Raw genomic sequence first — 53,680 nt, 5'->3', positions numbered from 1 at the left:
CCCTGCGGGATGGTGTGCTTCACGCTAAAGCTGCAGCTCGCGCCGCTCGCCAGTGTGCCGCAGTTATTGGCCGAGGCCGTCGCGGTCAGGGTGCCCAGTTTGTCGTCGCTGACGCTGTCCAGCTTGAGCGCCGGGCTGTCTGAGGAGCTGGTGTTTTGGATGGTGAAGCTGTAGGTCACCTCATCACCGATCTTGGACAGGGTGTTGCCGGTCTTGGTGACGGCGACGGCCGGCTGGAACAGGTTGACCGCGTGGTCGTTGCTGGAGATCACCTCGTCACCCTGGAGGTCCGCCTGGGCGTCGTAGATCACGGTAACAGTGTTGGGCAGCGGGTCCGGATCGCCCGCGGCCACGCGCCGCCACGCCGTGATGCCGCAGGTGGCTTTGGGGGCCAAGGAGGTCCCGCAGGTGTTCGATTCGACGCAGGATTGGCCTTGGGTGAGGTTGCTCTTGTCGCCGCCCGGGCAGTTGCCGTTGGCGTTGGTCAAGGTGCCCAGGAGGGTGTCAACGATGCTCTGCTTGTAGAGCGTTACGACGCCGGTGTTCTCGATCTGGATGTTGTAGGAGGCCAGATCGCCGACCTTGGAGAGCGTCGAGCCGCTCTTGTCGGCGCTGATGCCGCACAGCGGCACGGAGCCGATCAGGAAGTCCTTCAGCTCGGCGGTGTAAGACTGGCCGGAGGTGCGCGTCTCGAACAGGAAGTCCGACAGGCAACCCACGCTCTGCCCGTTCATGCGCAGCACGGCGCTGAGGTTGAGGATGCCCTCGGCGAAGGCCGTGGCGGGGAAGTAGGCGCTGTAGGGGTTGGCGGTCTTGTCGTTCTTGGCGATGTAGGGCCAAGGGGCCTTCTCGGGGCCGTTGTTGTTGGAGATGGCGCAGCCGAGGAAGTTGTCAGTGGACGTCGAGCAACGCAACCCCTGGCCGGTGAACAGCTCCTGCAGGGTCCCTCCGCCCGCGTTGCCACCGGTGCCCACCCAGCGGGCCACGGAGAAGGTGACATCCGCGCCGCCGTTGGTGAATTCGGCCACCACCAGGATGTCGCCAACGGCGCGGCCGTTGACGAACGAGTTGCCGCTGATCTGGAGCTTGTTGCGGGTGAACCAGCCGCCCCAGGAGGCGGAGCCGTTCTCGGCATGCAGGTCGCCGCCCATGACAACAATCAGGTCGCCGGGGAGGTGCTGCAGGTTGCCTCCGTTGGAAGGGACAGGGTTGTTGAGAGAGTCAAGCACGTCGGTGACCGGGCCATCGTAGACATAGAAGGCCGCGTAGCCGTTGGTGATCTGGTTCTTATCCGGGATGCCCCCGGTGATGACCTTGCAGCCTGACAGGTCCAGGACGTCCTTGCATTGGGTGCCGAAGGCCGGGTCGTCCTGTACACGGGTGAAGGGCACGCCGGGCAGGCCGGGGAAGTCGGGGACGAACACCCGCACCGCAGCCTTGCCGTTGTAGGTGCCCGGGGCCTTGTTGTACTCGGTGTTGACGAAGGCCCAGTCTTCGGGCCCCCCTGGGGGGTAATCCATGGCATCCGCGTTGTTGGGGTTGCCGTTCTCCGAGGTCGTTTCGTGCAGCTCGAAAATGCTGGAGAAGCCCCCCGCGCTGGCCGTGACTGGCGCGCCGATGGCTGCGGCGATGGCCACCGCCAGCACATAGGTGGGGGCCTTTCTGAAGGGCATGGGTGTGTTCATCGCGTTCCTCCCGCGGCATGGCCGCCTGAAAAGATGCATGGGCAGCAGGGTTTTTGCCCGCCACAACCCATTTGTAGACCACGGGTGGGAGGGCGCCATAGTCCATCCGTACTAGTTGCGGGAGGGGGAAAGGATGGCGGGGTCAGTGGCGGTAGGCGGTGCTTCCGGCCCGCGCGGCCCTGACCAGCAGGCCGAGCTGCAGCATGCCGGTGAGGCCCAGCTTGCGGTAGATGTTGCGCAGGTGGTTGCGCACGGTGTTCTCGGAGATGTCTAGGCGGCGGGCGATGGATTTGTAGCACAGCCCATCGCTCACCAGATTGGCCACCTCGCGCTCGCGTTCGCTGAGCACATCGAGTCCGGTCTTCCCCCCGTCGGCCAACGATGAAGGGGGGCTGGTGTCGTTGGACACCAGCTGGAAGATGATGGCCTCCAGCACCCGCCGCTCGGCCCACAGCCCGTCCTCGCTCATCAGGCGCACGGCGCGGCGCACGAGGGAGGCCTCCGCGCCGCGGTGGAGGTGGCCGTGTGCCCCGGCCTTGATGGCTGCGACGGCCTCTTCGAGCGAGTCATCGGCGGTGACCGCCATGACCCTCAGGTCGGGATAGGTCTGGTGAATCTGACCAAGGCCCCGGGGGCCGCCAATCAGGTCGAGGTCCAGTAGCAGGCTGATCGGACGGTGATTGCGGATCGCTATCTCGAGCTCACGCACGCTGGCGGCGGTGCGTGGCTCGGCCAGCGGCGCGAGCGCCTCCACCCATCGCCGGAGCAGGTGTGGGTCGGCCGTGGCGACGACGATCGGTCCGAGGGTGCGATCGATGTCCATGGGGGAGGCCGCTCTCCTGCAAGGATGGTCATGGGGATGAGGCAAGCGATCTGCACGCTCTGATCACCCTCAATTCATAGCACAACCTCCGGGATGTGGGCTGGCCTCAGCCGCCCCGGCACTTGGGGGAGGCCTCAACCGTGCCACCCCGCGCAGCCCACTCCTCGGGAGTGAGGGTGTGGAGGGTGATGGCATGCACCGGTCCGGCCAGCTCCTCGGCCAGTGCCTTGTTGACCGCGCGGTGGCGGGCCACGAGCCCCTGGCCCTCGAAGGCGTGGCTGACGAGGGTGATGTGGAAGTGGGAGTTTTCCGCCTTCATCGCATGGCGGTGGCTCTCGTTGACGATAGCCAGGTGTACTGGCAAAAAGCGGGCTTCCAGCTTGGCCTGGATGGTTTCTTGTATGCTCATGTTCCGCTCATTCCGAAGGTTGGGGTAAGAATGGACAGCGCGTTCGGCTGGTTGTTGCTGGTGTTCGTCGCTGCCCTTCCACTTGGCTGGCAGCTGCTGGAGATGCGCCGCGCGGCTCGGGCAAAGGGGCGGCCCGCGCCGGAGCATGCGGAGGTCCCGCGCGAGGGGCTGGCCTTATTCTATTTCCACAGCCCGTTGTGCGGGCCATGCCGGCGCATGACACCAGAGATGCGCGCCTGGGCGGAGGAGGATGAACGGGTGCGGGTGATCGACATCGGCATCAAAGCGGATCTCGCGCGCGCCTTCGGCGTGCGTGTCACGCCGACCGTGGTGATCGTGCGGGATGGCCGCATCGATGCCGTGCTGCTCGGTGCGCGGACGCGTGCCCGGCTGGAGCAGTCCTGCCGCTGAACTGCGGCAGGAAAGCAACAGTCGGCCCGGAACTTCCCTGCGGTATGGCAGCCTAATCTTTCGTAAAATTTTTCTGCCCCCTCTTTCGGAGTACGACACGATGAAGATGCTCTCCGCCATGCTCCTGGGCGCCGGGATGCTGGTCGCCCTGCCCAGCCACGCCGACAGCGGCCAACTCATGCTCGGCGCAGGCCTGGGGGGCGCGCTGGGCGCGGTGGTTGGGCACCAGATCGGTGGTCATGACGGTGCCATTGTCGGCGGGGCGCTGGGCGCTGCGACCGGTGCGGCCGTCGCCTATGACAGCTATGGCCGGCCGGTGCGCTATGTGGAGCGCTACGAGCGTTATCCCGAACCCTACTATGGGCGCGGGCCGGTGACTTATGTCTACGTGGATGATGAGCGCGGCTATGGTCATCGCCACCACCATCACCACCGGCACCATCATGGCTACCGGGATTCCGGCGCGGTGATCATCGTGCGCTGATCCCTGCGCGCTGCCCCGGCAAGGGGCCGCTTCGGGAGGCGCTGAACAAATGATTCTCCCTCTCCCCCTTCAAGGGGAGAGGATAACCCGTTCAAACTCCATCCCCCTCTCCCTAACCCTCCCCCACCAGGGGGGAGGGGACGTGCCGCATTCCAGGTCTTTCGGCGTCTCCCCTGGTGCGGCCCTTTCTTATGTGTGGCGTCGGATGACCTCCAGAAACGCCTCACCATAGGCATCGAGTTTGCGTTGCCCCACCCCCGGCAGTTCGGCCAGGGTGGACAGGCTGTGCGGCCGGGCCTCCATCATCGCCATCAGGGTGGCGTCGTGGAAGATGACGTAGGGCGGCACGCCCTGTTCCTGCGCGAGCTCGCGCCGCCTGGCGCGCAGGGCGTCCCACAGCGCGTGGTCGGCCCCGGGGGGCAGGGTACGGCCGTGGGCAGCGTGTTTCGCGCTGCGCGCGGGTCGGACATCCTTGCGCAACCACAGCGGCTCGTCGCCGCGCAGCACCGGGCGGCAGGCCTCGGTCAGGCGCAGGCCGCCGTGCCCCTCCAGATCCACCGCCAGTAGCCCGCGCGCGATCAGCTGGCGGAACAGGCCGCGCCAGCCGGCGGCGTTCAGCTCGGTGCCAATGCCGAAGGTGCTGATCCGATCATGGCCGTTGCGCTGGATGCGCTCGTCCGTCTTGCCCAGCAGTACATCCACGAGATAGGTCACGCCGAAGCGCTGGCCGGTGCGGTGCACGCAGGAGAGGGCCTTCTGCGCCGGGATGGTGGCATCCCAGGTGGCGGGCGGGGCAAGGCAGGTGTCGCAGTTGCCGCAGGGCTCGCTCAAGGGCTCGCCGAAGTAGGCGAGCAGGGCCTGGCGGCGGCAGGTGGTGAGCTCGCACAGGCCGAGCATGGCATCCAGCTTGTGGCGCTCGACCCGCTTGTGCTCATCGCCCGCCTCGGAGGCCTCCAGCATCTGCCGCAGGGTGATGACATCCTGCAGGCCGTAGCTCATCCAGGCGTCGGCGGGCAGGCCGTCGCGCCCGGCGCGGCCGGTCTCCTGGTAGTAGGCCTCGATGCTCTTGGGCAGGTTGAGGTGGGCGACGAAGCGCACGTTCGGTTTGTCGATCCCCATGCCGAAGGCGATGGTGGCCACCATCACCAACCCTTCCTCGTTGAGGAAGCGGGCCTGATGCCGCTCGCGGACCTCGGCTGGAAGGCCGGCGTGGTAGGGCAGGGCGGGGAGACCACGGGCCACCAGCCAGTCGGCCACCTCCTCGACCTTCTTGCGCGAGAGGCAGTAGACGATGCCCGCCTCGCCCGCGTGTTCCTCGCGGATGAAGCGCAGCAGGGCCTCGCGCGCGTTGCCGTCGCCCTGGGCGATGCGGTAGCGGATGTTGGGCCGGTCGAAGCTCGAGATGAATACCCGCGCGCCCGTGAGCCCCAGGCGGGTGATGATCTCGCGCCGGGTGGGCTCGTCCGCGGTGGCGGTGAGGGCGATGCGCGGCACCTGCGGGAAGCGCTCGTGCAGGATGGAGAGCTGGATGTACTCCGGGCGGAAGTCGTGCCCCCATTGCGAGACGCAGTGCGCCTCGTCGATGGCGAACAGGGCGAGCGGGGTCTGCGCCAGCAACTCCAGCGTCCGCCCGTTCAACAGCCGCTCGGGGGCGACGTAGAGCAGGTCGAGCTCGCCCATCAGGAGCTGTTGCTCAATCGCGCGTGCTTCACTGGGCGCGAGGGTGGAGTTCAGGTAGGCCGCACGTACGCCGGCCTGGCGCAGGGCGGCTACCTGGTCCTGCATCAGCGCGATCAGGGGGGAGATCACGATGCCGGTGCCGGGGCGGGCGATGGCGGGGATCTGGTAGCACAGCGACTTGCCGCCGCCGGTCGGCATCAGCACCAGCGCATCCTCCCCCGCCATCAGGGTGGCAATGACCTCGTCCTGCGGTGCGCGAAAGCGCTCGTAGCCGAAGGTGTCACGCAGGATGTCGAGGGGCTGGAGGGCGTTCATGGACGGGCGTATTGCTGCAGGAAGCGGTCGAGCTGGTTGGCGAAGGCCTGCCGGTCAGCCTGGCTGAGCGGGGCGTGACCGCCGGTGTGGACGCCCGCGTCGCGGAGTTGTTCCAGCATGTCACGGACGCGCAGGCGCTCGCGGATGGTGCCGCTATCGTAGCGTTCGCCACGCGGATTGATGGCGTGACCGCCCTTCGCCAGCACCTCCCCGGCCAGCGGGATGTCGGCGGTGACGACGAGATCGCCCGCCTGTACCCGGCGCACGATCTCCGCGTCAGCCTCGTCGAACCCTCCGGGTACCACCAGGGCACGGATGTAGGGCGAGCGCGGCACGCGCAGTGGCTGGTTGGCTACCAGCACCAGCGGCAGCTTCACCCGTTCGGCGGCGCGGTAGAGGATGTCCTTGATGGCGTTGGGACAGGCGTCGGCATCGACCCAGAGGTGCATAAGGTGACTCGGCATGGTGAAAAAACAACCAAGGGGCCCCTCGAGAACGCCCACTCTGTGGCCCGGCTGCATTGAAATGGTAAATTAATCACGCCTCCACCTCAGCAGAGACCAAACCATGAACATCCTGACCGTATCCGCGCTGGCCCTGGGCGCAGGCCTTTCTTCCGCCGTGTGGGCGGGGACCGGCGAGACCATGCTGGGGGCGGGGGTCGGTGGCGCGCTCGGGGCAGTGGTCGGCGAGCAGGTCGGCGGCCAGACTGGGGCGATCGTCGGTGCCGGTGTGGGCGCGGCGGCAGGCGCGGCGCTGACCACGGACGGCCACGATGGCCGCCGGGTCGTGGTGCGCGAGCCAGTCTGTGTCGGCCCGCACGACAACGGCCTGCACCGCGGTCATCACAAGCACAAGCACCATCACGACGACTGAGCCGTCGCGCTAGAGCGCGGGCGATGAAAACGAGGAGGCCGCGCAAGGCGGCCTCCTCGGCGGCGCGAGGGCAGTCGTCAGACCTTGCGGTAGACCTCCGCGCCAGTTTTGACGAACTGCACGGCCTTCTCCTCCATCCCCTTCTTCAGTGCCTCCTGCTCGTCCACGCCGAGGCTCGCGGCATAGTCGCGCACGTCCTGGGTGATCTTCATCGAGCAGAAGTGCGGGCCGCACATGGAGCAGAAGTGGGCCACCTTGGCGTTCTCCTGCGGCAGGGTCTCGTCGTGGTACTCGCGGGCGCGGTCCGGGTCGAGGCCGAGGTTGAACTGGTCCTCCCAGCGGAACTCGAAGCGTGCCTTGGACAGGGCGTTGTCGCGGATCTGTGCGCCGGGGAAGCCCTTGGCAAGGTCGGCGGCGTGGGCGGCGAGCTTGTAGGTGATGATGCCCTCGCGCACGTCCGCCTTGTTCGGCAGGCCGAGGTGCTCCTTCGGGGTGACGTAGCAGAGCATGGCGGTGCCGAACCAGCCGATCTGCGCCGCGCCGATACCGGAGGTGATGTGGTCGTAGCCGGGGGCGATGTCGGTGACCAGGGGGCCGAGGGTGTAGAAGGGGGCCTCGAAGCAGTCTTCCAGCTCCTTGTCCATGTTCTCCTTGATCATCTGCATCGGCACGTGGCCGGGGCCCTCGATCATCACCTGCACATCGTGTTCCCAGGCCTTCTTGGTCAGCTCCCCCAGGGTCTCCAGCTCGCCGAACTGGGCCGCGTCGTTGGCGTCCATGATCGAGCCGGGGCGCAGGCCGTCGCCCAGGGAGAAGCTCACGTCATACGCCTTCATGATCTCGCAGATCTCGTCGAAGTGCGTGTAGAGGAAGTTCTCCTTGTGGTGTGCCAGGCACCACTTGGCCATGATCGAGCCGCCGCGGCTGACGATGCCGGTGACGCGGTTGGCGGTCAGCGGCACGTAGCGCAACAGCACCCCGGCGTGGATGGTGAAGTAGTCCACGCCCTGCTCGGCCTGTTCGATCAGGGTGTCGCGGAACAGCTCCCAGGTCAGTTCCTCGGCCTTGCCCTTGACCTTCTCCAGCGCCTGGTAGATCGGTACGGTCCCGACCGGGACCGGGCAGTTGCGGATGATCCACTCGCGGGTCTCGTGGATGTGCTTGCCGGTGGAGAGGTCCATCAGCGTGTCGCCGCCCCAGCGGGTGGACCAGACCATCTTCTCCACCTCCTCGGCGATGGAGGAGGTGGTGGCGGAGTTGCCGATGTTGGTGTTGATCTTCACCCGGAAGTTGCGGCCGATGATCATCGGCTCAAGCTCGGTGTGGTTGATGTTGGCCGGGATGATGGCGCGCCCGCGGGCGATCTCCTGGCGCACGAATTCGGGGGTGATCTCATCGGGGATCTTGGCGCCAAAGCTCATCCCCGGGTGCTGGCGCAGCAAATCCTTGTAGCGTGGGTCCTCGCGCAGCTCCTGCAGGCGCAGGTTCTCGCGGATGGCGACGAACTCCATCTCCGGGGTGATGATGCCGCGGCGGGCGTAGTGCATCTGGGTGACGTTGCACCCGGCCTTGGCGCGGCGCGGCGGGCGGATGTGCTCGAAGCGCAGGTGGGCGGTCTTGGGGTCCTGGGCGCGGGCGCGGCCGAACTCGGAGGTGGGGCCATCCAGCAGCTCGGTGTCACCGCGCGCCTCGATCCAGCCGCGCCGCACCTCGGGCAGCCCCTTGAGCAGGTCGATGGAAACGCTCGGGTCGGTGTACGGGCCCGAGGTGTCGTAGACATAGATCGGCGGATTCGGCTCCAGCCCGCCGTTGATGCGGGTCGGGGTCTGGCTGATCTCGCGCATCGGCACGCGGATGTCCGGGGTCGAGCCCTCGACAAAGATCTTGCGCGAGCCGCTGAAGGGCTTGGTGACCTCAGCGGAAAGCTGGGCGGATTTCTTGAAGATGTCTTCGGCGACGGCGGCCATGCGCGTGTCCTCATGAATGGGGCGCAGGGCAGCGGACGGGATGAGGCGTGCGCGGCTTCCCTACGCCGGTGTGATCCGGATCAGGTTCGAAGGGTCTCTCTCAGCGCCACAGGCTTAGCCGTGGCGCACCCCTAGCCAATGGCAGTCACGTTAGCGGAGGGGGGGGCGGGATGCAAGCAAAAAGGCGCCAAGCCCTTGAATTTTTGGGGTAGGCCAGTCAGTCAAGGCGCGCCTTCAGGGCCTCGCAGACGGTTTCGAGGATGCGGATGCGACCGTAGCGTTTGTCCTCGGTGGGGATGAGGTGCCAGGGGGCCTCGGGGCTGTCGGTGCGGAGCACCATCTCGTTGACCGCCTGTTCGTAGAGCGGGCGTTTTTCGCGGTTGCGCCAGTCCTCGGGGGTGATCTTGTACTGCTTCCAGGGGGTGTTCTGGCGCTCCTCAAAGCGGCGCAGCTGCTCCTCGGGGGAGATGTGCAGCCAGAACTTCAGCACCAGGCCGTTGTGGGCGGCGAGCTGGGCCTCGAACTGGTTGATCTCGTGGTAGGCGCGCTGCCATTCCGCCGGGGTGCACAGCCCTTCGACCCGTTCCACCAGCACGCGCCCATACCAGGAGCGGTCGAACACGGCGACGCGCCCTGCGCGTGGAATCTGCCGCCAGAAGCGCCACAGGTAGTGGTGTTCGAGCTCGTGCGAGCTGGGCGCGCCATAGGGAATGACGCGGTAGAGGCGGGCGTCCATGCAACCGGCCAGGCGCTGGATGGCCCCGCCCTTGCCGGCGGCGTCCCAGCCCTCGAAGACGAGGTGGGTGGTCAGCTTGGCCCCGTGCGCCCGCCAGAGCTGCTGGCGCAGCTGGTCGCGCAGTTGGGCGAGGCGCTTTTCATAGCGGGCGTCGCTGAGTTTGGCACCGAGATCCACCCGGTCGAGCACGGTTACCCGGGCGCTCTCGGCCTTGGGCAGGGCCGGTTCGGGCGGGGGCAGGGGGCGCTCGCGGCGTTCCCTGTGCGTCTGGTGTTCCTTCAGCCGCTTCTCCATCGCCTCCAGCAGGGTGTAGCCGGTGGCGAGGTCGCGGTAGCGGGTATCCGCCGCCTCGATGATGAACCACGGGGCATCGGCGGTGTCCGTGCGGCGCAGGATACGCTCGGCCCAGGTCTTCAACAGCTTGCGGCCCTTGAGCGCGGCGGCGGCCGAGGGCCAGCGGTCGTCGGGGGTGCGGTGCTCATGGGCCAGACGCGCCTCCTGCTCCTTGCGTGGCAGGTGATACCAGAACTTGAGGATGAGGGTGCGGTCGGCGGCGAGCAGGCCTTCGGTGTGCAGCACGGGGGCCAGGCGCGCCTCGAGCGTCTCCGGCTCGAGCTCCTTGTGCACCCCGTCGGTGAGGATGTCGCGGTACCAGCCACCGAGAAAGATCGCCATCTCGCCGGCGCCCGGCAGGGCCCGCCAGAAGCGCCAGAAGTAGGGGCGCTCGCGTTCCTCGTCGGAGGGGTCCCAGAAGATGTGGGTCTGGATGCCGCGCGGGTCCAGCCACTCGTGCAGGCGGTTGGCAATCTCCGCCCGGCCGGAGCCGTCCATGCCCTCGATGATCACCAGGGTGGCGAGGCCAGCCTCGCGCAAGGCGCGCTGTGCCTCGAGCAGGCGTGTGCGCAGCTGGGGCAGCTCGCGCTTGTAGTCGGCCTTGCCCACCCTGCGCCCGATCTCCGCTGTGTTGAGCATCCGCAGGTCTCCTCAATCTCTTGCCGGGGCAGGGTAAACCCCTTAACCTTCGCCGGATAGTCCTTATGTTTCCGGAATATAGCGTCCCATGTCAGCGCTGAACGTCGAACAGGCCCGTTTCAATATGGTCGAGCAGCAGGTCCGCCCCTGGGATGTGCTCGACTTTCGCGTCCTTGATACCCTGCGCGCCGTGCGCCGCGAGGACTTCGTTCCGCAGGCCCTGCGCGCCCAAGCCTTCTCCGACGTGATGCTGCCGATCGGCCATGGGCAGGTGATGATGCCGCCGGTGGTGGAGGGGCGCATGTTGCAGGCGCTGGCCGTGCAGCCCGGCGAGCAGGTGCTGGAGATTGGCACCGGTACCGGCTTCACGGCCGCCTGCCTGGCGCACATGGGCGGGCAGGTGACCAGCGTCGACATCTTTCCCGCTTTCATCGAGGCCGCACGCGCCCGCCTGCCGGGCGTCACCCTGGCGACCGGCGATGCCAGCGCCGGCTGGGATGACGGCAAACGGTACGATGTGATTGCCATCACCGGTGCCATGGCGGAGGTGCCCGAAAGCTACCGGCTCAAGCTCAACGACGGTGGTCGTCTGTTCGTTATCGTTGGCGAGGCCCCCATCATGCAGGCCCTGCTGATCACCCGCGAGGGCGAGGACAGCTGGGCCTGCGAGAGCCTGTTCGAAACCTGCCTGCCGCATCTCATTCACGCCGAGCCCAAGCCGGATTTCACCTTCTGAGCGCAGGCTGAAAGGGCGGCCCGAGGAGGCCCGATCATGCGAAAATCTCTGCCCCTGTCAGGAATGCTGCTCCTGGGCTGGGCGATGGCTGCCCACGCCGAAGGACTGGTGGATGTCTACCGCCTGGCTGAGCAGAACGATGCCAACCTGCGTGCCGCCGCCCAGGCCCGCCTTGCCACGCGCGAGGCCTATCCGCAGGCTCGCGCCCAACTCCTGCCGAACGTCGCCCTCAATGCCGGCCTGACCCGGGACTGGCTGGAATACCCCAACATGCCGGCGCGGGATGGCAGCTTCACCGGCAAGAACTACACCGTGAGCCTCAGCCAGCCGCTGTTCGACCGCGCCCGGCTCACCGCCCAGGATCAGGCGGAGCTCATCGCCCGTCAGGCCGACCTCGACTTTGCCAACAGTCAGCAGGAATTGCTGCTGCGTGCCTCCGAGGCGTATTTCGCCGTCCTGCGCGCCCAGGCAGAGCTGAATCTCGCCGAGGCCGATCTCGCGGCCAACGAGAGCCGCCTGGCGCAGACCGAGAAACGCTTCGAGGTGGGGCTGATCGCCATCACGGACCTCGCCGATGCGCGCGCCGCGCGTGATCAGTCCCTGGCCCGCCGGATCGGCGCCGAGGCCAATCTCGCCAATGCCCGCGAAGCCCTGCGGGTGCTGACCGTGCAGGAGGTGGCGAGCCTGGATGACGTGCGCGCTGATCTTGCCACCGCCCGTCCCGATCCGGTCGATCCCGCCGCCTGGGTGAAGTTTGCCGAGGAACAGAACCTGGCCCTGCAGAGCGCCCGCATGGGGCTGGACATCGCCCGGCAGGAGATCGAGAAACAGCGTTCAGGGCACTATCCCACGGTCAGCCTGAACGCCTCCTACGGCTACCAGGACACCCAGTTTGCCGGCACCCCGCTGAAGAACTACGACACCCGCGTGGGGGTGCAGCTGAACGTCCCGCTCTACGCGGGCGGCGGGGTGGATGCCCGGGTGCGGGAGGCGACCTACAAGCTCCAGCGCGCGCAGGACCTGTACGAGGCAGGCCTGCGTGACACCACCCGTGCCACCCGCGATGCCTTCCGTGCCGTGACCAGCAAGATCAGCGAGATCGCGGCCTTCGAGCAGGGGGTGAAGTCCGCCGAGACCCAGCTCGCCGCCAACGAGGCGGGGTATGAGGTGGGCACGCGCACCATCGTCGATGTCATCACCGCCCAGACCCTGCTCACCCAGGCGCGGCGCAACCTGTTCAACGCGCGCTACGATTACCTGCTCGCCACCCTGCGCCTCAAGCGCGCCGCAGGCACCCTGCAACTGGCCGACCTCGAGGCCCTGCAGCGCGAGCTGCGCTGAAGGCGCGCCATCGGCTCCGAAGGGTCGGGGCCGCGTTGAGCTTCTTCTCATGTCTGACCGTCTAGCTTGGCTTTCCCCCCGCCAGTGGCCGCTGGCCTTCGGGCTCGGCCTGCTCTGGCTGGCCGCGCAACTGCCCTTGCCGCTGGCCCAGGGCTTTGGCCGCGGGCTGGGGCTGCTCGCTTGGGCGGTGCTGCCCAGCCGCCGGCGCATTGTCCGGCAGAACCTTGCGCTCTGTTTTCCCGCGCTGGATGAGGCCGAACGGCACCGGCTGGAGCGGGCGAGTTTTGCCTCCGCGGGGATGGGCCTGATCGAAGGCGGGATCGCCTGGTGGGGCCGGGCTGAGCGCCTGCCGGTGCGCTACGAGGGACTGGAGCATCTCACGGCGGCGCGCGCCGAGGGGCGGGGTGTGCTGCTGCTCGGGGCCCACTTCACCGCGCTGGAGATGGGGGGGCGTCTGATGGCGTTGAAGGTTCCGATGAACACGGTGTACAAGGCCGCCAAGAACCCGCACTTCGATGCGGTGATGCGCGCGCGGCGCGCGCGCTACTTTGGCGAGCTGATTGCCAACGACAACCTGCGCGGCATGCTCAAGGTGCTCAAGGAGGGCGGCATCTGCTGGTATGGCGCGGACCAGGACTTTGGCCCGGAGGCCAGCGTGTTCGCCCCCTTCTTTGGGGTGCCGACCGCGACCCTCACCCTCACCTCCAAGATCGTCGAGCGCTCCCAGGCCAAGGTGGTCTTCATCTACCCCGAGCGGCTGCCCCGGGCGCAGGGGTATGTCATGCACCTCGTGCCGGTGCCGGAGATCCCGAGCGGCGATGTGGTTGCGGACGCCACAGTCTACAACGCCCTGATCGAACGCTTCGCCCGCCACCGTCCCGCGGACTATTTCTGGCTGCACCGCCGCTTTAAGACCCGCCCGGAAGGCGTGTCGTCCCCCTACCTGTAGGAGGCCCGCCCACCAGGCTGTGTCAAAACCCTTTGACACAGCCTGGGAAGGCGAGCCATGGACGGCTCGCGCGAGAATCAATCACGATAAGTAATTGATTCTCGGAGGCCGTCGCGGGCGTGTACCGCGACGAGGCGAGTTTCAAAAGGGCAGGACAGCCCTTTTGAAACAGTCTGCCACGGGCCGATCGTGCCCCGTGTTTCATCGCGCCGGGGGCGGCGCTCCTACGGACTGGGCTGCGGGCCGATGGGGGAAGTGGCAAGCGTCTCCAGCCGTTCAAGAAGCCTTCCTAGCGCCCCGCGGTGGGTTTCAAGCCAGGCCCGGGCGCCCTCGCCCAAGGTCTTGCGTTCGTCGGCATCGTCCATGAGAGCCACGACGGCCTGCCCCAAGCCTTGGGCATCCTCCACCTTCAGTGCGGTCTTGGCCTGGAACATGGCCTCATACACCTCCGCGAAGTTCGCCACCTTCGGCCCACTGATGACCGGCAGGCCCAGGGCCGCGGGCTCCAGCGGGTTGTGCCCGCCATGCGCCACCAGGCTGCCGCCGACGAAGGCGAGATCGCTTGCGGCATAGAAGTCCATCAGCTCGCCGAGGGTGTCGATCACCAGGACCTGGACCGCTGGGTCCCGTGCTGTGGGTGCGGGCTTTGGAGCGCCCCCTCTCCCCCGGCCCCTCCCCCCCGAGGGGGGAGGGGAGGAAAGCCCCTCGCCCTTGAAGGGTGTGGAGTTAGGGAGAGGGTGAACCCTTGAGCATGAGGCGTGGTGTACGTTCGCTGTTTCCATCAGATGCACTCCTTCGCCCACAAAGAGCTCCCCTCCCCCCTCGGGGGGGAGGGGCTGGGGGAGAGGGGGCAACCCAGAGCGCAAGGCAAACCGCAGCCCCGCAGCCTCGATCAGCCGAACCACCTCGCCCACCCGCTCCGGATGCCGGGGGGCGAGCAGAAGCAGGGCGTCGGGGTGCGCGGCCAGAGCCTTTTGGTGTGCCTCGAGCACCTGCGCCTCCTCCCCCGGATGGGTGCTGGCGGCGATCCATACCGGCCGCCCAGTGCCCAACAGCGTCCGCCATTGCTGCCCGCGCAAGACCACCTCGGGGGCCAGTTCCAGATCGAACTTGAGATTGCCAAGTGCCTCGACCCGTGCAGGCGGTGCGCCGAGGGCGATGAAGCGCCCGGCATCCTCCGGCCCGCGGGCGGCGATGAGCGCGAAGCAGGCGAGGGTGTCGCGCACCAGCGGCCTGACCCTGGCATAGCCGCGCATCGAGCGCTCGGACAGCCGGGCATTGGCCAACACCAGAGGAATGCCGCGTTGAGCGCCTTCGGCTGCAAGATTCGGCCACAGCTCGGTTTCCATGATCACGCCGAGGCTTGGACGGGTGCGGGCGAAAAAGCGGCGCACCGCGCCCGGCAGGTCATAGGGTAGGTAGAGGTGTTCAACGCCCTCACCGAACAGCCGTTGAGCCTGCGCCGAGCCGGTCGGGGTGGTGGTGGTGAGCAAGACCGCCCAGTCCGGGTGTCGTGATTGCCAGGCGCGGATGAGTGGCGCGGCGGCGATGACCTCGCCCACGGACACCGCATGCACCCACAGCCGCGGGCGCGCGGGAAGGCGAGGGATGAAGCCAAAGCGTTCCGGGATGCGTTCGCGGTAGGCCGGGTTGGCGCGGCCCTTCCAGCCGAGGCGGGCGAGGGCCAGTGGGGTGGCGAGGGTGAGCAGGGTGGTGTAGAGGCCGCGAGCCATCATGCCTGGGCTTCATGCAGGGCGGCGAGCAGGCGGGCGCTCACCTGTTCGGGCGTCAGGCCGTCGGCAGGCGTGAGGCTGGCGATCGGGGGATGACCCGGGGCCGAGCACACCCCCGTGAGGGCCGGTGCGGTGACGGGGTAGAGGGCAAGACCGGGACGCCCCAAGGCCGCGGCAATGTGCATGAGCCCCGTGTCCACCCCCAACACCCCCTGCGCGCGGGCGAGGATGGCGGCGAGCTCGTTCAGCCCAAGACGCGGCAAAACGATCGCGCCCGCGACCTGGGTGGCGATGCGTAAGGCGCGCTCATGCTCGCGCGGATTGCCCCAGGGCAGAAGCAGGGCCTGCTCGCGCTGGGCCAGGGTCTGGCCGACCGCGATCCAATGGGCCTCGGGCCATTCCTTGTCGATCCGGCTGGTGCCATGCAGGGCCACGACGTAGCGTTCGGGCAGGCCAAGCGGGCTTGGGGGGAGGCGCTCAGCAAGCGTGCTGAGGCCATAGTCCAGGGCCGCGTCGTTCAAAGGGTAGCCCAACGCACCGGCCAAAAGACGCCGGTTGCGCTCGATGGCGTGCAGCCCACGCGGCACATGGACGCGGTGGGTGTAGAACAGGCTCGCCAGTGGCTCGCGGCAGGAGGCCCGGTCATAGCCCCAGCGCGGTCCCCGTGCCCAGCGGGCGAAAAGGGCGCTCTTGACGAGTCCCTGGCTGTCGATCACGGCGTCGTACGCGGTCTCGTCAAGCGCCCGCCGGGCGGCCGCAAGTTCGCGCCAGGTGGCGGCCTCGCCCAGCCGCTTGCGCCAGCGGCGCAGGGCAATCGGGATGACGCGCGCGACGTTCGGGTGCCAGGCCGGCACCGCGGCAAAGCCTTCCTCCACCACCCAGTCGGCGGTCAGTCCCGGGATGGCGCGGGCCGCGTCGGTCAGGGCGGGGAGCATGTGCACCACATCCCCGAGCGAGGAGGTCTTGACGATCAGGATGCGCATCGCGCCTCCAGCATCTCGCGGTAGAGGGCCTCGTGCCGCTTGGCGATGTCGTCCCAGGCGTACCGTGCGGCCACCACCGGTCCATTTTGGGCTAGCCGTGCGCGCAGGGCTTCTTCGGTAAGCAGGCGCTGGATGGCCTGGGCCAGGGCCTGGGCATCGTTGGGATGATCCAAAAGCCAAGCCTCCTTCTCACTCAGGTCGGCGGCCAGGCCGCACCAAGGGGCCCGGCTGACCACCACGGGTAAGCCATGCGCCATCGCCTCCAGTACCACCATGCCGAAGGTGTCCTCGCGCGTGGGATGGATCAAGAGGTCAGCCGTGGCATACACCATGCTCATGGCCCGTTGGGGACCGAGAAAGTGCACCTGGCCCTCCAGCCCCAAGGTGGCTGCAAGCCTGCGGTAGTGGTCGATCTGCCCAGGGTTGCCGCCCACCACGGCCAGATGGGGTCGCAGGGGGAGTGCGGGCGTGGTGTCTCGCAGGGCCTGCAAGACGGTATCCAGGCCCTTGCGCGCAAGATCATTGGCCACGAACAACAGCAGGGGGAAACCTTCGGGCAGCCCCAGCGCCTGCCTCGCCTCGGCCTGCGCAGGGGGCTTATCCGGCAGGGCGACCCCGGGCGGGATCACCGCAAGACAGGCGGCACTCTCGGGATAGCTCGTGGCAACCTCCTCCCGCAAGGTTGCGGACACCGCCACGACCTTCCGCCCCGGACAGGGACTAAAACGGCTCCGTTCAAGCCAGAGATAGGTCGCAAGGCGTGGGCTGGTGGCGATCTTCAGCCAGCGCAACCCCCGCCGCATCCCGCGGATGTCGCCCAGCAGGTTGTGGCGCATGGGACGCACGTGCACGGTCTGCACATCCCCCGCCCAGCCGTTTTCATGGGCGTGGACGATGTCGAACCCCGCCTGCGTGCGGCGATGGGTAAGGAAGGCGAACAGCAGCTGGTTGAGCCAGCGTGGTTTCTTCAGGGCGGGCAGGCGGTGGTAGGTCAGGCTGGGGGCTGGGTGGGCGATGTGCTGGGCGAAGACATGCACCTCATGCCGCGCCGCAAGCCGTTCGGCCAGCGCCACGGCATAGCGCTCCGCCCCTCCGCCCATGGGGTCGAAGTTGCGGGTGAGGATCGCGATGCGCAGGCGTGGTTTCACCGTCGCCCCCGCCGATCCTCGTAACCCGTCCACAGCTTGAGGGCGAATTGCGCCAGGTGAGTGGCCTGGGCCACCAGCACACGGGGGAGATGGAGGAGGTCGTCCGCACCTGCGGCCCGCCCACGCCTTACGGTCACGGCCGTGGCATAGTCTGCCGCGCGCACCATGTCCACGTGCTGGGGGAGAAAACGCCCGTACGGATAGCAGAAATGGCGCACGGGTGCCTGGATAGTGCTTTCCAGCTCGCTGCGGCTTTGCTCGATCTCTATTCGGGCCTCTTCATCGGGCAGCGCGGAGAGATCGACGTGGTGGCGGGTGTGCGCGCCCAGCTCCATCCCGGCGGCGACCCAGTCGGCGAGCTCCGCGGCGGTCATCAAGGGCTTTTGCGGTACCCCTAAAGCGGCATCCCAGTCATTAAAGCCACCGAGTTTGCGGCTTACGGCGTAGCAGGTGGCGGTGAAGCCGTGTGCCTTGAGGATGGGCCGGGCATGCTCAAGGGTGTTGCGGTAACCATCATCAAAAGTGATTCCGACCACCTTGCCGTGGCGCTCACCGTTGAGGTAAGGCACAAGCTCACTCATCGACAGGCCGCGATAGCCCATGCGGCGCAGCAGCCCCATCTGCGCGGCGAAGCGGCGCGGGGATACCACCATACCCCGCATGGGCGTACCCCGCGCGGGTGGGGTGTCGATCTGGTGGTACATCAGGATGGGGATGGGCATGGGGTTACCCCTTGGGGCATTTGTCAGGCAGGCCGACGTCCTCCGGCCGCCCGGCAAGATACCACGCAAGGACGCGACCATACACGGCGGCGCGGGCACGCCGCCTTGGGCTGAGAAAGCCCCCCACAGCCAGGAGCATGAGGTGCGCGAGCGCGTTGCTGGCGGCCTTGAGAAAGAGCAGGGTCAGGGCCAGGGGATAAGCCTTGGGTTGGGTCTTGGCAAAGTAGAGCAGTTTGGAGCGCTGAAATTCGATGCGCGCGGCCGCATGGTAACGCTTGGCCGTGGCGCCCTGGACGTGCACCGCACGCGCCTTCGGCACATGCCAGACCTGCCAGCCATGCCGACGTGCCCGGTGGCACCATTCGGTTTCTTCCAGAAAGAAGAAAAAGTCCTCATCCAAGGGGCCGAAATCCTGCACAGCGGTCATGCGCACGGCGAACAGGGCTCCGATCAGGCTCTCGACCTCCAGCGGTGCCTCGCCACGCGGTCGCCCCGTGTAGCGGGTCGGGGCGAGACGGCGCAACAGCCCCTTGGGTACGACCTCGGCCAGGAGCGTGGGCAGGGGAGCGACGGCGTTCTGCAGGCGGCCATCCTCGTGGATGAGTCGTCCTCCGACGAAGGCGGCACGGGGCAGGGTGTCGAAGGCGGCGGCCAGGGCCTCGAAGGCGCCAGGCTCCAGCCTCGCGTCGTTGTTGAACAGCAGGGCGAATTCGGTGGTCACCTGCCCAAGTCCACGGTTGACCGCGCGGGCAAAGCCCGCATTGCAGCCCATGCGCTCCACGTGACAGGAAGGTGTGCTCGCCACCAGCCGCTCGATCGAATCATCCTTGCTGCCGTTGTCGATGACCACCAGCTGCTCGGCCGGCAGTCCCGCGGCGATCAGCGAGCGCGCGCATGCGGTCAGCATCGCCCCACCGTTGTAATTGACCACGATGACCGTGAAGCGCTGGGCTGCATTCATGGTCGGTAGAGCCGCTTGAGGTGCTTGTAATACGCGCTCTCGGCGCTGGCGATGGCCATGATGAGTCCTTCGCGGCCATCCAGGAATCCGCGCTTGAGCAGGTAGATGCGGATGAAGGCCCACAGCCCTCGGCCTATGGCACCCTTGAGGCTGCTGCGTTTGCCGGCCCGTTCGAGCCGCTCGGCCCCGGCGCGGGTGTAGCGGTTCATCTTCTCGATCATCTGATCGAGGTCACGGATGCTCTCGTGCTGCAGCGGCTGGCGCAGGTAGCCCAAGGGGGGCGTGAAGACGAGCCGTTCATGCACCGCATCTTCGGAGAAACGGGCCTCGCCGCGGCGAAATAGCCGGGCGACGTGATCCGGCCACCAACCGCCATGTCTCAAGGGGCGACCGAGAAAGCTCGACAGCCTTGGGATGGCGTAGACCGCGAAGCGAGGTGAAGCGAGGGTGGCGCGAATCTCCGCGGCAAGCTCGGGCGTCACCCGCTCGTCGGCATCGATGGACAACACCCATTCCCCGGTCGCCAGATCCAAGGCGCGGTTCTTCTGCGGCCCGAACCCCGGCCAGTCGTCGGTGACCACCACCTTGTCGGTGAAACGACGTGCGATCTCGACCGTGCCATCGGTGCTTCCTGCATCCACCACCACGATCTCATCCGCCCACGCGATGGCCTCCAGCGTCGTGGCCAGGCGCTCGGCCTCATTGAGGGTGATGAGGATGACGGAGAGGGTCGGCATGGTCGGCTAACGGGGAAAGCGTGCCGCGGGATGGGCCGACCAGGCCTCGATATCGGCGAGCGGATAGTCGTTGAACAGGCCATAGCCTGCACGGCGCAGGCGTCCTTTCAGGCTGGCGTGAGGGAAGCCGTTGTCTTGCAACACATGCGCGCGGGCAAGATAGTCGCGTTTGAACTCATCCAGGGTGATCCCCCACTTCATGGCAAAGGTGCGGCCGCCCTTGCTGTTTTTGATCCGGCCCGTGCTCTGGCGGGAGAAATGGTAGACCTTGCTGCCGCCCACAACCTCGAAGGTGCGACAGCCTGCCACCCAAAGCTTCATCAGAAAGTCGTCGTCGGAGGCCATGCCCGGGCTGAACTCCAGACTGTAGCCGCCGAGCATGTGAAACCAGCGGCGGCTGAAGAGGGAGGGTTGGGAGGCTGCCCCTTCATGGTTGGGGTAGTTTGTCCGTGCACAATGGCTCAGGAAACGGGGCTCGTCGAAGGCGGTTGAATGGGCACCGCAGTCCAGGGTTTGGATGGCGGGGGAGGTGGAGGGGTAGGGTTCGATCAGGGTCGAGGAGAGATAAATCAGATCGGAGTCGTGGCGTTCGATGGTCTCGAGCAGGGCCGTATCCCAGCCTGGTGCGACCACCATGTCGTCGTTCATGTAAACCAGCCAGTCACGGGAGGCGCGGCTTGCAAGGTGGTTGACGGCAAGGCAGATGCCGATATTGCCTGACGAGTGCGAGAAGTCGATCCCTTCGCTTCTCAGCCAATCCAGGGTGCCATCCGAACCCTCATTGACGTGGATCAGGATCTCATGCGCATGGGCTGAATGCCGCCGGAGGCTGTCGATGCAGAGCTTCAGGCAGGCGAGATTGTTCCAGGTCGGGATCAGGATGCTAAACATGGGAGGGTGTGCCTTCATGGGCTGCATGGGCTTGAAGCATGGCCGCCCACAAAACCGTGACGGTGAAGCCGAAGGCCATGATACCGATCTGATGGCCGAAAAACTTCTGCGTCAGGCCGAAATCGATGATCGCGGTGAGGCTCACCACGCCAGCTACGGCGGCGGCCTTGAGCTCCGGGGCGTGGGCCTTGGCCAGGCGCATGAAGGTGCGCAAGGGCAGGAGGTAGAGCGCAAGCAGGGCCAGAAGGCCGAGCAGGCCGTGTCGAATCCAGTGTTCGATGATCTCGTTGTGGAAATGGGCCTGCTCCAGCACGGGGGCGCGAACCGTGCCCTGATCCACCAAGGCGCGCAGTCGGTCATGGACCTGCGCCTCGCTCAGGCCAAGCAAGCCTGCATCATCGACCAGCATGGCCCCGGCACGCCACAGTTCCAGACGTGCGCCCACGGAGCTTTCGGCCCCCGTGTCCTGATGGAAGGTTTTGACCTCGTGCATGGCCTGATGGATGCGATCAGCGACCCCCGTGGCCGGGATGGTGTAGGCCATAAGCCCCATCAGCGCAAAGCCGATCAGGCTCCCAAGCCACAGGCGGCGGGGAAGGACGGGGGCGTAGTAGCGATAGAGTGCGAATAGGATCACGGGCAGCCCGACCCATCCCCCTCGCGTGCCCGAGAGTAGAGAAGTGACCAGGCCGGCCAGGGAGGCGGCAAGGTAGAGGACCAGCATCCAGCGCGGGCGCCTGGTGTGCAGGGCATGGGCCAGTCCCACCAGGGCCAAAAGGCCCAGGAGCATGGCGACATCGCCGAACATGATCGGGTGCTGGAAGCCTTCAGCACGGGGCATCTCCAGGATAAAGCGCTGGTAAAGGGCGATGCCAAGCCCGCCGAGGGCGCCGAGACTTGCCCCCAGCCAGACGGCCTCGAGCCGGAACGGCCAGCGCCACAGGCCCCAGAGCACCATCAGCAACAAGATCAGGCGACTGGGATTGTCGAGGGTGGCCAGCTTCTCCCCGGTCGCTGCCGTGGATAGCCCGATGACCAGGACATACCCGGCAAAGGCAACGAGCAGCGGCCAGGCGAGGGTGGGGAGGGATGCGCGCCTGCCGGACAGCCAGAGACCTGCGCTGGCGAGCAGTAGGAAGATCGGTCCTACATTGTAGGTATGCCGTGTCACCAGCAACAGGGCGAAGAATGCGACGATGGACGCTGCGGCCCCGTACCGGGCCAGTCCTTGCTGGATGGCGACTTGCATCAGAGGACTTGCAGGACGTCCATGACCTGGCTGGGGTGGATCTCGGAGAGACACCGCGTATGCCCCAGCGGACAAACACGCTTGAAGCACGGCGAGCAATCCAGTCCCAGATACAGCACCTTCGCGCGCTCGGAGAGCGGGGGGGTGTGGGCAGGGGAGGAGGAGCCAAACAGGGCGACGGTGGGGACATCCAAGGCGGCCGCGACGTGCATGAGGCCGGAGTCGTTGGTCACCGCCGCCTGGGCCAGGGCGAGCAGGTCGACCGCATCCTCAAGGCGGGTCTGCCCGCAGAGGTTGCGCACGCCTGCCCCCGCTTGGCTGGTGATGGCCTCGCCTGCCGCGCGGTCCTTGGCGGAGCCCAGGATCCAGACTTGCCGCCCGGATTCGATCAGGCGGCGCGCCAGTTCGGCAAAATGCGCCAAGGGCCATTGCTTGGCCGGGCCGTATTCGGCCCCCGGCATCAGGGCGATCACCGGCAGGGCGGTATCCAGCGAAAGTTCACGCAGCAGGCGCGCCTGGTTCGCAGGGTCCACCGTCAGGCGCGGCCGTAGATAGGGGGGCGGCATGGCGGCATGCGCAGGCAGACCCAGGGCCGTGAAGCGCTGCACGGTCATGGGCAGGCGGGCCTTGTCCAGGGGGCGCATGTCGTTGATCAGGCCATAGCGGTGTTCGCCGCGAAAGCCGGTGCGCTGAGGGATGCCGGCGAAGAAAGGCACGAGGGCGGACTTCAGCGATCCCGGCAGGATGATGGCCTGATCGTAGCGGCCGCGCAGGCGGCGCCCCAGTCGCCAGCGGGTGGCAAGGCCAAACTTCCCGTGGCCGAGGGGCATTTCGATACCCTCATGCACCCCGGGCATGCGGGCCAGGAGAGGCAGTGACCAGCCGGGGGCCAGCACGTCGACCACTGCGCCGGGATGGCGTTGCAGCAGGGTCTGGACCAGGCTGTGGGCCATGACCATGTCGCCCACCCACGCAGGGCCGACAATCAGGATGCGCGGTGCATTCATCCTTGCTGGCTCAGCCAGGCGAGGTAGCGCGGCACGCCTTCTTCCACGCTGAGGAAGGGCGCCGCGTAACCCGCGGCGCGCAGGGCGCGCATGTCGGCCTGGGTGAAGCTCTGGTAGGCGCCCTTCAAATGGTCAGGGAAGGGGATGTATTCGATCTCGCCGCGACCATGGAAGGCGATGACGGCGCGGGCGACGTCGTTGAAGCTCTGCGCCCGGCCCGTGCCGAGGTTGAAGATGCCGCGGACCTCGGGGTGGTCCATCAGCCACAGGTTGACGGCCACGACATCGTCCACATGGATGAAGTCGCGCCGCTGCTCGCCTGGCCCAAAGCCGTCCGAGCCCTCGAACAGGCGGACCTTGCCGCTCTCCAAAAGCTGGCGGTGGAAATGGAAGGCGACGCTGGCCATGCCGCCCTTGTGCTGCTCGCGCGGGCCGTAGACGTTGAAATAGCGCAGCCCCACCACCGGGCTGTGCAGCGGCCCCAGCGCGCGCACGTACTGGTCGAACTGGAACTTGGAGAAGGCGTACACGTTCAGCGGGCGTTCATGCTCGCGCCCTTCCGTGAACACCGGCCCCGCGCCGTAGACGGAGGCCGAGGAGGCATAGAGGAAGGGGATGCGGTGTTTGAGACACCAGTGCAGCAGGGCCTTGGAGTAGTCGTAGTTGGTGGCCATCATGAAGCGCCCGTCCCACTCGGTGGTGGTGGAGCAGGCGCCCTGGTGCAGCACGGCCTCGATCGGGCCGAAGTCGTGCCCCTGCTGGATCAGGGCGAGGAAGTCGTCCTTGTCCAGATAGTCGCGGAAGTTTGCATCGGCCAGATTGACGCATTTGCGCCCATCCTTGAGGTCGTCCACCACCAGGATGTCGGTGATGCCACGGGCGTTGAGCCCCTGCACGATGTTGCTGCCGATAAAGCCGGCGCCGCCGGTGACGATGATCATGGAGTCTCCTGGATACGGGCGATGAGTCCCGAGGTGGAATGGCCTTCGACAAACCCCAAAACCTTCACCTCACCACCGTGGTCGATGACGCATGGGCCCCCCGCGATGTCCTCGGGCCGGTAGTCGCCGCCCTTGACCAGCACATCGGGTTTGAGCCGGCAGATCAGGCGCTCGGGGGTGTCCTCGCTGAAGGGCACCACCCAGTCCACGGAGGACAGCGCCGCCAGCATCAGCATGCGCGTCTCAAGCCCGTTGACCGGGCGCGAGGGACCCTTGAGCCGGCGTACGGAGTCGTCGTCGTTGACCGCCACGATCAGGCGATCGCCGAGCGCGCGGGCCTGGTGCAGGTAGGTGATGTGGCCGGGGTGGAGGATGTCGAAGCAACCGTTGGTCATGACGATGCGCTCGCCCGCCGCCCGCGCCCGGGCGAGGACCTCCAGCAGGCGCTCCTCGTCCATCACCCCGGTCGGTAGCGGGGTGTGCCCCTGCATGGCCTCGGCCAGCTCGTCGAGTGATACGGTGGCCGTGCCGAGCTTGCCGACCACCACCCCCGCGGCGAGGTTGGCCAGCGCGGTGGCCTCGGGCAGGCGCATGCCGGCGGCAAGTCCCGCCGCCAGCACGGCGACCACGGTGTCGCCCGCACCGGTTACATCGAATACCTCGCGGGCGCGGGCGGGCAGGTGCAGGGCGGGTTGGCCGGCGACCAGCAGGGTCATGCCGCGCTCGCTGCGGGTGATGAGCAGGGCGGTCAGGTCGAGCTGATCGCGCAGCGCCTCGCCGCGTGAGACTAGGGTGGCCTCATCCATGCAGGGGCCGGCCACGGCCTCGAATTCAGCCAGATTGGGGGTGAGCACGGTCGCGCCGCGGTAGCGTTCGAAATCCGTGCCCTTGGGGTCGACCACCACCGGCACCCCGGCCGCGCGCGCGGCCTGGATCATCGCCTGCGCATGCTTGAGCGCACCCTTGGCGTAGTCGGAGAGCACCAGCGCCCCCGCGCCCGCCAGTGCGCCCTGCACCGCCTCCGGCATGGCAGCGGCGGATGCGGCGGGGAAGCCGTCCTCGAAGTCGAGGCGGATGAGCTGCTGGTGGCGGCTGATGATGCGCAGCTTGGTGATGGTGCGACTGCCGGGCGCGGCCAGCAGGCGGCAGGCGACCCGGCCCGTCTCCAGCCGTTCGCGCAGGGTGGCTGCCTCGGGATCGTGGCCCACCAGGGCCGCCAGGGTTGCACCGGCGCCCAGTGCGGTGACGTTCAGGGCGACGTTGCCCGCCCCGCCGACGCGCAGCTCGTCGCCCTCCACCTTGACCACCGGCACGGGGGCCTCGGGCGAGATGCGCGAGGTGGCGCCATGCCAGTAGCGGTCGAGCATGACGTCGCCGGCCACGAGCACATGGGCTCGGCTGAAATCGGGCAGGTCGAGGAGCATGATGGGGTGTCGTACGGGCGGTTCTGCATTAAGCTGCCCGGCATTCTAAGTGAATTTGCTTCCGTAGGGTGCGCCCGTGTCCTTCATCATCCAACAGATCGACCATCATCTTCAGGCCGTGAGCGCGCTGCGCGGGCTTGCGCCGAGCATGGACGCCATCGGCCAGCGGTTGCTTGCCGCCTTGCGCTCAGGCGGCAAGATCCTGCTCTGCGGCAACGGTGGCAGCGCGGCGGATGCGCAACACATCGCGGCGGAGCTGGTGGGGCGCTTTGCCCATGCCCGCCGCGGCCTGCCGGCCATCGCGCTGACCACCGACACCTCGGCGCTCACCTCGATCGGCAACGACTTTGGTTTCGAGCAGGTCTTTGCCCGCCAGGTGGAGGCGCTGGCGCGCGAGGGGGACATGCTGATCGGCATCTCCACCTCGGGCAACAGCCGCAACGTGATTGAGGCGGTGAGGGTGGCGCGCGAACTGGGGGTGACCACCATCGGCCTGCTCGGCGGCAGCGGTGGGGCGCTCAAGGATCTGGTCGATCACGCTCTGATCGTGCCCTCTGATGACACCCCGCGGATTCAGGAGTGCCACATCCTGATTGGCCACATCTGGTGCGCGATGATCGACGAGGCCTTCCGGGAGGATCGGGCATGAACCACGGCATCAAGCTGGTCATCCTCGACCGCGACGGGGTGATCAACGAGGACTCGGATGCATTCATCAAATCTCCCGAGGAGTGGGTGCCGCTGCCTGGCAGCATCGAGGCCATCGCGCGCCTCAAGCAGGCGGGCTGGACGGTCGGTATAGCCACCAATCAGTCCGGCATCGCCCGCGGTCTGTTCGATGAGGTCACCCTGCAGGCCATGCACGACAAGCTGGCCGCCCTGCTGGCGGAGCAGGGTGTGGCGGTCGATTACATCACCTTCTGCCCGCACGGACCGGGGTCGAGCTGCCGCTGCCGCAAGCCCTTGCCCGGCATGTATGAGGAAATCGCGGAGCATTTTGGCTGCAGCCTCTTCGGGGTGCCAGTGATTGGCGACAGCCTGCGCGACCTGGAGGCTGCCGTCGCGGCGGGGGCGCGGCCGATGTTGGTGCGCACTGGCAAGGGCGAGCGCACCCTGGCCAAGGGGGGCTTGCCTGCGGATACGCCGGTGTTCGATGACCTGGCGCAGGCGGTGGAGGCCCTGCTGGCGCAGGCGGCTGGGTGAATCGGCCCGGGGGCGGGCCTCCTACGCCCCCCCTTGTAGGAGCGCCGCCCTCGGCGCGACAGGGCGAGGGGCCTGCAGCCCGCGGGGAGCTCTCCAAGCCTTGGGCCGCTCTGCCGAGAGGGTGCGTTTGAAAGATCGGCCCGGGGCGGGCCTCCTACACAACGCGCGGGATGTGCTGCATCACCCGCGCCCGCAGCTGCCCGCAGCCGCCGTCCACGCTCTGCCCGGCGGAGTGACGCACGGTGACGTAGATGCCGCGCGCATGCAGGGCATGGGCCATGGTGGTGAGGCGCTCGGGACTGGGGCGCTGGTAGGGCAGGCCCTCCGTGGTGTTGTAGGGGATCAGGTTGATCAGGGCGCGCTTGCCCTTGAGCAGGCGGACGATGCCCTCGATTTCTTCTTCACCGTCGTTGATGCCGGCCAGCACCGTCCATTGATACAGGATGGGATGGCCGACGGCCTGGGCATAGGTCTCGCCCATCGCCACCAGCGCCTCGGGGGCGAGGCGTGGCGCCTTGGGCAGGAGCCTCGCGCGCAGCTCGGGGCGGGTGCTGTGCAGGGAGAGCGCCAGCGCCGGCTTGACCACTCCCTGCGGCAGGCGTGCGAACACGCGCTCATCGCCCACGGTGGAGAACACCAGGTTCTTGTGGCCGATGCCGCCGTGGGTGCCGAGCAGCTCGATGGCCTCGAGCACGTTGTCGAGGTTGTGCGCGGGTTCCCCCATGCCCATGAACACCACCTTTCTCACCGGCCTGATGCGCCGCGCCAGCGCCACCTGGGCGACGATCTCGGCACTGCCCAGCTGGCGCAGCAGCCCCTCGCGCCCGGTCATGCAGAAGGTGCAGCCGACCGCGCAGCCGACCTGGGTGGAGACGCAGAGCCCCTCGCGCGGCAGGAGCACGGTTTCCACCGTCTGCCCATCCGCAAGCTGAACCAGCAGCCGCTCGGCGCCATCCTCGGCGGGGTGGCGGGAGACCAGGCGTGCCAGGCCGTCGAGTTCGACCCAGAGGGCAGGCAGGGCCTGGCGTAGGGCGAGGGGCAGGAAGTCCTCGGCCTTGCTGTGGCGCCGATCCAACGGGCGCTGCTGGGCCCAGGACTGCAGGACGCGCTGCTGGTGGCCGGGGCGGGCGCCGAGCTCACGCAGGCGTTGGTGGAGGTGGGCGATGCGCATGGGGGTCATGGGGGCGCGGTCTGGCTCGTTGGTCGTGCAAGAGCTGAAGGGGGGGCGCCGCGGCACGCGGCTCCCACGGCATGGGCATGTCTTTCGTGGGAGGGTTGGGGGCGCTTCCAGGTGCACTGGGTTTCACCCTCTCCCCCGGCCCCTCCCCCTCGAGGGGGAGGGGAGCAGGTGGTGGGAGCGGCGTATCGCCGCGATACCCCGCGGTCCGCTCGTTTCCCCCTCTCCCTAGCCCTCCCCCCGAGGGGGGAGGGATGGTGCCGCATCTTGATGGCTCTGCTGCGTATCCCCGTCCTTGGCGGCCTTGCGCAGCACATGGCGGATGCCGAAGAAAAAGGCGACGTGCAACAGGATCGTCACCACGATGACGACGATCCAGAGCGGGTGGTCGAGCAGAAGTTGCATGCGTGGCCTCGTGGGCATCGGCCCGGGGAGGGCCTCCTACCAGTAGGGTGTAGGAGCGGCGCCCTCGCCGCGAACAAGGGTCAGTCCACCAGCTCGTACACCGTGCCGCAGTAGATGCAGATGGCGCGGCCGCCGTTTTCCTCGACCGGGATGTACACCCGCGGGTGGGAGTTCCACAGGCTCTCGCCCTCGCGCGGGCAGTGCACCGGCAAATCCTTGCGGGTGACCTTCACCGCCTTGGCGGTGTTCGGGGTCTTGAAGTCCTGCGGGTGGGATGCGGTGTCCGGGTTCATGCCTACACTCCCAAAAGGATCAGGCCACAGGGGTCAGCCAGCCCAGGTGCTTGGGATGGCGGCCATGCACGACGTCGAAGTAGAGGGCCTGCAGGCGCTCGGTGATCGGGCCGCGGGAGCCGCTGCCGATCGGGCGGTTGTCCACCTCGCGGATCGGGGTCACCTCGGCCGCGGTGCCGGTGAAGAAGGCCTCGTCGGCGACATAGACCTCATCGCGGGTGATGCGCTTTTCCACCACCTTCAGGCCCAGTTCGTCGGCCAGTTGCAGGATGGTCTTGCGGGTGATGCCGTCCAGCGCGGAGGTCAGATCAGGGGTGTAGAGCACGCCGTCGCGGACGATGAAGATGTTCTCGCCCGAGCCCTCGGCCACGTAGCCCTCGGCGTCCAGCAGCATGGCCTCGTCATAGCCGTCCTGCAGCGCCTCGCGCAGGGCCAGCATGGAGTTCATGTAGTTGCCGTTGGCCTTGGCCTTGCACATGGTGATGTTGACGTGGTGGCGGGTGAAGGAGGAGGTCTTCACCCGGATGCCGCGCTCCATGCCCTCGGCGCCGAGGTAGCTGCCCCAGGTCCAGGCGGCGACGATGCAGTGCACCTTGAGGTTGTCGGCGCGCAGGCCCATGCCTTCCGGGCCGTAGAAGCACATGGGGCGGATGTAGGCGGATTCGAGCTTGTTCTCCCGAACCACCGCGCGCTGGGCCTCGTTGAGCTCGGAGGCACTCCAGGGCACGTCCATGCGCAGGATCTTGGCGGAGTTGAGCAGGCGCTTGGTATGCTCCTGCAGGCGGAAGATGGCGGTGCCCTTGTCGGTCTTGTAGGCGCGCACGCCCTCGAACACGCCCATGCCGTAGTGCAGGGTGTGAGTGAGGACATGGGTCTTGGCTTCACGCCAGTCGACCAGCTGGCCGTCGTACCAGATCAGGCCGTCACGGTCGGCCATGGTGGGCATTGCCATCGAAAAACTCCTGAAGAATGCGCTGCGAGAAGATCGCAGGATTATGGCACGGATGGGGGGAGGGCTGAAGGTGGGCTGCCGTGGGCAGCCTCCCGGACCGATACCCTGGCGCCTGGTCGCGACGAGGGCGTCGCTCCTACGGGCTATCTGGTAGGAGGCCCGCCCGCGGGCCGATCGTCCCCGGTGTGCAATTGCGACGCGGTGCGGTGGGTGGTCAGGCCAGCATCCGCCTCGCCCACACCTCGCGCACATAGGCGCGCTCCTCGGCAAACTCGCTGGCGTCCACAAGGGTCTTGCGCCCTTCCAGCACCAGGCGGTGGCCGCGGTCGCGCAGGCGGCGGTAGATCTCGGCAAGGCTTGTGCTCTCCTCTGCGGTGAGGAGGCCGGCGGCGGCCAGGTCCTCGAGCTGGCGGATGTTGTCGCTGAAGCGCACGATCTGCGGGTGCGCATGGGCATGGGCCAGCAGGTGGTACTGGACGATGAATTCGATGTCGGTCAGCCCGCCCGGGCCGGTCTTGAGATGGAATTTCGCCGGGTCTTTCTGGTCGAGCTCGGCGCGCATCTTCTCGCGCATCTCCACCACCTCGCGGCGGAGCTTCTCGGTGTCGCGCGGCAGGCGAAGGATGGCCTCGCGCACCGCCTCGAAGGCGCCCTTGAGGCGCGCCTCGCCCGCCACCCAGCGCGCACGGCACAGCGCCTGGTGCTCCCAGGTCCAGGCATGCTCGCGCTGGTAGTCTTCGAAGGCGGTGAGGCTGGAGACCAAAAGCCCTGCGGCACCGTCGGGCCTTAGGCGGGTGTCCACCTCATAGAGGAGGCCCCCCGGCGTCTGGGTGGTCAGGCGCAGGATCATCTTCTGGGTGAGGCGGGCGAAGAACTGGGCGTTGTCCAGCGGCCGCTCGCCGTCGGTTTCCTGCTGCTCGCCCATGGAGTCGTGCAGGAACACGAGGTCGAGGTCGGAGCCGTAGCCGAGCTCGATCCCGCCGAGCTTGCCGTAGCCGATCACGGCCAATCCCGGCGTGTGGGTGAGGCCGTCGAGCTGGCAGCGTGGGGTGCCGTGGCGGGCGACGAACTCGGCCTTGGCCTCGCGGTGGACTTCGTCGAGCAGGGCCTCGGCGATCCAGGTGAGATGGTCGCTGACCTTCATCACCGGCAGCACGTCCATGATGTCCGCCGCGGCCACGCGCAGGACGTTGATCTGCTTGAAGCGGCGCAGCTCGTCCATCTGCCGTTCCATGTCGCCCTCGGGCACGTTGGCGAGCATGGCGGAAAGCTCCTCGCGCAACTCCGCCGGTCCCGGCGGGGCGTACAGGCTGCGCGCATCCAGGAGCTCATCGAGCAGGATGGGGTGGCGGGTGAGCTGCTCGGCGATCCAGGGACTGGCGGCGGTGAGGCGGACCAGCTGGTCGAGCGCGGGTGGGTTTTCCAGCAGCAGGGCGAGGTAGACGCTGCGCCCGCCGATGCGGGTCAGGAGTTCGAAGACCCGCGGCAGGATCTCGACCGCGCGCGGTTCGTTGGCCAGGCGTGCGAGCAGCCGCGGCAGGAGCCCAAACAGGCGCTCGCGCGCGGTGTCGCTGAGGGTGCGCAGGAGACGCTCGCTCAGGAAGGTGTGCAAGAGCTCGTTCACACGCGGGGCGTCGGCCGTGGCGAACCCCTCGGCGCACAAGGCCGCCGTGGCCGCCTCGCCGGTCACGAGGCCACTGCACACCTCGGCCAGCAGGTTGCGCTCCTCGCCCTGGTCGGCCTCCAGCACGCGGAACACGCGGCGGAAGATGCGGTGCACCTGGGCGCGGACGTGGTTGAAGGCGGCGATGAACTCATCCCAGCTCGCATAGCCCATGGCGAAGGCCAGGCGCAGGCGTTCGTGCGCTTCTTCGGGCAGGAGCTGGGTCTGCTGGTCACGCGCGGCCTGCAGGCGGTTCTCCACCCGGCGCAGCACGTCGTAGCCGTGGATGAGCTGCTCGACCTCCTCCGCGCTCAGGATCTCATCTTCACCCAGCACGCGCAGGATGGGCAGGATACCGCGCTGCTGCAGCGGCTTTTCCCGTCCGCCGCGCAAAAGCTGGAACACCTGGCCGATGAACTCCACCTCGCGGATGCCGCCGGGACCGAGCTTGACGTTGTCCACCATGCCCTTCTTCGCCATCTCGCGCTCGATCATCGCCTTCATCTCGCGCAGCTGGCCGAAGGCGCCGTAGTCGAGGTAGCGGCGGTAGACGAAGGGGTGGAGCTGGCGCATCAGCCGCTCGCCGGCCGCAAGATCGCCCGCGATGGGACGGGCCTTGATCATGGCGTAGCGTTCCCACTCCCGCCCGTGCAGGGTGTAGTAGGTTTCCATCTGGTCGAAGGTCATGACCAGCGGGCCCTCATCGCCCCAGGGGCGCAGACGCATGTCCACGCGGAACACGAAGCCATCCTCGGTGAGCTGGTTGATGGCGCGGATCAGGCGCTGGCCCAGGCGGGTGAAGTATTCGCTGTTCTCCAAAGGCTTCGGGCCGTCGGTCTCGCCGTCTTCCTCGAAGGCGAAGATCAGGTCGATGTCGGAGGAGAAGTTGAGCTCATGCCCGCCAAGCTTGCCCATGCCGAGCACGACGAGGCCGAACGCCTGCCCCTGTGCATCGCGCGGGGTGCCGTGGCGGCGCGAAAGCTCCGCATCCCACCAGTCGAGCGCGCCCGCAACGCAGGTCTCGGCCAGCCAGGTCAGCTCGCGCAGGGTCTCGCTCGTTTCCGCCCAGCCGGCCAGGTCGCGCCAGGCGATGCGCACCATCTCGCGGCGGCGGAACCGGCGCAGGACACGCAACAGATCCGTCTCGTCCCCGACCTCTTCCAGTCCGGCGCGCAGCCGTTCCGGGAGGGCCGTGTCGGCATAGGGGGCGAACAGATCGCCTTGCTCGAGCAGGTCCTGCAACAGCCCTGGCTGGCGGGCGAGGGACTCGGCCACGAACGGGCTCGCGGCCAGCACGCGCGGGAGGGCCTCGGCGGCCTGCGCGTGGGCCTCGAGGGCGCTGCGGTCGTCCTCGTGCAGGTGTTCGAGGGCACGCTGAACTTCTTCGCGCAGGGCGGGGGGTAGGGGGGGCATGAAACTCCTCCAGAGGCGGGTGATGATTTCAGGCTACTCCGCTTGGGGGTGGGCTCCAAGGGGGCTTGGCTGGGTCAGCGCATGAGCCCGAATCCTCGCGTCGTGGGTTTCACCCTCTCCCCCCTCCCCCTCAAGGGGGAGGGGAGAATGGGGGGCATCCAGCCTGTGGGAGCCGCGTGCCGCGGCGATATCCGGGTGATGGGCATCAGGCGGGGTTAAGCCGCTCCACCCGCCAGGGCGCATCCGGGGTCTGGGCGAGGTGGTCGTGCAGCCAGGCGGTGGCCTCACCCAGGGCCTCCTCGAGCTTCCACGGCGTGTTGACGATCACCATGCCGCTGCCGTTGAGCCTGGTGCCCGTGAGCGGCGGGTGGATGCACAGCTCGCTCACCCAAAGCTCGGGCAGGCCGGCGGCGCGCAGCTTGCGCAAAAAACGATCGAGCGGCGGACGGTCCTTGATCGGGTACCAGGCCGCCAGCACGCCCTGCGGCCAGCGCTGATGGGCGGCGATCAGCGCCTCCGCCATCCGCGTCAGTTCGTTGGCCGCCTCGAACGGCGGGTCGATCAGCACCAGCCCGCGCTTGGCCTCGCGCGGGGGCAGCAGGGCCTTGAGCGCCTCCCAGCCGTCGCGCGGGTGGATGGCGATGCCCTTGCGCCCCTTCAGCGCCTCACGCAGGGCGGTGTGGGTGGAAGGTTCGAGTTCGCACAGCACCAGCCGATCCTGCGGCCGGAGGGTGGCGGCTGCCAGCGCGGGCGAGCCGGGGTAGAGGCGCAGCCTGCCATCGGGGTTGAGCGTGCGCACCTGTTGCAGGTAGGCGCGCACCACGGCGGGCGCCTTGGTTTCGGCGAAGATGCGACCGATGCCCTCGCCCCACTCGCCGGTACGACGGGCCTCGCCGCCCCAAAGGTCATACATCCCGGCCCCGGCGTGGGTCTCGAGCAACACGCAAGGGGTGTCCTTACGCTGCAGGGCCTCGATCAGGGCCAGCAGGGTGACGTGTTTGTGGACATCGGCGAAATTGCCGGCATGGAAGGCGTGACGGTAGTTCATGCCGCTATGCTAAAGGAAAGTTACAAAAGGATGTCGTCGATGACTTCAAGAAGGGAGCTGGTCGCCCTGCTGGTCCTGGTGCTCGGGGTGATGGCCTGGTCCTGGGTCGAGCCCGCGGATCGCCTGACCTGGTGGCTTGAGGCGCTGCCGGTCGTGATCGGCCTGCCGCTGATGCTCTTCACCGTGCGCGCCTTCCCGCTCAGCCCGTTGCTCAACCGCATCATCGCCCTGCACATGGTCTTTCTCCTGGTCGGTGCGCATTACACCTACGCGCTGACTCCGCTGGGGTTGTGGCTGCAGGATGTTTTCGATCTTTCCCGCAATCCCTACGACCGCCTCGGTCACGTGCTCCAAGGGATCACCCCGGCCCTGCTGGCACGTGAGTTGTTCATTCGTCTGCAGGTGGTGAAGGAGAACGGCTGGTCGTTCTTCCTCGCCGCGAGCGTGGCACTCGCCTTCAGCGCCTTCTATGAATTAATGGAGTGGTCCGCGGCGATGGCCTACGGTGCGGAGGCTGAACACTTCCTCGCCATGCAGGGGGATATCTGGGATACGCAGTGGGATATGCTGCTGGCGCTGCTCGGGGCCGTGCTGGCCCAAGTGGTGTTCGGCGGCATCCACCGGCGTCAGATTCGTGAATTTGAAAGGGGGCCTCATGAATAAGTTGGCCGAAACATCCGTGCCTGTCCTTCCGGAAATCGCCGCGCGCTGGAGCCCTCGCGCCTTCGATCCGCTGCGCCCGGTGGAGCCCGAGAAGCTGGCTGCCCTGTTCGAAGCGGCGCGCTGGGCGCCCTCCTGCTGGGGGGACGAGCCCTGGCGCTACATCGTCTGCGACCGGGGGCGGGACGAGGTGGCCTGGCAGCGGGCGTTCGGCGTGCTGGATCCGGGCAACCAGGCCTGGTGCAAGGACGTGCCGGTGCTGCTGGTCGCCCTCGCCGATACCCTGTTCACCCGCAACGACAAGCCCAACCGCTGGGGCGCCTACGACACGGGGGCGGCGAGCGAGAACCTGTGCCTCGAAGCGGTGCACCAGGGGCTCATCGCCCACCAGATGGGCGGCTTCGACGTGCAGGCCGTGCATGCCACCTTCAACGTGCCGGAGCGCTATCAGCCGATGGCCATGATCGCCGTCGGCTACCCGGGGCGGGCGGAGCAGCTGGAGGGCCGCCGTTACGAGGATGAGGTCGCCCCACGCAGCCGCCGCCCATTGGGCGACGCCTTCTTCGCCGGCTGCTTCGGCCAGTCCTGGACGGTGCGCTAAAGGATGGAGCCGCTCCTCGCCTTCATCAGCGCCACGCTGGGCCTGGCCCTCGATGCCGCGCCGTGGCTGCTGCTGGGCCTGTTGCTTGCCGGTCTGCTCAAGGCTTTCCTGTCCGAGGCGTGGATGGTGCGCTGGGTTGGTGGCGAGAGCCTCGGGGCCGGGGTGCGGGCGGCGCTGGTGGTGCTTGTGCTCCTGGCACTGGCGGGGCTTGCGCGCAGGAGGCGGGGATGATCCGGGTGGCGCTGGTGGCGGATACCCACGGCACGCTCGATGAGCGCATTGCCGAGATCGTGGCCGGCTGCGATCTGGTCGTGCATGCGGGAGATATCGGTACGCCGCGTGTGCTGGCCGCGCTGCAGCCCAAGAGTGGGCGGGTGATTGCGGTGCGCGGTAACAACGACACCCCCTTGCAGTGGCCGCGCGGCTCGGAGGGCTGGTTGCGTGAGCTGCCGGAGCAGGTTGAGATCGACCTGCCCGGCGGCATCCTCGTGGTCGAGCATGGCCATCGCGTCCTGCCTGCCGCCCAGCGCCATGCGCGTCTGCGCGAGCGCCATCCTTATGCCCGGGCCGTGGTCTATGGCCACACTCATCGGCTGGTTATCGACCAGGAGGCACAGCCTTGGGTGCTCAACCCCGGTGCAGCAGGGCGCATCCGCACCTACGGCGCCCCCTCCTGTCTGGTGCTGAACGCCGGGGCGGATCAGTGGAGCGTGGACATCCACGCCTTTCGCGGCTAATTTCCGAGTCTCTCACCGAGACATCTTGCGGAAAGCATGGCACGCATCCTTGGCACCGGCATCGCCACCCTCGACATCATCAACACGGTGGATGGCTATCCCGCCGAGGACAGCGAGGTGCGCGCCCTGGAACAGGCCGTGCGTCTGGGTGGGAATACCGCCAACACCCTTGGCATCCTTGCCCAGGCCGGGCATCAGTGCCACCTTGCCGGGGTGCTGGCGGGCGACATGGGGGGGCAGCGCATCACGGCGGAGCTTACGGCGCGCGGCATCGGCCTGGAGCATGCCCGGCGGATGGCGGGCGGTGCCGCGCCCACCTCGTACATCGCCCTCAACCGGCGCAACGGCTCGCGCACCATCATCCACCACCGTGACCTGCCTGAGTTTGGCATGGACGACTTCATGGAGATTCCCGTGGAGACGTTCGACTGGCTGCACTTCGAGGCGCGTAACTGTGACGAACTCGCGGCCATGCTCGCCTATGCGCGCAGCATGGTGCGTGATCAGCCGATCTCGCTCGAGGTGGAGAAGGAGCGCGAGGGGCTGGAGCAGTTGTGGGCCTACCCCGACATCATCATCTTCTCGCGCGCCTTCGCCCGCGGCCGCGGCTTCGAGCAGCCGCAAGAGTTCCTGGCCGAGGCGCGTGCCTGGGCGCCGCGTGCCATCCTGATCCTGCCCTGGGGCGACCAGGGGGCCTGGGCGATGCAGGGCGATGCGGTGCTGCACAGCCCGGCCTTCCCGCCGCCTGATGTGGTCGATACCCTTGGCGCGGGCGATACCTTCAACGCGGGGCTGATCCACGCCATGCTTTCCGGCCGCGCCCTCGGGCAGGCCGTGGAGGACGCCTGCCGCCTGGCTGGGCGCAAGGTGGGGCAGGTGGGGCTCGACGGCCTGTTCGAGCCGGCAGCCATGGCTGCGGGCGAGCGCCTCTGCCCCCTCGCCAGCCTGCCTGATCCGGGCAGTCGCGGTTTCGAGGTCGAGATCGACGGCGCCATGCGCCCGATCTTCATCGTCCGCCAAGGCAGCGCGGTGAAGGGCTACCTCAACAGCTGCCCGCACATTGGCGCGGAACTCAACTGGCAGCCGGATGCGTTCCTCGACGCCGATCAGCGCTACATCCTGTGCGCGGTGCATGGCGCGCTGTTCGAGATCGAGGACGGCCGCTGCATCGCCGGCCCCTGCCGGGGCGAGGCCCTGACGCCGGTCGAGGTGACGGTGGCGCAGGGGCAAGTCGTCCTCGCTCGGCCTGGCGGGGCGCGCCCATGAGCGGTCAGAACAGGAGCGATACCGTAGCGGGCGGCGTGGCCTCGTGGGGTGACAGCCGGAGGGCCGAAACCATGGATGGATTCAGCAACAAGGCTGTGGGGGCCTGGTGCTGGGACCTCGGCCAGGAAGTGGTGGACTGCACCCAGGGCATGTATGACATCTATGGCCTGGATCCGGCGCGGCCGCAGCTGCTCGCGCGCGACTGGCATGCCATGGTCCTGGCCGAGGACCAGCCGGCCTATTTCCATGCCGTCGACGAGGCCCTGCGCTTGCAGAGCCCCCTATGCATCAGCTATCGCATCCGTCGCCCTGATGGCGCCGTGCGCCTGCTGCTCGACCAAGGGCAGGTGGTGGCGGGGGAGGACGGCCGGCCGCTGCGCATGTTCGGCAGCACGCAGGACATCACCGAGCAGGCGGCCGCCGAGCGCGAGCTGGCGAAGACCTTGAGCCACCTGCGCACCGTGATGAACGCCACGCCGGACATCATCTGCCTGAAGGATGCCGAAGGGCGCTGGCTGGAGGCCAACGCGTCGGATCTCCGTCTGTTCGGCCTGGAGAAGGTCGATTACCGCGGCAAGACGGATGCGGAGCTTGCGGACTATGCCCTGCCGCAATACCGCGAGGCCTTCCTGAACTGCATGGAGACCGACGAGAAGGCGTGGCGCGCCGGCGTGCCCAGCCGTGGCCGCGAGGACATCCCCGATCGCCATGGCACGATCCACCATTTCGACGTGCTGAAGGTCCCCCTGTTCGACGAGCAGGGACGGCGCTCGGCCCTCGTCGTGTACGGGCGCGACAACTCCATCCTCGAGCAGGCGATCGCCTCGCTTGGCGAGAGTGAGCGCCTGCTGCGCAGCCTGATGGAGGCCTCGCCGGACTTCATGCTGATCAAGGACGGCGAGGGGCGTTGGCGGGAGATGAACCCGGCCGGCGAGCGGCTCTATGGCCTGGCGGGCAAGCCGTGGCGGGGGCTGACCGACGAGGGAGTGGCGGAACTGGCCTTCTCCGTCTGCCGTGAGGGGCTGCGGGGATGCACGGCCTCCGACGAGATGGCGTGGGCGGCGGGAGGTGCGACGCGCGGGATCGAGCTGTTGCCGCAGCCGGACGACGGCCTGCGCGTGTTCGACGTGATCAAGGTGCCTCTGTTCGATGCGCGAGGCCGGCGCGAGAACCTCGTGATCCTGGGGCGCGACATCACCGAACGCGCCCAGGCCGAGGCTAGGCTCGAACATGCGGCCATGCACGACGCCCTGACCGGCCTTGCCAACCGCAGCCACTTCGTCGACCGGCTCAACCATGCCCTGAGCGTGCTGCCCGAGCAGCAGAGCCTTGCGGTGATCTTCCTTGATCTTGACCACTTCAAGGCGATCAACGACACCTACGGCCACCATGTGGGGGATGCGCTCCTGCAGCAGGTGGCCTCGCGCTTCCGCTCCGCCCTGCGCGAGGGCGACCTGCTGGCGCGCCTCGGCGGGGATGAGTTCGTCGTGCTGCTCGAGGGGCTGGGCGAGCGGGCCGAGGCCGAGGAGATCGCGCGGCGCCTGATCCGCGGGTTGGGGGCCCCGTTTCAGGTGGATGCGCTCAGCCTGTTCGTGACGGGCAGCGCTGGCATCAGCTTTGCCCCGCGGGATGCGGGCAATGCCACCACGCTGATGATGTATGCCGACAGCGCCATGTACCGCGCCAAGGAACTCGGGCGCAACACCTACGCCTTCTACGAGGGGGGGCTGAACGACGCGGCGAGCGAACGCCTGATGATGCTGGGGGACCTGCGCTCCGCCCTGGAGAAGGGGGGGCTCAGGCTGAACTACCAGCCCCAGCTGGACGCGGCCGGTCTGAAGGTGGAGAGCGTCGAAGCCCTTGCACGCTGGCATCACCCGCAGCGCGGCCCCATCCCCCCGGACCGTTTCGTCGCCATGGCGGAGGACGGCGGACTGATCCTGCAGTTGGGCGCGTGGGTGCTACGCACCGCGTGTGAGCAGGCGGTGCATTGGCAGGAGCGCCTGGGTATCCGGGTGCGCATGGCGGTCAATGTCTCTCCCCTGCAGCTCCAGCATCCCGATTTCCTGGCGCAGGTGATCGCGACCCTGGACGAGACGGGATTGGCGCCCGACCTGCTCGAGATCGAGATTACCGAATCGGCCCTGCTGCGTGACCCGGAGCGCGCCCTGCAGACCCTGATCGAACTGAAGGCCCTGGGCGTGCGCGTCGCCCTCGATGACTTCGGCACGGGCTATTCGTCACTCGGCTACCTCAAGCGCTTCCCCTTCGACCTGATCAAGATCGACCGCAGCTTCGTGCGCGACATCCTCGCCGATCCCGGGGATCTGGCCATCGTGCGCGCCATCATCGCGATGGGACACAGCCTGGGGTTGCTCGTGGTGGCCGAGGGGGTGGAGACGAACGAGCAGCGGCTCTATCTCGAATCGCTCGGCTGCGACCTGTTGCAGGGGTATCTGATCGGCCGGCCGGCGCCCGCGTCGGAGGTGGAGCGGCTGTTCGATCAGTGCCTTCTCTGACCCGCCCCGGCTGAGGCCCGGCTCACCGTCACCAACCCTTCATCTGCGCATCGCATCCTTGGACGCACCTGTTGCTGCCCAAGGGTGTGCACGATGCGCATCGCGCTGGTCACCGAAACCTATGCCCCCGAACTGAACGGTGTCGCCCGCACGCTCGTGGCCATGGTGCGCGAGCTGCGTGGGCTGGGCCATCGCGTGGACCTTGTGCGTCCCGAGCCCAGGGGGCCATCCTCGCCGCTTGAGGAGGGAGAGTTGCGCGTCCGCGGCGTGCCGGTGCCCGGCTATTCCGCCATGCAGTTCGGTCTGCCTGCCGGTCACCGCCTGCGTGCCCGGTGGACCTGCCTGCGCCCGGATGTGGTGCACATCGACACCGAGGGCCCGCTCGGCTACTCCGCGCTGCGCACGGCACGCGCCCTCGGCATCCCTGTCACGTCCAGCCTGCACACCCATTTCCATGTCTATGCCCGCCATTACGGCCTGCCCTGGCTGAGCGGCCCGGTGCTGGCCTACCTGCGCCATTTCCACAACGCCACCGCCTTCACCCTGATCCCGACCGAGGACCAGTGCGAGCAATGTGCGGCGGAGGGCTTCGAACGGCTGCGGGTGCTGGGGCGCGGGGTCGACGCCGAGCTGTTCCACCCCGCCCGGCGCGACCCCGCGCTGCGCGAGCGCTGGGGTGCCGGGCCGGACACCCCGGTGGCGCTGTATGTCGGGCGGCTGGCGGCGGAGAAGAACCTGGACCTGTTCGTGCGCGCCATCCAGGCCATGCGCGAGCGGTGCCCCGAGCTGCGCGCGGTGATGGTAGGGGATGGTCCGCTCGCGGCCAGCCTGCGCCAGTCCCACCCCGACATCCACTTCGCGGGTGCCCAGGTCGGCGAGGCGCTGGCGGCCCATTACGCCAGCGCCGACCTGTTCGTCTTCCCGAGCCTGTCCGAGACCTTCGGCAACGTCCTGCTTGAGGCCATGGCCTCCGGCCTCGCCGTGCTGGCCTTTGATTACGCAGCGGCCCGCCTGCTGATCGACGATGGCCGCTGCGGCCTGGTGGCCCCTGTCGGCGACGAAGAGGCCTTCCTGCACCAGGCCGTCCGCCTCGTTGAGGATGACGGGCTGGCGGCACGTCTGGGGCAGGCCGCGCGTGAGCGCGCCGAACAGCAAAGCTGGGCCGGCATCGTACGCCAGCTCGAGTCCATGTGGCTCGAGGTGCTCGCTGCCGCAACCACTTCACCGAGGAGGGTCGCCTGATGAATAGCCCCCGTCTTGCCCCGCCCACGACGTGGTTTCGGATGGGGTTGCACCGTTATCTCGGCTGGGAGCAGGCCGTCACTCTGGCCGCCAATCGTCTGAGCGGATTTCGGCCAGTCCGCGCCGTGTTCGCCACGGCCAGCCGGTTGGGGGATGGCATCGGCTGGTATGCCATCCTGCTTGGGCTGGCCTGGCACGATGGGTTGGTCGCCTTCCAGCCGGTCGGCTGGATGCTTGGCACCGCCCTCGTGGGGCTGTTGCTGTACGGGGCGATCAAGAAGCTCACCGCCCGTCCGCGCCCCTGCGCGGTGTGCGATGGCATCCGGTTGAGCGTGCATCCCTTGGATAAATACAGTTTCCCATCGGGCCACACCCTGCACGCGGTCAATTTCTCGCTGCAACTCACCGCCTATGCGCCGGAGCTGGCCTGGCTGGTGGTGCCGTTTGCGCTGTTGGTGGCCGCCTCGCGCATGGTGCTTGGGCTGCACTATCTCTCCGACGTGCTGGCCGGGGCGCTGCTTGGCGGGCTCTTGGCCATGCTCGCCCTGTTGGCGCAGTAGCAAAAAAGAACCCCCGCAACGAAGGCGGGGGTTGCTCGAGGGGGAGGCTGGATCAGCCCCAGGTGTCCTGGCGGATACCCTCGTACCACCCCTTGGCGAAGATGGCCTCCGCCTTCCAGTTCTTACCCTCCTTGGCCGACACACCGCCTGAGCCCTTGACCTCGATGATCTTGTTCTCGGCATCCAGCTCGTACACCCCGGCCACGGAGATGGCGTCCTGAGCGGAGACGTAGCTGTAGCAGGTGTTGACGAACTTCGGATCGCCCGGCTCCGCGCCGTTGAGGGCATTGACGATGCTTGCTGCGGCAATCTTCGCCTCGGAGTTCGCCCCATAGCCCGACTTGGGTACGGGGCCGGCGATGCAGCTGTCACCAATCACGTAGACGTTCTTGGCCTTGCTGGACTCGAAGGTACGCTGGTTGACCGGCGCCCAGCCTTTGTCGTCCGCAAGGCCGGAGGCAGTGACGATCTTGCCGGCCTGCATCGGCGGGATGACGTTGATCACATCCGCCTTGATCTTGTCGCCATCCTTGGTCGTGACGGTCATCGAACCTGCGTCCACTGCGGTGACCACCCCGCCGCGATCCGGCCCCACCCAGTCGATCATGCCGGGGTAGAGGGTTTCCCAGGCCTCCATGAACAGGCCCTGCTTGGAGAACTTGTCCTTCGGGTCGAGGATGATGATCTTGGACTTGGGCTTGTGCTTCTTGAGGTAGTCGGCCACCACGGCGGCGCGCTCGTAGGGGCCGGGCGGGCAGCGGTAGGGGTTGGGCGGGGCCACCATCACGAACGTACCCCCGTCCTTCATGGCCTCCAGTTGCTTGCGCAGGAGGGTTGTCTGCGCGCCCGCCTTCCAGGCGTGCGGCAGCTTCTCGGCTACGTCCTTGCTGTAACCGGCGATCTTTTCATAGCTCAGTTCGATGCCCGGGGAGAGGACGAGCTTGTCATAGCCCAGCGTCTTGCCGCTCTTGAGCTTGACGGTGCGTTTGTCAGCGTCGATGCCGTCCACATGATCCTCGATCAGCTGCACGCCATGCTTGTCGCGCAGGGCGTCGAAGCTGACCTTGAGGTCCTTCATCTCCATCTGGCCGCCGAGCACGAGGTTGCTGAACGGGCAGGTGTAATAGTTCGACAGGTTGGCGTCGATCAGGGTGACCTTGATCGAGGGATCCAGGCGGCGAATGTATTTGGCGGCGGCTGCGCCACCGAAACCGCCACCGACCACGACCACGTGCCCGCCCGCTCCGCGCGGCTCCATGGCACAGCCTGTGAGGGCACCGAGGGCGGCCGAGGCGCCGGCCAGTTTCAGAAAGGAACGACGTGAGAGCGTCATGTTCGAACTCCTTGGCTTCACTTGGCGGGCAGGCTGGCGAAGTATTCCGCAACGGCGTGCAGTTCCTCGTCGGAGTAGCCCTTGGCGTGACGATCCATCACGGTGGCGGGGCGTTTGCCGGTCTTGAAGGCGATCAGTTGCTCGTAGAGCGACTCCGCGGATCGACCGGCGAGGGGGGGGATGGTGGCTGTACCCTTGCCCATGTCGCCATGGCAAGCGAAGCAGGTGAAGCCGATGGTCTGACCGCTGGGCGCGGCATGGGCGGTGGCGGCCGCCCCCAGCATCAGCGCTGCGCCAATGAGAGAGGCTGTGCGAGGCATCTCGTCCTCCTTGGTGGTGATTTTGTTGTTTTGTTATGGGGATTCAGCGCAGTTCGTGGACATGTCCCGTCTGTCTGGCTCCATCAATAAAATTGCTCCCAACCTCGTCCCCGAACAAAGACAAAGTTTTTATGCCTCCATTGATGAACGTTTTTTTACCGCGGCGGTGAAAAAGGGCTTGCACATCCTGTATCGCTCCGTATAATGCGCCTCCACACAAGCCGTGAGGCTGACGCGGGAATAGCTCAGTTGGTAGAGCACAACCTTGCCAAGGTTGGGGTCGCGAGTTCGAGTCTCGTTTCCCGCTCCAGTTTTCCGGGTGGTTAGCTCAGCTGGTAGAGCGTCGCCCTTACAAGGCGAATGTCGGGGGTTCGATCCCCTCACCACCCACCAGACAAGGCTGCTACAATGCAGCAACCGTTTTCGGAGCGGTAGTTCAGTTGGTTAGAATACCGGCCTGTCACGCCGGGGGTCGCGGGTTCGAGCCCCGTCCGCTCCGCCACTCTTCAAAAAAGCGCCTTGGGAAACCGGGCGCTTTTTTCTTTTCCGCCCCGCGAGGTTGTGCGGATTCTCACCCTCGGCCGCGTGCTAGCCTTGAGAGGCAGCGCAGCATTGAGGAGACGCACCATGAGTCTGACGATCGGCCGCCCCCTGCCTGAGGGGACCCTCTACCGCCGCGGTGAGGCGGGTCTCGAGGAGATCGCCACCCCGGAGCTGTTCCGCGGCCGTCGGGTGGTTCTGTTTGCCGTGCCCGGGGCCTTCACCCCCACCTGCTCCGACGAGCACCTGCCGGGGTTCATCGTGCATGCGGATGCGCTGAAGGCCGCGGGCGTGGATGCCATCGTCTGCCTGGCGGTGAACGACCCCTTCGTCATGCGCGCCTGGGCCAAGGCGCATGGTGAGCCTGAGCACATCACCTTCCTCTCCGATGGCAACGGCGAGTGGACCGCCGCCCTGGGGATGGGGCGCGACATGCGCAAGGCGGCCATGGGGCTGCGCTCCAAGCGTTATGCCATGATCGTGGAGGATGGGGTGCTCAAATGGCTCGGCGTGGACGAGTCGGGTCTTGCCCACAGCCGGGCCGAGGCGGTGCTCGAAGCCTTGCGCGGTTGACGGGCTCAGGTGCGGAAGAGTCTCGGGTTCTGGCGCACCAGCTCGCGCCAGTAGGCGGGCAGTTCGAGCCCGTGTTTGCGGCCGATGTGGGCCGTGTCGCGCACGTGGGCGGGGAAGTCCCTCGCGCCCAGGGCGATGGTCTGGTCGCGCTCGGGCACGGTGACGAAGGCCAGCCAGGGATAAGCCTGCTCCATTGCGATGCTCGCCGCGAGGTAGTCCTCCAGAGGATAGCGCCACAGGTTCGAGGCCAGCGCCCCGCGCGGGGCGAGGATTCGTACGCACTCCTGCTGGAACGCGGCCTCGCCTAGCGCGGGCACCATGCCCTGGGCATCGAACAAATCGGTGAGGATCAGATCATAGTGGGAGGCCGGGGCGTTCCGCACGAACTCGGCTGCATCCATAATGTGCACCGCCAGGCGCGGGTCCTCGGGCAGGCCGAGGGCCTCACGCGCGGCCCGCACCACCGCCGGGCGTAGCTCGATCGCGTCGATCTCGAGCTTGGGGAAGGCGGCGAGCAGGCTGCGGGCCAGCGCTCCGCCGCCCATGCCGAGGATCAGGGCGCGCCGGGGCTTCGGCTTCCACAGCAGGGTCAGCAGCATGTAGCGCAGGTAGCTGAAGCAGAGGTGATTGCGATTGTGCGGCAGGACCCGGGTCTGTTCGATCGCGTTGCCAAGGCCTAGGACCAACCCTTCGGGGGTGCGCCAGACTTCGACCGGGCCGAAGTCGTCCTGGGCGGAGAAGATCAGTTGTCGGGTTGAGTTACTCATGAGGTTCTTGTCGATGAAACATGCGCAGCGCTTTGCGCTCCTCGCCCTGCTGGCCTTGGCTGGCGCGGCCCAGGCCCAGGTCCATGTGGGCGATCGGGTATTCATTCCCATGTATTCCGAGCACCTGCGCGAGGATGGCTATGCCACCGGCATCGTCGAGGCGCTCGAGGGCGACAAGGCCGTGGTGGTCATGCGCGAGCTGGTGCCGGGCAAGGGCAAGACCCTGTATGGCACCTGCCACCCCGGGGCGAACAGCCCATTGTCGGGTGCGGAGGTGCTGTCCGACAACCCGGACGCACCGGTCCTGCGCAAGACCTTTGCGGTGGGTGAGCTCAAGGGCTGGCGCGAGGGCAAGGACGAGTATCTCGAACGGGAGAATGTGGGCACCATTTTCTACAAATGGTTGGGGGATGGCATGGCGGTGACCCCCGAGCGTGCCCGTTTCGGTGCCGCCAAGGCACGGAGTCTCGGCCTGCCGCGTGTGGGGCAGGCCCTTGAGCTTGCCGCGGTGCAGATCGACAGTACGGGCGGGATGGGCTTCCCGGTGGGCGCGCAGCAGCTCTTGCAGGGGGCGCCGCGCGCGCTCGCGGCGGTGCTCGAGCAGGGGCGCAAGGATCCGGCGGCGGCTGAGGTCATGCGCGCCATCCTTGAGGGGGGGCAGCCGATGAATGCCGACGACGTGCTGGGCATGGCGATGGCCAAGGTGCTTCTGATCGTGCGCGACCATTGGGTACGCCTGCCGAACGAACTCGGCGGTACGGCCAAGGCCGCGCAGTGGGGTGAGGCCAAGGCCATCGCCGAGGCCTATGTCGATGCCCTGACGAGCGGCGGCACCACGCCCTATGCCGGGCGGGATGCGGCTGCGCTCAAGGCCGAGTTGGTGAATACATTGAAGGCGGGCCGCTGGCCGGAGCTGCCCGCGGGCACGGTCAGCGGGCAGATGAACAGCCCCTTCGAGGGGCGTACCCAGCCGATCAGTGGGTGAGGTTCAGGTCTCCGGCGACACGCCGCTCCCACAGCTTGGGCTTGCTCATGTGAGGGCAACTGTCTTTTCAACCCAGATGGTCCATGGGAAAGGGTTGGTCCCAGCATCACGCAACCTCCCCTCCCCCTTGAGGGGGAGGGGCCGGGGGAGAGGGTGAGGCAGGCCTTGAAGCTCATCCTCCCCCTCTCCCTAACCCTCCCCCGCCAAGGGGGAGGGAACACTTCAGGGTGCCTCGAAACTCAGCCCTGATGCGGATGGCCGTGGGTGCGTTCGAAGGCCTTCTCGAAGACCGCCTGCTTCTCGGCGCTGGCCTCTTTCTGGTACTTCGCCTTCCAGTCCTCGTAGGGCATGCCGTAGACCATCTCACGCGCCTGATCCAAGCTCAGGGTGACACCGCGCTCGTCCGCAGCGGCCTTGAGCCACTTGGAGAAGCAGTTGCGACAGAAACCGGCCAGGTTCATCAGGTCGATGTTCTGCACATCGGTGCGTTCCTGCAGGTGGGCGATCAGGCGGCGGAAGGCAGCGGCCTCGAGTTCGGTGCGGGTCGGGTTGTCCATGGGGATCAGCCTCGGGATTCTTCGGGGGTATGGGTCTTGAGCGTCACGGCGTGCAGTTCGCCGCTCGCGATCAGATCGTTGAGCGCCGCCATCACTCTGCGATGCCGTTTGAGCAGTGGCTCGCCGGCGAAACTCGCGCTCACCACGGTCAGGTTGAAGCTGCAGCCCTCGCCGGAGGGGATGACCTCGGCGTCGGGGATGGCGGTCTGGATGCGCTGGATCAGGTCGTTCGGATTCATGCGGGGCTCGCGGATCAGAGGGCGTTACCGAGGGGCTCGCGCAGGAGCTCTCCGCGCCAGCCGTGAAGGGCCTCGAGCGTGGTTTGACCGCGCGCAAGGCGTTCCAGTTCGGCGCGCGAGAGCAAGAGGCCCGCGGGCAGGTCGAGCGTGGCGCCCAGCCGGTCGATGGCCGAGGTCAGGCGCTCGAAGCGAGCCCGCTCCTCGCCGCGCATGGGGGTCCAGGCTGGGGGGGGCGGGAGTTCGTCCGTCCGGGCCACTTCGAGTGCGGCCATGATGTCGTCGGCGGCGCCGCGCAGGCCGGGGGGCAGTAGGCCGCCGTGCAGCAGTGCGTGGATATTCGCGGGCGGGCGGCTGGCGAGCTGGAGCAGGGTGTCGTCGTCCATCACCCAGCGACGCGGGCGATCGAGGGCCTGGGCACGGCGCTCACGCCAGGCGGCGAGCTGGCGCAGGCGCGGGAAGACAGCGGGGGGCAGGCGTTGCCAGCCCTTGATGCGGCGCCAGGCTTCGAGGGGGTCCACGCTCCAGCGCGCGGGATCGAGCAGGGCTTCGCAGTCCTCCCGCAGCCACTCGAGTCGGCCGAGGGCCATCAGGCGCGATTCCAGGATGGCGTGGGCCTCGGGCAGGTAGTGCACGTCCTCGAGCGCGTAGCGCAGCTGCTCGTGGCTCAAGGGGCGGCGCGACCAGTCGGTGCGGCTGTGGGCTTTCTCCAACTGCACGCCGAACAGGCGCTCGATGAGCGCGGCATAGCCGATCTGCTCACCCAGGCCGCACAGGGCGGCGGCGATCTGGGTGTCGAACAGCGGGGCGGGCAGGATGCCGAGGCGCAGGTAGAGCACTTCGAGGTCCTGGCTTGCGGCATGCAGGACCTTGGTCTGCGCCGGGTCGCTCAGCCGTTCGGTGAGCGGTTGCAGGTCTTCGAGCGCGAGGGGGTCCAGGCAGGCGGCGGTGGCGCCGGTCGCCAGCTGCACAAGGCAGAGCTGCGGGCGGTAGGTGCGCTCGCGCAGGAACTCGGTGTCGAGGGCCAGCACGGCCGTGCCGGCCAGTGCGGCGGTCAGCGCGTGCAGGCCGTCCGGGGTGTCGATGGTCGGGATCAACGCGGTCAGGGCAGGATGCGGGCCTTCTGGATCAGCACGGTCTCGCGCGGCACGTCACTGCGGAAGGGACCGCCGGGGCCGGTGGGCAGGCGCTGGATGCGGTCGACCACGTCCATGCCCGCGATGACCTTGCCGAACACCGTGTAGCCCCAGCCCTGGGGGGTGGGGGCCTGGAAGTCCAGATAGGCGTTGTCCACCGTGTTGATGAAGAACTGCGCGGTGGCGCTGTGCGGGTTGCCGGTGCGGGCCATGGCGATGCTGCCGCGCACGTTCTTCAGGCCGTTGTTGGCCTCGTTCTGGATCGGGGCGCGGGTGGGCTTCTGCTGGAAATCCGCGGCGAAGCCGCCGCCCTGGATCATGAAGTCCGGGATGACGCGGTGGAAGATCGTGCCGTCGTAGTGCCCTTCACGCACGTAGGCGAGGAAGTTCTCCACCGTCTTGGGCGCCTTGTCTGCGTCCAGCTCCAAGGTGATCTCGCCCTGGGAGGTCTCCAGCACGACCTTCGGGCCGGCCCAAGCGGGTAGGGTGAGGAGGGTGGTGAGAAGCAGGGACAGGGCGCGAAGCACGGTCACTCCTCGCGGCGGACTTTTTCGAGACGCTCGTGCTTCTCCTGGGCCTCGATGGTCAGGGTGGCGATCGGGCGGGCTTCCAGGCGCTTGATGCCGATCTCCTCGCCGCTCTCCTCGCAGTAGCCGTAGGAGCCGTCGGCAATGCGATTGAGCGCCTTGTCGATCTTGTTGATCAGTTTGCGGTAGCGGTCGCGGGTGCGCAGTTCCAGCGCGGCATCCGATTCCAGGGTGGCGCGGTCGTTGATGTCCGGCTCCTGCCAGTTTTCCTCGCGCAGGTGGTTGAGGGTGGAGTCGGACTCCTCCATCAGCTCCTGTTTCCAGGCCAGCAGCTTGCGGCGGAAGTACTCCAGCTGCATGGGGTTCATGTATTCCTCGTCTTCCGAGGGACGGTAACCTTCAGGGAGTTCGATGCTCATGGCGAAGTGCTGCGATCGCTTAGGAAAGGCCGGAGTATAGGGAGGGGGGCGTGGGGCCGCAAGCCGCGCCTGGCTCTTCGATCGTGGGGCGGCCGAACAGGTAGCCCTGGCCCCAGTTCACGCCGAGATCGGTCAGCATGCGCGCGGTTTCCTCATCCTCGATGAATTCGGCGATGGTGGTCAGTCCGAGCTGGTCGGCGATGGACTGGATGCCCTGGATGATGGCGTGCGCCTTGGGCTCCTTGCGCATCCTGCGGACCAGTTCGCCCTCGATCTTGAGGTAGGTGACGGGCAGGTCGAGTAGGTAGAGGAACGATGAGTAGCCGCTGCCGAAGTCGTCCACCGCGATTTGCAGGCCGAAGTCGAGGAAGGGGCGCAGGATCTCCAGCGCTTCGCGCGGGTCGCTGACCAGCTCGCGCTCGGTGATCTCGATCACCAGGGGCTTGGACGTCGAGCACTGCATGCCGCACTGCTCGGCGGAGAGGCGCGCTGCGGCCAGGATGGCCTCGATGCGCCGGGGGTGGCGCAACAGGTCGGTCGAGATATTGAGGAAGTGGTGGATCGGGGTGGCGTCGGGGGCGGCGATGACCTGGCGGGCACAGCGCTGGATGGCCTGGGTCACGATGGCCTGGTCGATGCGGTGGGCGATCTGCAGTTCGCTGGCCGCCTCGATGAACAGGCCGGCAGGCAGCAGGCCGCCATCCCGCCCGCGGATGCGGGCCAGGGCCTCGTCGGCCACCACGCGCCTGCTCGCGAGCTCGACGATCGGCTGGTAGGCGGGGATCAGGCGCTCCTCCTGCAGGGCGGCCTCGATCTCCGCGCTGGCGATGAAGATGCTCTTGCTGAAGTCCTGTTCGGTGGCAACCCGGTTGCGGCCACGCCGCTTGGCCTGGTAGAGCGCGGCATCGGCACGCGCGATCACCGTCTCGAAGCTGCCATCCGAGGGGTTGCGCGAGGCCACGCCGATACTGATGGTGACCGTATGGGGCTGGTCCGGCCGGTCATGGTCGCGCTGGAAGCTGTGGCGGACGTGATGGCGGATGGCCTCGGCCAGGCTGTGGGCTTGTTCGATGGAGGTGTCCGGCAGCAGGCAGAGGAACTCGTGTCCGCTCCAGCGGCCGATGCATTGCCCTTCCTCCAGGCCGTCGCTGACATAGCGGCTGAGTGCAATCAGGGTGTTATCGCCTTGCTCCTGCCCGTAGTAATCGTTGATGACCTTGAAGCGGTCGATGTCGATCAGCAGGATGGCATAGTCGCCATGGGCGTGTGTCTCCTTCAGGAGCTCGATCAGGGCCTGGCGGTTCCGCAGGCCGGTCAGTTCGTCGCGCTGGCGAGCCTCCTCCAGCTGCTGGCGCAGGTTGACCGCCTCACTGTTGTCGTGGAATTCGAGCAGCAGGCTGCCATCCTCCAGGGTCCGGCTGGCGAGGCGAATCGGGCGGCAGCTCCCGGTCTCGTGGCTGAGGGTGGGGGCCGGGCAGACCAGCAGGTCGCCGCACAGGCAGTCGAGCTGGGCAAAGGGCAGCCCCCGTCCGCGGTAGGCGCAGGTCCCGTCGGTGCATAGCCAGCACAGATCGGTCAGCGCGCGGCCTGCGAGCGCCGGCTGCGGTACGTTGCACAGCCGGGCGAAGGCATCGTTGCCCCACCGCACCGTCCCGTCGGCAGCGACGTGCACCAGGGGCACGGAGGTGGAGGCAAGGAGGCGGTCAGGCCCAAGTGGAGCGTTGTTCACGAAAAAGGTTACGACGGATAGGGGTGGCAAAATATTCCGCAGTGTGCAGCCCGGTCGGTCCTCCGTCCAATAAACTGTATTTGTTGCCCAGGAGATAGGCTTGTTATGAGCGCGGGATTGGACTGGCGCGGGATCGACACGGTGCTGCTGGACATGGACGGCACCCTGCTCGACCTGCATTTCGACAATCACTTCTGGCTGGAGCACCTGCCCCGGCGCTTCGCTGAGCGCGAGGGGCTGCCCGTGCCGCGGGCACGTGACGAGCTGTTGGCCCGCTACAGCGCGGTGCGTGGCACGCTGGACTGGTACTGCCTGGATTACTGGACGGCGAGCCTCGGGCTGGACGTGATTGCGCTCAAGCAGGAGGTGGCGCACCTGATCGCCGTGCATCCGCAGGTCATCGAATTCCTCGACGCGGTGCGAGCCAGCGGTCGGCAGGCCGTGCTGGTGACCAATGCCCATCCCGCGAGCCTGGCGCTGAAGCTGGCCCGCACCCCACTCGGCGGGCACCTGGATGCGGTGCTGTCCGCCCATGCCTTCGGCTTGCCGAAGGAGGCCCCCGGCTTCTGGGCCCGTCTGCGCAGCCAGCAGCCCTTTGATCCCGCCCGCACCCTGCTGGTGGACGACAACCTGCACGTGTTGGAGAGCGCGCGTGAGGCAGGTATCCGCTTCCTGCGCGGGGTGCGCCGGCCCGACAGCCGGGGGGAGGAGGTGGTGGCCGACGGCTTCGAGCTGATCGATGGGTTCGCTGAGCTCCTGCCGCCGCCGTATCAGGGGTGAGTGATGCATCGGCCCGGGGGCGGCCTCCTACACGCCGTCTGCAGGAGTGATGCATCGGCCCGAGGGCGGGCCTCCTACCGCCCTGTCCGTAGGAGCGCCGCCCTCGGCGCGATAAAGCAGCGGGCATGATTGGCCTGGGGCGGGCCTCCTATTTTGGCTGCGCCAGCCACGGGGCGGTCAGGCGGGCATGGATGCGCGCCCCGCCTTCCGGCGCGGCGGGCAAAAGGCGCAGGTTGTCGGCCAAGACGGTCGGTGCGCCCGGGCGGGCCTTGAGGCGGGCCTCCAAGGCGAGCCCGCTGCGTGCGTCGCCTTGGAGCTGGCCCGCGAGCTCAAGCGGGCCGCCCTTGTCGTGCAGTCGGCCGTCCAGTCGGCCGTCCACCACGTCGAGCTCGGCGACAAGATCGCCGAGGGCCAGCGCCTCGCCCAGCGTGAGCTTGGGCTTGAAGACCTCCAGGGTCACGCCTTCAGCCTTGCGTAGACCTTCCCTCTGCCATACGGCGTGCGGGATGGCGAGACGTGCCTGGCCGGTCAGCGGCAAGGGCAGGCGGCGGGCGAGGAGGGGGGCATCGAGCGGGCCGCTCAGGGTGGCGTCGTGCACGTGCAGAGCGCCGTTCCAGCCCAGTCGAACCGCTCCTGTGGCCTGCCAGCCCTGATGTTCGGCCATGACCTCGGCCCCGAGCACGCCCTGCCAGGGCCAGACGGGATGCAGTCGCCACTGCAGGTTGCGCAGGTTCTCGCCCTGGAGCGTGAGGGTGCCCGAGCCTGTCCACAGGCTGCCGCGCACCTCCGTCAGGGGAGCGCCGCTCCAGGCCGCCACGCGCTGGGCGGGCAGGGTGAGGAGCAGGAAAAGCAGGTAGGACAGCAGGGCCAGCATGCCCCAGCCGAGCATGGGGCGGGTCATCAGGCCCCTCCGCGCTGCAGGGTGATCGAGGCGTTTACCCGCCCGGGGCCGGCGGGATCGATCTGGGCTTGGACGACCCGCAGTCCGTGCTGCTGATCAAGGCGCTCCAGCAGGCGCATCAGGGCGTCCGCCGGGGCATGCTCCAGCACCAGGCGGACCCCGTTCGCGCCGTCCGCTTCGCGGCGCTTGAGCTGCTCCAGCAGGCGCTGGTCGCGGGCCACGGTCTCGACGGCGGTCAGGGGGCTCTGCGCGCCCGCGGCGCCGCCTCCGCTCTTGGCACGGCTGGCGACCTGCCCGGCCAGGGCGCGCACCTCTGCATGCTGGGCGGCCGTCTCGGCATGCGCCGTGCGGGCTGTCTCGCGCGCGGCCTCCAGCGGCTGCCAGGCCAGTGCCCAGCCAAGCAGGGGGAGGCTGATGGCGGTGCCAAGCAGAAGGATGCGGCGATCACGGGCGCTCATGGCGGCCCACCTGTTCCTGATGTCCTTCATGATGTCCGTTTTCCCTTCAAGCGCAGGCGGGCCGTGGCCTGCCCGTCTTCCACGCGCTGTTCCGCCAGCTCCGCTGAAACGCCTTGGGGCTTGCGCAGCGTTTCGAGCAGGGCCTCCAGGCTGCCGCCTTCCGCCGCGCTGAGTTGGGCCTCGAGCGTCCCTCCCTGGAAGCGCAGGTTGCCGAGCTTGATCTCGGGCCGGGCCGCCAGGGCGGGGGCCAGCTTGGCGAGCAGGTCGAGCATGCCGCTCTCGGCCGGGGCCGCCGTGCCGCCCGTGGCCAGCTGGCGCAGCTGGACGACGGGGTTGACCCAGCGTCTGACCTCGGGCGCGGCCTCGCGTGCGATGCGTTCGATCTCGGCCTGCATGGCGGCCCGCTCCTGATTCAGGCGGTGGGTCTCCAGGCCCATGAGCCCTCCGTGCAGGAGCAGGGCGAGGGCGGCGATGCCGGCCGGAACGCGCCACGGGCGCAGGCGTTCGAGCACATCCTCGCGCTGATCGTGGCCAAGCAGGTCAATGGCCCGGGCTTCGTTGAGGTGTTGGTGCAGCCAGATGAGGGGATGGTCTTGCACGGGGAGGGTCTGCACGGGCGCATCGCCCAACAGCGGGGCGAGCAGCTCAGGCTCGAGCGCGAGGGCCTCGCCGCCGGCCCCCCGGGCCAGACGCAGACCCGCCCAGTCCAGGGTGACCCAGCCGTGTTCCGGGGGCGGCAGGGCGTCCAGCTCGCTGTAGGCGGCTTGCGGCTCAAGGCCCTGCCCGCGCAGGCGCTCCAGCAGCCGCTCCAGCACGTCGCGGCGCACCACGCGGGCCTGCACCAGCCCCGTGCCATCGCGCGGGCCGTGGGCGATGGAAAGCTGTTCCACGTCTTCGGCCAGCTGCTCCTCCAGGGCGTAGGGCAGGGCTTGGGCGATCAGCTTGGCGCTGCGGGCCGCCAGGCGCACGGCGGCGTGGGTGACCCCATCGCCGGGGAACAGCAGCCGGATGCGGGTGGCCTCGGGCGGGCGGGGGAGATCCGCCCAGGCGGATTCACCTTTTTGGATGCGTCCCTCCTGCTCCAGCACCCAGGCGATGCGCTCATCCCCCAGGGGGCGCAGGGTCATCAGCGGGGCAGGCATCAGGGGTTCTCCTGAAAGCGGCTTTGCACGCGCACGGTTCCGTTGGTTTCTCGCAGCAGCACACTGTAACGGCGCGCCACCGTCCTGCCAATGCGCGCCTCGGCCTCCAGGAGAAAGACCTGGCTCGTGACGCCCAGCCCCGCGGCGTCGAGCCTGCCCTGGAAGGGGGCCTGGGCGAGAAGCTCATCCACCTTCTTGAGCGGGGTCTTGGCGCGGGTTTCGAGGAAGGCGCGCCAGTCTTCCGGCGTCAAGCCCTCGCCCAGGCAGGCCAAAACCTCCGGTGGGGCGGTATTAAGGTTGAGGGTGGCGTCTTTGGGCAGGGCCGCGGTCAAGGTCGTGAGCCGGGCCACGGCCTCGG

General features: G+C 67.7%; 56 protein-coding genes, 3 tRNA genes and 1 riboswitch (2 of these 60 running past the window's edge). Of the genes, 22 read left to right on the top strand and 37 right to left on the bottom strand.

Annotated features, from left to right (window positions below; all coding sequences use genetic code 11):
* From V6D91_RS09785 to V6D91_RS09775, 3 genes are all read right to left on the bottom strand, one after another.
* Window positions 1–1,673 carry the 5' portion of a hypothetical protein gene (locus V6D91_RS09785; RefSeq protein WP_347320020.1) on the bottom strand. 1,168 nt of this gene lie to the left of the window's left edge, so only the first 1,673 of its 2,841 coding nucleotides appear in the window; the start codon lies at window positions 1,671–1,673; its stop codon lies beyond the left edge, outside the window.
* 154 nt (window positions 1,674–1,827) lie between these two features.
* The gene (locus V6D91_RS09780) at window positions 1,828–2,508 is read right to left on the bottom strand and encodes a response regulator transcription factor (protein ID WP_347320018.1); all 681 of its coding nucleotides are present in this window, start codon (window positions 2,506–2,508) and stop codon (window positions 1,828–1,830) included.
* Window positions 2,509–2,614: 106 nt separating this feature from the next.
* Entirely contained in the window at window positions 2,615–2,917 is a 303-nt protein-coding gene (locus V6D91_RS09775; RefSeq protein ID WP_347320016.1) for a BolA/IbaG family iron-sulfur metabolism protein, read from the bottom strand.
* Window positions 2,918–2,947: 30 nt separating this feature from the next.
* Here V6D91_RS09775 and V6D91_RS09770 point away from each other — a divergent pair, with 30 nt between their 5' ends.
* On the top strand, window positions 2,948–3,328 hold the full coding sequence (locus tag V6D91_RS09770; protein ID WP_347320014.1) for a thioredoxin family protein: 381 nt from the start codon (window positions 2,948–2,950) through the stop codon (window positions 3,326–3,328).
* Window positions 3,329–3,428: 100 nt separating this feature from the next.
* Window positions 3,429–3,812: a glycine zipper 2TM domain-containing protein gene (locus tag V6D91_RS09765; RefSeq protein ID WP_347320012.1), complete on the top strand. Its 384-nt coding sequence runs from the start codon at window positions 3,429–3,431 to the stop codon at window positions 3,810–3,812.
* A 189-nt stretch (window positions 3,813–4,001) separates the two neighbouring features.
* Here V6D91_RS09765 and recQ read toward each other — a convergent pair whose 3' ends face one another.
* A complete protein-coding gene (recQ, locus tag V6D91_RS09760) occupies window positions 4,002–5,807 on the bottom strand; it encodes a DNA helicase RecQ (RefSeq protein ID WP_347320010.1) in 1,806 nt (601 codons plus the stop codon).
* The gene (locus V6D91_RS09755; RefSeq protein ID WP_347320131.1) at window positions 5,804–6,256 is read right to left on the bottom strand and encodes a YaiI/YqxD family protein; all 453 of its coding nucleotides are present in this window, start codon (window positions 6,254–6,256) and stop codon (window positions 5,804–5,806) included. Before V6D91_RS09755 ends, recQ begins: the two co-directional genes overlap by 4 nt.
* A gap of 118 nt (window positions 6,257–6,374) precedes the next feature.
* On the opposite strand from V6D91_RS09755, the gene V6D91_RS09750 reads away from it, so the two are divergent.
* Window positions 6,375–6,683 carry a hypothetical protein gene (locus V6D91_RS09750; protein WP_347320008.1) on the top strand — a complete coding sequence of 103 codons (309 nt, stop codon included), beginning with the start codon at window positions 6,375–6,377 and terminating at the stop codon, window positions 6,681–6,683.
* 77 nt (window positions 6,684–6,760) lie between these two features.
* Here V6D91_RS09750 and thiC read toward each other — a convergent pair whose 3' ends face one another.
* Together thiC and pap are read right to left on the bottom strand one after the other, a co-directional pair.
* Window positions 6,761–8,650, bottom strand: a complete 1,890-nt coding sequence (gene thiC / locus V6D91_RS09745; protein WP_347320006.1) for a phosphomethylpyrimidine synthase ThiC — start codon at window positions 8,648–8,650, stop codon at window positions 6,761–6,763.
* Between the two features lie 40 nt (window positions 8,651–8,690).
* Window positions 8,691–8,793: riboswitch (TPP riboswitch) on the bottom strand.
* A 74-nt stretch (window positions 8,794–8,867) separates the two neighbouring features.
* Entirely contained in the window at window positions 8,868–10,358 is a 1,491-nt protein-coding gene (pap, locus tag V6D91_RS09740) for a polyphosphate:AMP phosphotransferase (protein ID WP_347320004.1), read from the bottom strand.
* An 88-nt stretch (window positions 10,359–10,446) separates the two neighbouring features.
* Between pap and V6D91_RS09735 the strand changes: the two genes are divergently transcribed.
* Genes V6D91_RS09735 through V6D91_RS09725 form a run of 3 tightly spaced genes read left to right on the top strand, consistent with a single transcriptional unit; the run spans window position 10,447 to window position 13,384 of the window.
* On the top strand, window positions 10,447–11,094 hold the full coding sequence (locus tag V6D91_RS09735) for a protein-L-isoaspartate O-methyltransferase (protein WP_347320002.1): 648 nt from the start codon (window positions 10,447–10,449) through the stop codon (window positions 11,092–11,094).
* A 36-nt stretch (window positions 11,095–11,130) separates the two neighbouring features.
* Window positions 11,131–12,435 (top strand): TolC family outer membrane protein, encoded by a 1,305-nt coding sequence (locus V6D91_RS09730; RefSeq protein ID WP_347320000.1) that lies wholly within the window; start codon window positions 11,131–11,133, stop codon window positions 12,433–12,435.
* Between the two features lie 49 nt (window positions 12,436–12,484).
* Window positions 12,485–13,384 (top strand): lipid A biosynthesis acyltransferase, encoded by a 900-nt coding sequence (locus tag V6D91_RS09725; RefSeq protein ID WP_347319998.1) that lies wholly within the window; start codon window positions 12,485–12,487, stop codon window positions 13,382–13,384.
* Between the two features lie 224 nt (window positions 13,385–13,608).
* Here the strand turns inward: V6D91_RS09725 and V6D91_RS09720 are convergent, their stop codons facing one another.
* The 11 genes from V6D91_RS09720 to hldE are packed head-to-tail and all read right to left on the bottom strand — an operon-like array spanning window position 13,609 to window position 25,180.
* Entirely contained in the window at window positions 13,609–15,120 is a 1,512-nt protein-coding gene (locus V6D91_RS09720) for a 3-deoxy-D-manno-octulosonic acid transferase (RefSeq protein WP_347319996.1), read from the bottom strand.
* On the bottom strand, window positions 15,117–16,100 hold the full coding sequence (gene waaC, locus V6D91_RS09715) for a lipopolysaccharide heptosyltransferase I (RefSeq protein ID WP_347319994.1): 984 nt from the start codon (window positions 16,098–16,100) through the stop codon (window positions 15,117–15,119). Before waaC ends, V6D91_RS09720 begins: the two co-directional genes overlap by 4 nt.
* On the bottom strand, window positions 16,088–17,248 hold the full coding sequence (locus tag V6D91_RS09710) for a glycosyltransferase family 4 protein (protein WP_347319991.1): 1,161 nt from the start codon (window positions 17,246–17,248) through the stop codon (window positions 16,088–16,090). Before V6D91_RS09710 ends, waaC begins: the two co-directional genes overlap by 13 nt.
* Entirely contained in the window at window positions 17,245–17,970 is a 726-nt protein-coding gene (locus V6D91_RS09705; RefSeq protein ID WP_347319988.1) for a polysaccharide deacetylase family protein, read from the bottom strand. The genes V6D91_RS09710 and V6D91_RS09705 overlap by 4 nt, the downstream gene beginning before the upstream one ends.
* Window positions 17,971–17,974: 4 nt before the next feature.
* On the bottom strand, window positions 17,975–18,931 hold the full coding sequence (locus V6D91_RS09700) for a glycosyltransferase family 2 protein (RefSeq protein WP_347319987.1): 957 nt from the start codon (window positions 18,929–18,931) through the stop codon (window positions 17,975–17,977).
* On the bottom strand, window positions 18,928–19,668 hold the full coding sequence (locus V6D91_RS09695) for a glycosyltransferase family 2 protein (protein WP_347319985.1): 741 nt from the start codon (window positions 19,666–19,668) through the stop codon (window positions 18,928–18,930). The genes V6D91_RS09700 and V6D91_RS09695 overlap by 4 nt, the downstream gene beginning before the upstream one ends.
* Window positions 19,669–19,674: 6 nt before the next feature.
* Window positions 19,675–20,559, bottom strand: a complete 885-nt coding sequence (locus tag V6D91_RS09690) for a glycosyltransferase (protein ID WP_347319983.1) — start codon at window positions 20,557–20,559, stop codon at window positions 19,675–19,677.
* Window positions 20,552–21,808, bottom strand: a complete 1,257-nt coding sequence (locus tag V6D91_RS09685; RefSeq protein ID WP_347319981.1) for an O-antigen ligase family protein — start codon at window positions 21,806–21,808, stop codon at window positions 20,552–20,554. Before V6D91_RS09685 ends, V6D91_RS09690 begins: the two co-directional genes overlap by 8 nt.
* Complete coding sequence (gene waaF / locus V6D91_RS09680) at window positions 21,808–22,815, bottom strand: lipopolysaccharide heptosyltransferase II (RefSeq protein ID WP_347319979.1); 1,008 nt, start codon at window positions 22,813–22,815, stop codon at window positions 21,808–21,810. The genes V6D91_RS09685 and waaF overlap by 1 nt, the downstream gene beginning before the upstream one ends.
* Window positions 22,812–23,756 (bottom strand): ADP-glyceromanno-heptose 6-epimerase, encoded by a 945-nt coding sequence (rfaD, locus tag V6D91_RS09675; protein WP_347319977.1) that lies wholly within the window; start codon window positions 23,754–23,756, stop codon window positions 22,812–22,814. The genes waaF and rfaD overlap by 4 nt, the downstream gene beginning before the upstream one ends.
* Window positions 23,753–25,180 (bottom strand): bifunctional D-glycero-beta-D-manno-heptose-7-phosphate kinase/D-glycero-beta-D-manno-heptose 1-phosphate adenylyltransferase HldE, encoded by a 1,428-nt coding sequence (hldE, locus tag V6D91_RS09670; RefSeq protein WP_347319975.1) that lies wholly within the window; start codon window positions 25,178–25,180, stop codon window positions 23,753–23,755. The genes rfaD and hldE overlap by 4 nt, the downstream gene beginning before the upstream one ends.
* A 76-nt stretch (window positions 25,181–25,256) precedes the next feature.
* Between hldE and gmhA the strand changes: the two genes are divergently transcribed.
* Window positions 25,257–25,829: a D-sedoheptulose 7-phosphate isomerase gene (gene gmhA, locus V6D91_RS09665; RefSeq protein WP_347319973.1), complete on the top strand. Its 573-nt coding sequence runs from the start codon at window positions 25,257–25,259 to the stop codon at window positions 25,827–25,829.
* On the top strand, window positions 25,826–26,383 hold the full coding sequence (gene gmhB / locus V6D91_RS09660; RefSeq protein WP_347319971.1) for a D-glycero-beta-D-manno-heptose 1,7-bisphosphate 7-phosphatase: 558 nt from the start codon (window positions 25,826–25,828) through the stop codon (window positions 26,381–26,383). Before gmhA ends, gmhB begins: the two co-directional genes overlap by 4 nt.
* Window positions 26,384–26,537: 154 nt before the next feature.
* Here gmhB and V6D91_RS09655 read toward each other — a convergent pair whose 3' ends face one another.
* From V6D91_RS09655 to rlmJ, 6 genes are all read right to left on the bottom strand, one after another.
* A complete protein-coding gene (locus V6D91_RS09655; RefSeq protein WP_347319969.1) occupies window positions 26,538–27,563 on the bottom strand; it encodes an RNA methyltransferase in 1,026 nt (341 codons plus the stop codon).
* A 225-nt stretch (window positions 27,564–27,788) separates the two neighbouring features.
* Window positions 27,789–27,965 carry a hypothetical protein gene (locus tag V6D91_RS09650; protein WP_347319967.1) on the bottom strand — a complete coding sequence of 59 codons (177 nt, stop codon included), beginning with the start codon at window positions 27,963–27,965 and terminating at the stop codon, window positions 27,789–27,791.
* Window positions 27,966–28,045: 80 nt separating this feature from the next.
* Entirely contained in the window at window positions 28,046–28,258 is a 213-nt protein-coding gene (locus V6D91_RS09645) for a zinc-finger domain-containing protein (RefSeq protein WP_347319965.1), read from the bottom strand.
* A 19-nt stretch (window positions 28,259–28,277) separates the two neighbouring features.
* Window positions 28,278–29,204 carry a branched-chain amino acid transaminase gene (locus V6D91_RS09640; RefSeq protein ID WP_347320130.1) on the bottom strand — a complete coding sequence of 309 codons (927 nt, stop codon included), beginning with the start codon at window positions 29,202–29,204 and terminating at the stop codon, window positions 28,278–28,280.
* Between the two features lie 220 nt (window positions 29,205–29,424).
* A complete protein-coding gene (gene glnE, locus V6D91_RS09635) occupies window positions 29,425–32,286 on the bottom strand; it encodes a bifunctional [glutamate--ammonia ligase]-adenylyl-L-tyrosine phosphorylase/[glutamate--ammonia-ligase] adenylyltransferase (RefSeq protein WP_347319963.1) in 2,862 nt (953 codons plus the stop codon).
* 205 nt (window positions 32,287–32,491) lie between these two features.
* Window positions 32,492–33,334 (bottom strand): 23S rRNA (adenine(2030)-N(6))-methyltransferase RlmJ, encoded by an 843-nt coding sequence (rlmJ, locus tag V6D91_RS09630; RefSeq protein WP_347319962.1) that lies wholly within the window; start codon window positions 33,332–33,334, stop codon window positions 32,492–32,494.
* A gap of 39 nt (window positions 33,335–33,373) precedes the next feature.
* Here rlmJ and V6D91_RS09625 point away from each other — a divergent pair, with 39 nt between their 5' ends.
* The 8 genes from V6D91_RS09625 (at window position 33,374) to V6D91_RS09590 (ending at window position 40,919) form a co-directional block, all read left to right on the top strand.
* Complete coding sequence (locus V6D91_RS09625; RefSeq protein ID WP_347319960.1) at window positions 33,374–33,997, top strand: DUF2238 domain-containing protein; 624 nt, start codon at window positions 33,374–33,376, stop codon at window positions 33,995–33,997.
* A complete protein-coding gene (locus V6D91_RS09620) occupies window positions 33,990–34,595 on the top strand; it encodes a nitroreductase family protein (protein WP_347319958.1) in 606 nt (201 codons plus the stop codon). Before V6D91_RS09625 ends, V6D91_RS09620 begins: the two co-directional genes overlap by 8 nt.
* A 3-nt stretch (window positions 34,596–34,598) precedes the next feature.
* The gene (locus V6D91_RS09615; RefSeq protein WP_347319956.1) at window positions 34,599–34,826 is read left to right on the top strand and encodes a hypothetical protein; all 228 of its coding nucleotides are present in this window, start codon (window positions 34,599–34,601) and stop codon (window positions 34,824–34,826) included.
* Window positions 34,823–35,332 carry a metallophosphoesterase family protein gene (locus tag V6D91_RS09610; protein WP_347319954.1) on the top strand — a complete coding sequence of 170 codons (510 nt, stop codon included), beginning with the start codon at window positions 34,823–34,825 and terminating at the stop codon, window positions 35,330–35,332. The genes V6D91_RS09615 and V6D91_RS09610 overlap by 4 nt, the downstream gene beginning before the upstream one ends.
* Before the next feature lie 36 nt (window positions 35,333–35,368).
* On the top strand, window positions 35,369–36,598 hold the full coding sequence (locus tag V6D91_RS09605) for a PfkB family carbohydrate kinase (protein WP_347319952.1): 1,230 nt from the start codon (window positions 35,369–35,371) through the stop codon (window positions 36,596–36,598).
* On the top strand, window positions 36,595–39,117 hold the full coding sequence (locus tag V6D91_RS09600) for an EAL domain-containing protein (RefSeq protein WP_347319951.1): 2,523 nt from the start codon (window positions 36,595–36,597) through the stop codon (window positions 39,115–39,117). The genes V6D91_RS09605 and V6D91_RS09600 overlap by 4 nt, the downstream gene beginning before the upstream one ends.
* A gap of 93 nt (window positions 39,118–39,210) precedes the next feature.
* The gene (locus V6D91_RS09595) at window positions 39,211–40,359 is read left to right on the top strand and encodes a glycosyltransferase family 1 protein (protein ID WP_347319950.1); all 1,149 of its coding nucleotides are present in this window, start codon (window positions 39,211–39,213) and stop codon (window positions 40,357–40,359) included.
* Window positions 40,359–40,919, top strand: a complete 561-nt coding sequence (locus tag V6D91_RS09590; protein ID WP_347319948.1) for a phosphatase PAP2 family protein — start codon at window positions 40,359–40,361, stop codon at window positions 40,917–40,919. The genes V6D91_RS09595 and V6D91_RS09590 overlap by 1 nt, the downstream gene beginning before the upstream one ends.
* A gap of 52 nt (window positions 40,920–40,971) precedes the next feature.
* Here V6D91_RS09590 and V6D91_RS09585 read toward each other — a convergent pair whose 3' ends face one another.
* Together V6D91_RS09585 and V6D91_RS09580 are read right to left on the bottom strand one after the other, a co-directional pair.
* Complete coding sequence (locus tag V6D91_RS09585; protein WP_347319947.1) at window positions 40,972–42,252, bottom strand: NAD(P)/FAD-dependent oxidoreductase; 1,281 nt, start codon at window positions 42,250–42,252, stop codon at window positions 40,972–40,974.
* A 17-nt stretch (window positions 42,253–42,269) separates the two neighbouring features.
* Window positions 42,270–42,572, bottom strand: a complete 303-nt coding sequence (locus tag V6D91_RS09580; protein WP_347319946.1) for a c-type cytochrome — start codon at window positions 42,570–42,572, stop codon at window positions 42,270–42,272.
* A 234-nt stretch (window positions 42,573–42,806) separates the two neighbouring features.
* On the opposite strand from V6D91_RS09580, the gene V6D91_RS09575 reads away from it, so the two are divergent.
* The 4 genes from V6D91_RS09575 (at window position 42,807) to V6D91_RS09560 (ending at window position 43,685) form a co-directional block, all read left to right on the top strand.
* Window positions 42,807–42,882 (top strand) — tRNA-Gly (locus V6D91_RS09575).
* A gap of 7 nt (window positions 42,883–42,889) precedes the next feature.
* Window positions 42,890–42,965, top strand: a tRNA-Val gene (locus V6D91_RS09570).
* A 32-nt stretch (window positions 42,966–42,997) separates the two neighbouring features.
* Window positions 42,998–43,074 (top strand) — tRNA-Asp (locus V6D91_RS09565).
* Window positions 43,075–43,199: 125 nt separating this feature from the next.
* Entirely contained in the window at window positions 43,200–43,685 is a 486-nt protein-coding gene (locus tag V6D91_RS09560; RefSeq protein WP_347319945.1) for a peroxiredoxin, read from the top strand.
* A gap of 5 nt (window positions 43,686–43,690) precedes the next feature.
* Here the strand turns inward: V6D91_RS09560 and V6D91_RS09555 are convergent, their stop codons facing one another.
* Complete coding sequence (locus tag V6D91_RS09555; RefSeq protein ID WP_347319943.1) at window positions 43,691–44,452, bottom strand: hypothetical protein; 762 nt, start codon at window positions 44,450–44,452, stop codon at window positions 43,691–43,693.
* A gap of 13 nt (window positions 44,453–44,465) precedes the next feature.
* Between V6D91_RS09555 and V6D91_RS09550 the strand changes: the two genes are divergently transcribed.
* Entirely contained in the window at window positions 44,466–45,437 is a 972-nt protein-coding gene (locus tag V6D91_RS09550; protein WP_347319941.1) for a hypothetical protein, read from the top strand.
* A 239-nt stretch (window positions 45,438–45,676) separates the two neighbouring features.
* On the opposite strand, the gene V6D91_RS09545 is transcribed toward V6D91_RS09550, so the two are convergent.
* The 6 genes from V6D91_RS09545 to V6D91_RS09520 are packed head-to-tail and all read right to left on the bottom strand — an operon-like array spanning window position 45,677 to window position 50,041.
* Window positions 45,677–45,994: a DUF1244 domain-containing protein gene (locus V6D91_RS09545; RefSeq protein WP_347319939.1), complete on the bottom strand. Its 318-nt coding sequence runs from the start codon at window positions 45,992–45,994 to the stop codon at window positions 45,677–45,679.
* A 5-nt stretch (window positions 45,995–45,999) separates the two neighbouring features.
* Window positions 46,000–46,233: a BolA/IbaG family iron-sulfur metabolism protein gene (locus V6D91_RS09540; RefSeq protein ID WP_347319937.1), complete on the bottom strand. Its 234-nt coding sequence runs from the start codon at window positions 46,231–46,233 to the stop codon at window positions 46,000–46,002.
* 14 nt (window positions 46,234–46,247) lie between these two features.
* Window positions 46,248–47,327 carry a ribonuclease D gene (gene rnd / locus V6D91_RS09535; protein WP_347319935.1) on the bottom strand — a complete coding sequence of 360 codons (1,080 nt, stop codon included), beginning with the start codon at window positions 47,325–47,327 and terminating at the stop codon, window positions 46,248–46,250.
* 5 nt (window positions 47,328–47,332) lie between these two features.
* Window positions 47,333–47,893: a peptidylprolyl isomerase gene (locus V6D91_RS09530; protein WP_347319933.1), complete on the bottom strand. Its 561-nt coding sequence runs from the start codon at window positions 47,891–47,893 to the stop codon at window positions 47,333–47,335.
* Window positions 47,894–47,895: 2 nt separating this feature from the next.
* Window positions 47,896–48,312 (bottom strand): RNA polymerase-binding protein DksA, encoded by a 417-nt coding sequence (gene dksA / locus V6D91_RS09525; RefSeq protein WP_347319932.1) that lies wholly within the window; start codon window positions 48,310–48,312, stop codon window positions 47,896–47,898.
* Between the two features lie 19 nt (window positions 48,313–48,331).
* Window positions 48,332–50,041, bottom strand: coding sequence for a bifunctional diguanylate cyclase/phosphodiesterase (locus V6D91_RS09520; protein ID WP_347319931.1), 1,710 nt, complete (start codon window positions 50,039–50,041; stop codon window positions 48,332–48,334).
* Window positions 50,042–50,146: 105 nt separating this feature from the next.
* On the opposite strand from V6D91_RS09520, the gene yrfG reads away from it, so the two are divergent.
* Window positions 50,147–50,821, top strand: a complete 675-nt coding sequence (gene yrfG, locus V6D91_RS09515) for a GMP/IMP nucleotidase (protein WP_347319929.1) — start codon at window positions 50,147–50,149, stop codon at window positions 50,819–50,821.
* A gap of 148 nt (window positions 50,822–50,969) precedes the next feature.
* Here the strand turns inward: yrfG and gspN are convergent, their stop codons facing one another.
* The 4 genes in view from gspN to gspK are tightly spaced (each overlapping or abutting the next) and all read right to left on the bottom strand, a layout consistent with a single transcriptional unit that may run on beyond the window.
* On the bottom strand, window positions 50,970–51,722 hold the full coding sequence (gene gspN / locus V6D91_RS09510) for a type II secretion system protein N (RefSeq protein ID WP_347319927.1): 753 nt from the start codon (window positions 51,720–51,722) through the stop codon (window positions 50,970–50,972).
* On the bottom strand, window positions 51,722–52,210 hold the full coding sequence (locus tag V6D91_RS09505) for a type II secretion system protein M (protein WP_347319925.1): 489 nt from the start codon (window positions 52,208–52,210) through the stop codon (window positions 51,722–51,724). Before V6D91_RS09505 ends, gspN begins: the two co-directional genes overlap by 1 nt.
* Entirely contained in the window at window positions 52,207–53,322 is a 1,116-nt protein-coding gene (gene gspL / locus V6D91_RS09500; RefSeq protein WP_347319923.1) for a type II secretion system protein GspL, read from the bottom strand. The genes V6D91_RS09505 and gspL overlap by 4 nt, the downstream gene beginning before the upstream one ends.
* Window positions 53,322–53,680 carry the 3' end of a type II secretion system minor pseudopilin GspK gene (gene gspK / locus V6D91_RS09495; RefSeq protein ID WP_347319922.1) on the bottom strand. 562 nt of this gene lie beyond the right edge of the window, so 359 of the gene's 921 nt are visible here — the last part of the coding sequence; its start codon lies off the right edge, out of view; it ends in the stop codon at window positions 53,322–53,324. Before gspK ends, gspL begins: the two co-directional genes overlap by 1 nt.

It is taken from the genome of Thiofaba sp. EF100 (assembly GCF_039822285.1).
Lineage (GTDB): Bacteria > Pseudomonadota > Gammaproteobacteria > Halothiobacillales > Halothiobacillaceae > Thiofaba.
The sequence above is the reverse complement of the archived record's forward strand: the minus strand, read 5'-3'. Positions and strand labels throughout refer to the sequence as shown.

Bases quoted from the DNA above. Each gene is read 5' to 3' on its own strand.
- V6D91_RS09780 (WP_347320018.1), bottom strand. From the start codon at position 2,508: ATGGACATCGATCGCACCCTCGGACCGATCGTCGTCGCCACGGCCGAC.
- V6D91_RS09545 (WP_347319939.1), bottom strand. From the start codon at position 45,994: ATGGACAACCCGACCCGCACCGAACTCGAGGCCGCTGCCTTCCGCCGC.
- V6D91_RS09750 (WP_347320008.1), top strand. From the start codon at position 6,375: ATGAACATCCTGACCGTATCCGCGCTGGCCCTGGGCGCAGGCCTTTCT.
- V6D91_RS09725 (WP_347319998.1), top strand. From the start codon at position 12,485: ATGTCTGACCGTCTAGCTTGGCTTTCCCCCCGCCAGTGGCCGCTGGCC.
- V6D91_RS09600 (WP_347319951.1), top strand. From the start codon at position 36,595: ATGAGCGGTCAGAACAGGAGCGATACCGTAGCGGGCGGCGTGGCCTCG.
- V6D91_RS09720 (WP_347319996.1), bottom strand. From the start codon at position 15,120: ATGATGGCTCGCGGCCTCTACACCACCCTGCTCACCCTCGCCACCCCA.
- hldE (WP_347319975.1), bottom strand. From the start codon at position 25,180: ATGCTCCTCGACCTGCCCGATTTCAGCCGAGCCCATGTGCTCGTGGCC.
- V6D91_RS09775 (WP_347320016.1), bottom strand. From the start codon at position 2,917: ATGAGCATACAAGAAACCATCCAGGCCAAGCTGGAAGCCCGCTTTTTG.
- waaC (WP_347319994.1), bottom strand. From the start codon at position 16,100: ATGCGCATCCTGATCGTCAAGACCTCCTCGCTCGGGGATGTGGTGCAC.
- glnE (WP_347319963.1), bottom strand. From the start codon at position 32,286: ATGCCCCCCCTACCCCCCGCCCTGCGCGAAGAAGTTCAGCGTGCCCTC.
- V6D91_RS09755 (WP_347320131.1), bottom strand. From the start codon at position 6,256: ATGCACCTCTGGGTCGATGCCGACGCCTGTCCCAACGCCATCAAGGAC.
- recQ (WP_347320010.1), bottom strand. From the start codon at position 5,807: ATGAACGCCCTCCAGCCCCTCGACATCCTGCGTGACACCTTCGGCTAC.
- V6D91_RS09705 (WP_347319988.1), bottom strand. From the start codon at position 17,970: ATGCCCATCCCCATCCTGATGTACCACCAGATCGACACCCCACCCGCG.
- rlmJ (WP_347319962.1), bottom strand. From the start codon at position 33,334: ATGAACTACCGTCACGCCTTCCATGCCGGCAATTTCGCCGATGTCCAC.
- pap (WP_347320004.1), bottom strand. From the start codon at position 10,358: ATGCTCAACACAGCGGAGATCGGGCGCAGGGTGGGCAAGGCCGACTAC.
- V6D91_RS09505 (WP_347319925.1), bottom strand. From the start codon at position 52,210: ATGAAGGACATCAGGAACAGGTGGGCCGCCATGAGCGCCCGTGATCGC.
- V6D91_RS09695 (WP_347319985.1), bottom strand. From the start codon at position 19,668: ATGCCGACCCTCTCCGTCATCCTCATCACCCTCAATGAGGCCGAGCGC.
- V6D91_RS09700 (WP_347319987.1), bottom strand. From the start codon at position 18,931: ATGAATGCAGCCCAGCGCTTCACGGTCATCGTGGTCAATTACAACGGT.
- V6D91_RS09650 (WP_347319967.1), bottom strand. From the start codon at position 27,965: ATGCAACTTCTGCTCGACCACCCGCTCTGGATCGTCGTCATCGTGGTG.
- V6D91_RS09765 (WP_347320012.1), top strand. From the start codon at position 3,429: ATGAAGATGCTCTCCGCCATGCTCCTGGGCGCCGGGATGCTGGTCGCC.
- V6D91_RS09615 (WP_347319956.1), top strand. From the start codon at position 34,599: ATGGAGCCGCTCCTCGCCTTCATCAGCGCCACGCTGGGCCTGGCCCTC.
- V6D91_RS09585 (WP_347319947.1), bottom strand. From the start codon at position 42,252: ATGACGCTCTCACGTCGTTCCTTTCTGAAACTGGCCGGCGCCTCGGCC.
- gmhB (WP_347319971.1), top strand. From the start codon at position 25,826: ATGAACCACGGCATCAAGCTGGTCATCCTCGACCGCGACGGGGTGATC.
- V6D91_RS09685 (WP_347319981.1), bottom strand. From the start codon at position 21,808: ATGCAAGTCGCCATCCAGCAAGGACTGGCCCGGTACGGGGCCGCAGCG.
- V6D91_RS09580 (WP_347319946.1), bottom strand. From the start codon at position 42,572: ATGCCTCGCACAGCCTCTCTCATTGGCGCAGCGCTGATGCTGGGGGCG.
- V6D91_RS09620 (WP_347319958.1), top strand. From the start codon at position 33,990: ATGAATAAGTTGGCCGAAACATCCGTGCCTGTCCTTCCGGAAATCGCC.
- dksA (WP_347319932.1), bottom strand. From the start codon at position 48,312: ATGAGCATCGAACTCCCTGAAGGTTACCGTCCCTCGGAAGACGAGGAA.
- yrfG (WP_347319929.1), top strand. From the start codon at position 50,147: ATGAGCGCGGGATTGGACTGGCGCGGGATCGACACGGTGCTGCTGGAC.
- V6D91_RS09610 (WP_347319954.1), top strand. From the start codon at position 34,823: ATGATCCGGGTGGCGCTGGTGGCGGATACCCACGGCACGCTCGATGAG.
- gspL (WP_347319923.1), bottom strand. From the start codon at position 53,322: ATGCCTGCCCCGCTGATGACCCTGCGCCCCCTGGGGGATGAGCGCATC.
- rfaD (WP_347319977.1), bottom strand. From the start codon at position 23,756: ATGATCATCGTCACCGGCGGCGCCGGCTTTATCGGCAGCAACATCGTG.
- V6D91_RS09730 (WP_347320000.1), top strand. From the start codon at position 11,131: ATGCGAAAATCTCTGCCCCTGTCAGGAATGCTGCTCCTGGGCTGGGCG.
- V6D91_RS09735 (WP_347320002.1), top strand. From the start codon at position 10,447: ATGTCAGCGCTGAACGTCGAACAGGCCCGTTTCAATATGGTCGAGCAG.
- V6D91_RS09590 (WP_347319948.1), top strand. From the start codon at position 40,359: ATGAATAGCCCCCGTCTTGCCCCGCCCACGACGTGGTTTCGGATGGGG.
- V6D91_RS09645 (WP_347319965.1), bottom strand. From the start codon at position 28,258: ATGAACCCGGACACCGCATCCCACCCGCAGGACTTCAAGACCCCGAAC.
- V6D91_RS09555 (WP_347319943.1), bottom strand. From the start codon at position 44,452: ATGAGTAACTCAACCCGACAACTGATCTTCTCCGCCCAGGACGACTTC.
- V6D91_RS09540 (WP_347319937.1), bottom strand. From the start codon at position 46,233: ATGAATCCGAACGACCTGATCCAGCGCATCCAGACCGCCATCCCCGAC.
- V6D91_RS09605 (WP_347319952.1), top strand. From the start codon at position 35,369: ATGGCACGCATCCTTGGCACCGGCATCGCCACCCTCGACATCATCAAC.
- V6D91_RS09770 (WP_347320014.1), top strand. From the start codon at position 2,948: ATGGACAGCGCGTTCGGCTGGTTGTTGCTGGTGTTCGTCGCTGCCCTT.
- gspN (WP_347319927.1), bottom strand. From the start codon at position 51,722: ATGACCCGCCCCATGCTCGGCTGGGGCATGCTGGCCCTGCTGTCCTAC.
- V6D91_RS09560 (WP_347319945.1), top strand. From the start codon at position 43,200: ATGAGTCTGACGATCGGCCGCCCCCTGCCTGAGGGGACCCTCTACCGC.
- V6D91_RS09625 (WP_347319960.1), top strand. From the start codon at position 33,374: ATGACTTCAAGAAGGGAGCTGGTCGCCCTGCTGGTCCTGGTGCTCGGG.
- V6D91_RS09595 (WP_347319950.1), top strand. From the start codon at position 39,211: ATGCGCATCGCGCTGGTCACCGAAACCTATGCCCCCGAACTGAACGGT.
- V6D91_RS09640 (WP_347320130.1), bottom strand. From the start codon at position 29,204: ATGCCCACCATGGCCGACCGTGACGGCCTGATCTGGTACGACGGCCAG.
- V6D91_RS09550 (WP_347319941.1), top strand. From the start codon at position 44,466: ATGAAACATGCGCAGCGCTTTGCGCTCCTCGCCCTGCTGGCCTTGGCT.
- V6D91_RS09655 (WP_347319969.1), bottom strand. From the start codon at position 27,563: ATGACCCCCATGCGCATCGCCCACCTCCACCAACGCCTGCGTGAGCTC.
- waaF (WP_347319979.1), bottom strand. From the start codon at position 22,815: ATGAATGCACCGCGCATCCTGATTGTCGGCCCTGCGTGGGTGGGCGAC.
- thiC (WP_347320006.1), bottom strand. From the start codon at position 8,650: ATGGCCGCCGTCGCCGAAGACATCTTCAAGAAATCCGCCCAGCTTTCC.
- V6D91_RS09690 (WP_347319983.1), bottom strand. From the start codon at position 20,559: ATGTTTAGCATCCTGATCCCGACCTGGAACAATCTCGCCTGCCTGAAG.